The following is a 51,652-nucleotide window of genomic DNA, read 5'->3' as shown; positions in this document are numbered from 1 at the left end:
GACCGCCTGAGCGAACTCCTCGTTCTGCTCACAGAAAGTTTTGAGGACCTCAAGAGTAGGCTTTGCAACCGCCTGCGCATACTTGCCAAGCTTAGCGGCAGACAGCTCCTGCGACAGCTTGTCCTGAGCTTTCTTTGCGTTAATGTTCATTGCCGTCACCGCCTCTCAGCTTATCAAGCTTATCCCTTGTGCTGCATATCTTTCCATACGCCTCGCCAATGTCAAAGGCTCTATGTTCTCGCTCAGACATTCCTTCATAGATACCGATTATATCTGTACAGGCTTCGTCTACGGTATCATATGCTTGACAAATCGCTGCTTTTGTGCTATCATCAAGGTGTAATATTGAACTGGTATCTTTTGATACCTCCAAGCTTGTGCCTGTTGCCGCAGGTGCAGGCTCGGTTTTCATGTATTCGAGAATATGATTCATGAAATCAGTGATGCAATTACCATGTCCTGCAAACGGGCATGATACACAGTTGTCTACTATACAGCATTTAGCCGTAGTAATTATCTCATTTTTCGTCATCTTTATCCTCCTTAAACTTTTTCTCCCAGTGCTTTTCAATGGCGCCAAGTAATATGTACATCACTACATCTATGCCTGCAAGCACGGCTATTGTTATCAGCAGTATCAACGCCATTTTACCACTTTCCTTTCATTTCAACTTCGACCTTGACAATTGGTCTGCCTGCTTCTCTCACCGCACGCTTAATGCTCTCCTCTGCTTCCTCGTAGGCAGTTTCTTTTACGCTTACATACCACCTGTACGCTACATACATTGCAAGCACCACCAAGAGTGCTACCGCTGCGGCACATCTGATTATCTCTAACACGGCTATCATTTTCTCACGTCCTTTCATTTAAACGTCCTGTGTTTTAAGCTATCCACTCAGGGTGCTCAGTCCTCGCCGTTTCACAAAGCTTATCCCAGAGCGATGGGTCACGCCCGACCATATCCTGCAATGCTCCGGCAAGCTTGCGACCGATACTGTCCGCAGCTGCCTGCCGCTCCTGCTCCGTGCAATCGTCCCAAAGCTTGTAGCTTTTGCCACCGTCGAACGAAACGTGCCTTATGACCTTTAAAGGCGGATATTTCGGCATTTTTATCACCTCCTACTCAATTCTATTTGTTATCAAGGTTGTACTATGCTAGGAAAGTTCCTCGATAACGGCGATATCCTCGCCCTCTGAGCGGTCAACAAGGTCCATAGCCTCGCCTGCCGTCTTTGCCGTGACTGTTACCAGCCTTGCGCCGCTGAACTTGTCCGTCAGCTTGATTTTGTAGTGTTTCATTTTTGTACCTCCTTGAAAAATCTAACTTCTTGTGGTATAATGTAGAAAATAAAATAAAAGGAGCTGACCATAAATGATAAAAGTCATTCGAAGCAAGCAAATCGAATATCCTAGTGTCAACTTAAATTTTAAAGTTGATATGCCAAGAAATTGTCCTCATTGTGGTGTTGTTTTAGAGCCTAAAGCTCTATCAAGCCATTTTGTTGAAATGGCAGACTTGGATGACCACCATTATAAAATATATGTCCATTGGCTTTGCCCAAGTTGTGCAAAAGCATTTTGCTCAGAATATGAATACATTGGTCCTCAATATCGCACTGAATGTGATGAAGCTACACTTATTCAAACTGATCCTAAGTTCTGCTCATCTCCAACATTTGACGCCGAGATTGAAAAAGTTTCTGAGGATTTTGTTAAAATATACACACAGTCGCATAAGGCGGAGCAACTTGGTTTCGATAAAATATGTGGAATGGGTTATCGAAAAGCGTTAGAATTCCTAGTAAAAGATTTTGCGATTAATCTTCACCCAAAAGAAGTAGAAAAAATCAAAAAGCAAACGTTAGCTCAATGTATCGAAAACTTCATAGACAGTCCAAAGATAAAAACCCTTTCAAAAGCTTCTGCTTGGATCGGTAATGACGAAACCCATTATTGCCGCCAACACGAAGATTACAATATAGAGCATTTAAAAGCTTTTATCAATGCCATTGTTTCATACATAAACTCAGAGCTTGAACTAAAAAAAGCTGAACAACTTGTAAGAAAATCTGATTAACCCTTTTCGCAGAGCAATTTTCCGTCAAGAGTCCAATATTGAATGACCTCTCTACAGGGGTCATTTTCTGTTCCTGCGCCTTTCAAGGCTCTTGTTACGATCACCTGCTCAATCCTGGCACTGTCACATCCTCTTGGAATAGCAGTAATTTTCTTTTCCACGTTCCTCTCACCCCCTCTTTAATCACTTGTTGCATTATGCAACTCACTGAGTAAAAAAATATTTGCCGAACTCTCCAGCATCAATGTGGAGCAAGTGTGACAGTTTCTCAGCCTCGTCCAAGTCAAACGGACGAACATTGTTTATTTTCTGATTAGCTGTAGGTTGAGCTATGTTTAAACAATGTGCAACGTCAGCTTGGGTCAGTTCAAGCTCCTTCATTCTACCCTTGATCTTGTTCGTGTTTACCATATGCCAGCCTCCTTTCTTGTTGCATTATGCAACTTACTGCATTATCATAATAGCACATAACTTTTCACTTGTCAATAGCATTTTGCAACATTTTTTTATTTTTTTCAAAAAAGCTATTGCATTATGCAATTTAATGTGATATAATCATTATAACGAAAGCAGGTGAGCAAGATTTGAATACCGTAGAAATTGGAAATAGAATAAAAGCTGCAAGAGAAGAAAAAGGACTTACACAAGAAGAACTTGGTATCCGTCTTGGATTGAATAAATCAACTATCCAAAGATATGAGGCAGGAAAAATTCTCAGAATAAAATTACCTGTTCTTGAATCAATCGCTATTGAGTTGAATGTTAATCCTGAATATCTTGCATTAAAAACTGATGATCCTAGCCCTAAACATTCTTCTCATATTATAGACTCCAACGCAACCATACTCCCGCAAGACAACGTACATATAATACCTATATATGAGAGCGTGTCAGCTGGGTTTGGTGCTTATGCTGACGATTATATTGTGGGCTATATGCCGCTTTATATCGTCAACGAGGAAGAAGCTAAGAATACAATGTGCATTGTCGTTTCGGGGGACAGTATGTATCCGAAGATAGAGAACGGCGACAAGATACAAGTATTAAGGCAGGATTGGGCTGAGGACGGACAGGTAGTTGTTGCCCTTATCGACGGCGAAAACGGCGTTGTGAAGAAAATCAAGTATTCTGATGACAAGATAACCCTTGTATCATTCAATCCCGAATATCAGCCGAGAGAGTTTGTCGGTGCAGAAAGAGACCGCATAAGAATACTCGGCATTGTAAAAACAGTTATAAAATCCTTATAATAAAAAAATCCCCGCCAGCACCGCAAATACTGACAGGGATAGCACACAGAATTTTCTCCCGCATGATTACAAATACATTATATCACCAATTTAAGACAATGTAAATGATTTCATAAATTGTTTACAAATGTCGATTTATAGGGAGGAAAAAATATGACTTGTCCAAATTGTAAAGGCGAAAACGCACCAGGCGTAGCAGTATGTGAATATTGTGGTCACGAACTTCCGCAGCCACAGAAAATTGATAACCACGTTGAGCATAACAGCAATATCGTTCAGCACATCACATACGTTACAAACGTCCAGCAGGTCGCACCGCAAGCTCCTGTTGAGCAGATAAGCCCTAAGAGCAAAAGCACAGCTGAAATACTTTGCCTGCTGACCTTTTTAGGCTTGGGCGGTTTGAACAGATTTTATGTAGGCAAAGCTGGCACAGGTTTGCTGTACTTCTTTACTTTCGGAGGTTTCTTTATTGGAGCAATAGTTGATATGATAAATTTGTTTCAGGGAAACTTCACTGACGCTCAGGGCAGAGTGTTAAAATAAAATTCCCTGCTAGTATTGTAAATACTGACATGGAAGAAAAAAATCTCGCCCCCAAGTGCTACCAACACTCAGAGGCGAGCAGAGCGGATACTACCAATATCAGCTCAAAACGAACAAAACCCAATCACCACAAAAGGGCTTATTCTGCCCTTTTATTATACTGCATATTATTAAATATGTCAAGAAAATAGGAGGAAAAAATCAATGAAGATCGCAGCGGCTTACGTTCGTGTTTCCACCGAAGAGCAAACAGAGCTGTCCCCTGACAGCCAGGTCAAGCTCATTCGTGAATACGCCAAGAAAAACGGCTTTATCGTGCCGAAAGAATTTATCTTTCACGATGACGGCATTTCGGGACGTTCCACCGCCAAGCGGCAGGGCTTTAATCAGATGATAGGCACAGCTAAGATCAAACCAAAACCCTTTGACGCAATCCTGCTGTGGAAATTCAGCCGTTTCGCCCGCAATCGTGAAGACAGTATCGTCTATAAATCAATGCTCCGAAAGCTTGGTATCGACGTCATTTCTATCTCCGAGAATGTCGGTGACGACAAAATGTCCGTGCTTATCGAGGCTATGATAGAGGCAATGGACGAGTATTACAGCATTAACCTTGCCGAAGAAGTCAAGCGTGGTATGACGGAAAAGTTCGGGCGTGGTCTGAAAGTTTCAGGTCCTCCGCTGGGCTATGATATGAAGAACGGTGAGTTTGTGGTCAATGAGCAGGGGGCTGAGATAGTTCGCCGCATTTTCGATATGTACGTCAACCAAGATATGGGCTACCTCAATATCGCCCGTGAGCTGAACGCTGAGGGCATACGCACCCTGCATGGCAATGATTTTGAGACCCGCACTATCGCTTACATCATCAGAAATCCCGTCTATATCGGTATGCAGCGTTGGACGCCTGGCGGAGGTGGCTCAAAGGGTCACTACCGCTCTGCCGTAGCCGATAAAGTTGTTATTACTCAAGCTCACCACCCTGCAATTATCGACAAGGAGATTTTTGAAAAGGCTCAGCAGAAAGCTGCAAAGACTCGCAGACCATACGAACGCAGTGGATCCACCAAGCACGAGTATATGCTCAGGGGTCTGCTGAAATGTAGTTCTTGTGGCTCAAACCTTACAATGGCGTCGGTCAAGAGCGGCACTCTGCAATGCTATCAGTACGCTCACGGGCGGTGTAAGGAGTCCCATGCTATTACTATCGGTAAGATAGACAAGGCGGTCATAGAGGACATACAGGGGCTTGTGGACGGCACAGCGACCGATTACAAGCTTGTTGACCAATCCCCTGCCAAGCCGAAGAAAGACACGTCCAAGTTTGAGACACAGCTTGAACGAGAGCGAATGAAACTCGAACGAGTTAAGGCGGCATATGCAGACGGCATTGACACGCTGGAGGAATACAAACGCAACAAGTCGGAAGTCCTCGCCAGCATTGCAGAGCTGGAAAGCAAGCTCCGCCAAGCACAGCCGCCAAAGCCACAGCACACAGCCGACCGCCTGCCTGATCTGAAAGTCAGAGCGCAGGAAGTCCTCAAGGTTATAACCTCGCCTAATGCCACACCTATGGAAAAGAACAACGCCCTGCGGAGTATTGTTGACAAAGTTATCTTTGACCGCAAAACGTCAAGTATTGAAATGTATTATCTGTGTTGAAACGGCGTATTTAGGCGGTTTTAGAGTGGGTATAACTTTTTGAAGTCTGGTGGCCCTGACGGCGAACTTGGTGCAGCGCTTCGCTATCTCAATCAGCGTTACTCAGCCCCCTGTCGTGAGGTGCAGGCAATACTCAACGATATCGGCACGGAAGAACTTGCCCACATCGAAATGATCGGCACTATTATCTATCAGCTGACCCGTGACCTCTCCCTCAAGGAAATAAAAGACAGTGGCTTTGACACCTATTTTGTTGACCACACTACAGGCGTTTACCCTATAGCCGCCTCTGGTGTACCATTTTCTGCGGAAATCTTCCAAAGTACCGGTGACGCTATTGCTGATATACACGAAGACCTTGCTGCTGAGCAAAAAGCCCGCCTGACCTACGACAACATTCTCAGGCTTGCTGACGATCCTGATGTCCGTGACCCTATCAAGTTTCTTCGTGAACGTGAGATAGTCCACTATCAGCGCTTCGGCGAAGGACTAAGACTTATTCAGGATATGCTTGACAGCAAAAATTTCTACGCTTTCAATCCTAGCTTTGACAAATAATAAAAAAAGCGGGCTGTTGTTATCAGTCCGCTTTTTTGTACATATATCAAAAATCTTCCTTGTCCATCTGCTTGCCGCTCCTGCTGACCTTTTTATTAAGTATCAGCGAAAAAGCCAGCGTTGCGGCTATGAGTGCTATCATCACAAGCACTGATTTTATTGTCAAATGCTTCAACTGTGTTCCAATATATGTCTGCACAAGCATTTCAGGCATCACTCCCATTATCGAGCCTAGAAGATATGGTCTGTAAGGCATTCGCAGTGCGCCGTGTATCATTGAAACAAGGTCGCCCGGCACAACCACCACTGCCCTTGAAATGTAGGAGGCGAACAGATTATTGTCATGCCCATAATTTACAAGCTTTCGTGCCTTAGGATATTTCATCTCAATAACACGCATGATATCGCCACCAGATATTCTTCCCACAAGATAAGGAACAGTAAAACACACCGATAGTCCTATTACATTCAACAAAATGCCCACCCAGAACGGATATATTGCACCCACGCACACAAAAATAGCCGCAAGTGGGAATACCACCGACAAAGACTTCAATCCATAAAACCCCAGAATAACAAATGCGGCAAGCCACAAATTGTCCGGGCAATAACTGAGTATCTCAGAAAACTCATGGTCTTTCAGAAAAAGAGCACAGCAAAATATTATGATAATAGTTAAAGCAAAGGGTACATATCTTCCATATTTTCGCACAAAGCTATCCATAACTCCTCGCTCCTCTCCGATTCTTTAGGGTATTATACCATATTTGAATGTTCAATTAATTATCAATCAATGAAAACTGTGTTACAACTTTCGCTGTCAAAACAAATTTATAACTTTATCGTTCGTCAAATTGACCAACCATTCTCATTTTTGCACAATATCCCACTATCACTATAATTTTTATAAGTAGAATTATGTCGTCTTATGTCGTGAAGTGTTCTTAAACAAGTCGATTTCTGTTTTAATTTATGTATATCTAATTAATAGGTTAAATTTGTACAATATTGCTATTGACCAACGTACCAATTAATGTTATAATTAATTATAAGAATTATTTGGGAGGTATTTTTATGAGATACACAGTATACAACAAAGCAATGAAACGTCCAGTTTTTCAAACAAATGACCTTGAAGAAGCCATTGACTATACACGTCGCCGCCCAAGAAAGTCAAGACGACACTGCATATACGATGACAAACTAAAAACTTTTGATATAAAAAAAATAAGACATGCCGCAGGAATATAAAACGCACAGGGTGTAGAACTCTGTGCGTTTTTGATGTATTTATGAATAAACAAGTCTTACAGTCACTCTGCTGTAACCACTCCATGTGCAGGTGAACAAGGTCAGATCCCAGTCGCTGCCACCACCTTTTATGAGCGATGGAGAATCCCAGCCGCTCAGCAGTTCGCTGTTTGTGACAGTATAGTTAAATTCTCTGCCGTAAACATCGGTGAAAATGACCTGGTCACCTGAGCTGAGCTTATCCAGCTTGTCAAAAAAGCCTGTGTAATTGTGAGCGCAGATTATAAGATCATTGTCTACACGTCTGCCGCTGTACTGACAAGCTGCAGTATTCATTGCAGCATAGCTCCAGCCACGAGTCACAGGAAACTCCTGCCCCAGTGTCGGGAATGAAATCAAGCCTATATATGAGTTGCCGTCAAGCACGATATCCTTATCCGGGTCATCTATCTCGCTGTCCGTGGATCGACTATCGTCAAAAATGTCAAAGGGTGAACTGCTGTCGCTGTCCTCTGAACTGTCTGAGATCTGCGTTTTCAGATCACTCAGCACAGCCTCCATCCTTTTATTACTTTGCTTTTCATGAAAATAGTTGTAATAATTAAGGGATAATGCCGCCGCTATCAGCATTATCCCCATTATTATCAACAAAAGTCCTAGCTTTTTTTTAGTCACTATTTTTCTCCTGTTGTAAAGGCGAGCCTATGTGGTTTCGCCTTTATTTCTCTTTTCTGCTTACTCTCCAACCTGCCACGATAAGGATAACTCCACCGCCTATAAGTACAGGCACCGGCCAGTTGAGCGAACCAGTCTGTGGTATATTGTCAGGCGTTGAGCTTGATGAATCAGAGCCTGACGAGCTGCTGTCAGGTGTGCTTGAACTACTATCTGTATTACTCGAACTGTCTGACTTATATGTGTTCTCTATAAGAAACAGCTTGTCATTGTTTTTGGTAACAACTGTGTAGTTGGCAGGAATATCTATCTCCTTAACTGTCCACTCAGCCGCAGAATTGTCTTTCCAGAAATACTCCCAATTGTTGTCAGCGTTAAGAGTAACAGTATCGAAAAGCTTGCCATCACGATATATCTCCACCTTGATATTATCAGGTATGAGCTTTTCCTGACCATCAGGAACTATCCACGACTTTCTTACACCATAATCACTGTCCCCTGCTGGGATCTCTTCGTATGTGAACTTGGTGTAAACTGTTATCTGTCCCTCAGCCACGATATCCTTATCTATCTCGATAAGTGACGGAGAAGGTGTAAACTTAGCTGTTGTGTTTTCAAAACTCTTGCCTGAAACAAGATACAGACCCACAGAATCAGCAGAAAGCTTTACTTCACCGTTTGCGTCCGTCTTGCCTGTTGAAACTGGTGTTATGCCATCGGTTTTTACGTAGTTGTCGAGCGTATCAGCGACAGCCTGCATTTTTGAAGCGTCAGTAAAATCAGACATATCTATAGGATAATCGCTGAACTCTCCGGTAAGGACAAAGTCAGCTTCTTTACGCTCACCGACCTTATATATACTCCACTCGGCATTACTAACAGTCGTTGTATCATTTTTGCACACTATATTCACATTGATATTATCCGCTGCAGAAGCTGAGATCGTCATGCTTCCCAAGGCTGAAACAGCCATTGCCGCCGTACACAAAACAGCCTTTGCAAGCTGAGAAAATTTAAGTTTCATCTTTGCTACTCTCCTTATCAGGTAGATTTTCAACATTATCGTCACTCTCTGGCTTATCCAGCATTGCCACAAGCTCATCATGAGAGATTTTTTTGCGTTTTGAATCCACAAACCACCACACCAGCAGTACCACAAACAATGGTATTGCTACAAAAGGCACGACCACAAGAGAATCGAGCTGAACAGCGTCTGCCGTTATTTTTGAAACACTCTTTGTATCGTCCGCAGTTTCAACTCTCTTTGCACGAACAAGAAGCCTGTGAGAATTGACTCCGTATGGTGTACAGGTAGTCAACGTAACATGATCCTCACCTGGAATAATGTTCAGCTTATCCATTTCATTAGGCAGAACTATATAAACAGCCTCGACCTCATATGTATAGACCTCTTTCAACACTGTTATAGTGAACTCATCGCCCTCTGCAAGCTTATCAAGGTCGCTGAAAAGCTTTGCCGAAGGCAGACCTCTATGTGCTGAAATGACCGAATGAGTGTCCGCTCCGCCAACAGGCAGGCTCGAACCCTGCAGATGTCCCACAGCGACATTTAACACGCCGTCACTTGTGCCATGATAAATAGGCAACTCCACCCTTATAGTCGGAATGGAAATATAGCCCATAACACCCGTCCCCGTGATATCTAGGATATCCTCATAGCCCTTGACCTTATCATAATCAACAAAAGGTCGGGCAAGCTTTGCTATCTCTTCATTATATTTTCTGGCACGGCTGAGTATCTCTTCATTCTCCTTGTCAGAAAGGTCATTTGCCGCTTTCTGATAAGTCGCCACCGCACGGCTTTGCGTTTTTGAATTCCACCAATCGCTTATTGTTGGATATAACATCACGGAGAGCCCCACAAGCAATAACAAGACCAATAAAATTGTAGTTGATTTACCGCTTTTCTTCCTCATGGAGTCCTCCCTGATGCCTGCCGACCGAGATCGGCAGGACAAAGGTAAAAATAAATTCAAAAATTAGTCGTTCTTAGCTCTCTTCTTAGCAATGAGAAGCACACCTGCGCCCAGTACGATAGCTCCGCCTACACCGTAGAAGATCTGAGTACCGATACCGCCAGTTGTTGGAAGTGAGCCGCCCTTCTGGTTTATGATCTTAACTGTTGAACCGCTTGTGCCTGAATCAGTGCCGTCGAGCATACGAATGGACTGAAGTGTATTAGCAGGATCATATGTTGTGTCAAACTTGAACTCATATGGATCAGCTCTGTTATACTGAGCAGGAGCTTCTATCTCAACAAGCTTGTAAGTTGTCTGATCATCAATGCCCTTGATAGTAAACTTACCTGTTGCGTCTGTTTCGATATAATCAACAGAGCCTGCCTCACTGCCGATCTCAAGTCTGTAAACATTGTCAGCTATCTTGACAAGTCTGATAGCATCGCCATGAACATTTCTAAGCTGGAACTTAGCACCTGCAAGAGGCTCGCCCTTTTCGTCTACCTTGTTACCAACAAGTGAGAATGTCCAGTCATAAACTGTAACCTTAGGTGTTTCACCTTTCTCCTTACCTGTTGTGTCCTGAGGATTGTTTGAATATGTCAGATAAGCTGTGTTAGGGTTATTGTTCACGCTGTCAGGAGCAGTAACTGCTACCTTAGCTTTTTCATTGAGCTTAGCAGAATAATAAGTTTCGATCTTAGCAACTGTAGGATAGTTCTTTACAAGTTCCTTGATATCGAAAGTAACATAGAAAGATTCCTTATAATCGGTTGTACTGCTGTCGTCGCCAACTGTTGTGTTAGGACCTACTGTAACAGAAGTGATCTCCTGACCGTCAGCGTCATAGTACTTGTATGTAAGGTTATCATTGAATGTAAAGCCCTCGCTGAGCTGGTCACGAACTGTGTATGTATACTTGTCATAAGCTGATACATCGCTTGGTATAGTTGTTGTGATCTTGAATTCTACATCGTCACCAATTGCGTTGTCACCAACATCGCCCCATGAGTCATTCTCATTGTGCTTGATCTGCTTTGTAAGTGTTGGCTTCGTCTTCTTTGGAGTAACGTTTGTTGTGCCTGAAACGTTAAGGATAAGAGCTGAGTTAGCCTTATCAACACCATTATTTTCTGTTGCATCGACAACGAGATAATAGCCAGCATTTGGAAGTGGAATAGTGTACTCACCGTTATCTTCATAGGCGGTTACAGACTTATTGTCGATGATGCAGGCAGAAGCGGCTTTTGCAAACTTTGCAGTATCTTCCTTTGTCCAATGATCTGCATCTGATATTATCTTTGCAACGTCTACTGCGCTCTCGGCACTGTCAAACTGAGACATATAAGTGCTAAGACCAGAAGTTTTCAGGCTGGTAAGCAGAGCATCGCCATTAATGCCTTTGCCCCACTTGATAGTATTTGTTGCAGATGCCTGGTCAAAGATCTGATAAGCCTTATATACTCTGTTTGTATCAGAATCCTTGATAACAATGTTATTAACGCCAAAATCAGCAGTAGCAAATACTCCGAATGCTGATGTTGCAGCAATAGCTGAAACTGACATAACGGTTGCGGCAGCAAGAGCTGCGAATTTCTTCATCTTCATAATTAATTATCCTTTCATATTGGTTTATTTACAGCGTTTTTTTGCGACGCTTTGTAACTAAAAGTATTGTTGCAACAACAGTGACTGTTCCGCCTGCTGCCACGAATGGGATAACACCCATGCCGCCTGTTTCAGGCAGCTCTCCCAAGGTTTCCTCAGAGTTGTTATAGACCTGAACATACTGATCACCGTTCTTTGTCATATCAATGCAATTCTCATTTTCTGAGCCATTGTATCTGAAGTAAGCTTTGTATGACGATGTGCTTATCGGCTGACCGTTCACTTCTATCTCCTCAAACCAATAGTAATACTTATTGCCCTTGATGTCATTTTTTTCAAGAGAAACGGCATTTGACCAGTTGTTATCAGCCGTGAGCGTTATCTGCTTCCACAAGAATACTTCACCGCTAGGTATCGCATCTTTATTAGGAACAGGTGTAACGTTCGTCTTCTCAGGTGTGCCAAGTTCATTAGCTGTCACTGCATATGAACAGCCACTATCGCCCTTAAGTGTAAGTTCAACAGTAATATCTGAAGTGATATTATTCAGATTCAGAACAAACTGACTCTTGTCCCAAGACGGTGTAACGTAATCACTAACGCTGACATACTTGCTATCACCGCTCCACATAGGTATAGGCTTGCCGTCCACCCAATTTTCACCTGACTTATAGATGTCAGCCAGAACAGCTCCTGAACTGTCAAGAACTCTAACACGTCCCTCAGTTTCACCGATATTTATCCATGACTTTGCCATATCAAAACTGAACTTAGCCGAGCCATACATGGCATACTCAGAGGCGAAGCTTCCGTTCTGAGCCATTTCTGTTCCATTGCTTGTAAGGATCTTGAATTTAACATTCTGTCCCTTATCCATTGTGCCTGTAAACTTGTTATATTTTTCAGGCACATCAGCCTTATTTGTTGACCTATAGATATTGAACGTTACCTTATCATTGGTATGGGTATTGCTATCGCCGTCAGACCATGCCTTTTGCAGGCGAACATCCATATTTTCTACCTTCTGCGGGTTCTTGGTATTGACGATCGTATCAAAGCCCGTGGCACTGCCGTTATTTGAATAAGTATACGTAACGCCAAAGCCGTCAGGTATATTCTTTTCAAGAACATAGTAATACTTGTCCTTGTCAAGGCCGTCAAGAGTTACCGTCCAATTCTTAGACTTTTCCAGAGAAACAGTTTTTATAAGTTTGCAATCTGTTGGTATTCCGTTATCTCCATTCACTCTTGAGGCTGAATTTGGTGCAACAGAGGACTCATAAACATCTGCCTCGATCTTGTCGATACCGGCAGGAAGCTCACTGTCAGCAAGCTTGTTTCCTAACTCATCACGCCATTCCTTCGTAATGTTAAGTCCCTTGACGTTCGTAACTGTAACATCAGTGTTTTTGCTCATTGCCGTTGCACTGTATACAGCCTCATATCCTGTTGCAAGATCGATCTCTTTGATATAGTAGTAAAGCTGCTTGTAATCATTGCCGACCTTTGTATATCCAGGAAGCTTTGTCCACTCATGTTTCCAATTGTTAGCTTCGTTAAGAGTTACCTCAGCACTGCCCCACTGAATATCATCTGGAACACCGCTTAAAACCTTAGTTGTAGACGAGCCAAGAAGAAACTTTACGCTCTCTGCCGAATGATTGCCGTTTCCATCGCTCCAAACCTTGCTTGCAGTTATCTTAAACTCTTTCAGCAGATTTGTTACTCTGAACATATCTCCGTTCTTCACGAACTGATATCCGTCCTCACCGACTTCACTTGGAACTACAGCCGGACGCACTTTAAAAGCAAAATATATAGGAGTTTCGTCAAGAAGATAACCCTCTGGACTTTGCTTTTCTATAAGCTTATAAAGATGACCCTCAGTATTTCCGGTGCCTGCGGCAGGTTCAAGGTCAAGGTTGTATGACCCGTCAGCATTTACATTGAATGTCTGCGCCTTATCCTGCGCCGAACTTCCCCAGATAACTGAATTTCTGTCTTTCGCAGCATTTTCTTTGAAATCTACTGCCGGGAGCCAATCGTATGTGCCATTTTCCAGCTTAGTGTATCTGTAGATCTCAAAAGAAGCCTTAAGCATAATACTATAGTCTCCGCTGTCTACCTTCATAAGCTTAAATGGCTCAACAGTTGTTGATGACGCCTTTGACTGATTTATCAACTCAAACTCGGAATCATTATCTTCACTGTCATTTACAGCAGAGCCGTTTGTGTCAAATGATATATTATTGAACACATGGACTTTATAGCCATCGTTCTCAGCGTCCTCATCATTTGCAGGACTTCCTGTATAAACGTAAACTAATTTCAGGTGACGCTGATCTGGAACGTTTATTTCAAGTTTCTTTACAAAATCTCGTGTCTTCGCAGTCAGTGCGGAACACTTTACAGCCGAAAGCATTTTTTCATTGCTGACTTCAGTGTTTGAAAAGCCGCTGCTATCCCTGTATTCATATTCGACTCTGAAAACACCGCCCGCCTTCTCAGAAGAAACCTCTTCCACAGGGACGGATATGCTTGAGCCAAAATCTGACCACTCGCTTCTCTTGTTGGCAAAGGCTTTTACTTCTTTGAAGCTGTTGCCGTCCATATAGCCATAAGCCACATAGTAACTCTTTATATTTCCGGTTTCGTAGCCTTCAGGCAAAGTTAGATCAATAGTACCCTTAGCGCCAACAATACTTTCACTTGGAATAAAGTTAGCGATAAACTTGCCCTTTTCGTTGGTAATAACATCTGCACTGCAAGAAACTGTGCTGTCAACTGCCTCCGGATCTGATATCACATAACTGTAATCACTCACAGCAAGCTCTGCACCCGTATCTGCGTCAAATACCTTGATAGACTTCAGATCCATGTCAACAGCGGAATTGCCATTTATGCTTACCGTTTTTGTCTGAACGTTACCCTGAGCGTCCTTTGTCTTAACTACAGCCGTGCCTCCGCACTTGATAACATCGTTGAGAGTTATCATTCCGTTTGTTGAGCATTTAAGCTTTTTAGGGTTAACATCAATGGTATAAGTTATCTCACAGCCGGTGGACTTCGGAGAAGAAGTTTTCTTCAAGTTCTTTTCCTTAACTGTCTGCGTCTGGCTTCTCTCCGGATATTTTCCAGCTTTATCCTGAACTGTGTTTTTGAACGCTGCAGTACCATTCTTGTAAACACCATTCTTAACATCATCGACCTTTACAAGTGTACTGTAGTAAGCTGTCCAAGCGTCCTGCTGATTCCATGCAGTCTTGAAAGTTACTGTATTGGCTGTCTTATCATAGAAATATTCAAACTGATTTGTTTGTGCAAAATCATACTTATCAGAACTATTTCCAAATGAATACTTGAGATAATCCTTGTTCTCGTAGAATATCATTCCCGCCGGAAGCGTGTCCACGATCTCGACATTATCGTTACGCTTATAAGTGCCGTCCTTGTTGATATCAAGCCGCCAATCAAACCTGTAATACTCAACACCATTTACAGTAACAACAGGCAGGCTGCTAAGATCATGCACTGTGTCGCCTGCTACACTGCTTGCAGCGTCATACTTTTCATAAGGCGCTTTGGAGCTGTCGCCTATAGTAAACTTAGTCTTATCTGCACTAGGCTCGAATATTTCACCTTTATAAGTAGCCTTGTTATTTACATTTATAATAGTACCTTCGTCAAGACCTGTTACATCTACGGTACTGCTATACTGTATCTGCACAAGGTTTATATTGTCAAATTCTTCACTATCATTGAACTTTATCTCAAACGAAGTGTTGTCGTCATTAGGTACTACAGTGTAATTTGAACTGTCAAGCGGTTCATAGCTTCCTGTTCCATTTCTCTGAACATACATGATAATGGAATCAGTGTCAAGAACGCTCTTTATTGACTTGCCATCATTTGACGTAGCGTTCATTATATCGCTTATAGTCTTGCCCCTAAAGGAACCGTTTGTCTGCTTGACCTCTACCTGCCACTTATATGTAACACTGCTTCCGTCCTGAGAAATGTCAAGAACTGTTTTTGACTTCTCGTTTACAGGCTTATAATAAACTGTCTTGTCAGAATGGAATCCGTCAATACCTGCAGTATTTTTCACTGCATAATTTCCATTGCTGTCAGGGTCGCCAAGATCATAGTCAGCAACCTTTGTTTCATAGGAAATAACTACCTCGTTATTGTCACCTATTCTGTCAGGCAAAACAAGCTCACCGTCACTTGCAACTGTTGCATCAAAGGTATCATTTCCAACCTTTATGCTGACAATCTGTCCTGCTTTAAGCATATTATCAGTTATTGTCTTGCCTTTAAGGGTAGAATTTTTGTCATTACATTTAACAGTTACTTCCCATTTGAGTATACCTAACGTGTTATTATCTATCCAACCACTTTTTGATATCTGATACCTATTATAAACAGTTTCACTTGATGTGATATCAGACCATGGTTGGCTTTTATCAGGTCTTTGCATTTTAACTGTATTTGTAGTTTCCGCCTTGTCAGGATCGATAGCTGTCACATACTCGATAGTAATTTTTGACGCTGTTGTTTTATCGTCAAACGTAAGCGTGTTTCCATTAAGTGTGTACTTTACATCTGAACCATCATCAGCTTTAAGTGCAAAGCTTCCTGGCTTTGCATCAGGGAATGCTTCATCATAAAGGTGATAGCCCTTGAGGTCTGCACCGCTAGGGTTGCTTACAACAATTTCCCATGTGACTTCGTTATTGTCGTAGTCAACATTCTTGCCTGTTTTTGAGATCTTATCCTTCTTTGACTCAGAATAAATAGTTTTATCTGCTTTTACTCCATTTCCGTCTTTATCATATGTGGTGGATTTGTTTTCCACCTTACCTGACATAACGAAATTCGGGTCGCTTGTAGGATATGGAGTCGTGTAGCTTATGGTAACATTTTCTTCGCTGAATCCATCGCTGAAAACAAACTTTCCGCTTGACGCGTCATAGCTTCCTGCACCCTCAGGTGAAACAGTGAAGCTTCCGTCAACGGCATCCTTAAAAAGCTCGTCCTCGATCCTGTCAAGAGGCTTCTTTGCAGGATTGTCCACTGTGATAGTCCACCTAACTCCGTCAGCAGTTTCGCTTGCGTCCTTTATGGCAGACATAGTGAGCGGAGTAAAACCGTCTATTTCAACCGTCTGACCGCCTATCTCAACAGTGGTCTTATCACCTGTATCTGTATCCTTACGCTTTACATTACCCTCAAAGCTTGCCTTACCGCTTATAGCGTCCTTCTCATTTTTATGTTGATATCGCTCGTCAAACTCAATAAAAAGATACTTCTTTCCATCTATCTCGTCGACTCTGTACTTACCTGAAATTCCATGTCCTTCATCGAAGTGAGTATCCTCGACATCGCCCCAGGTTCCGTCTGACGGTATACCGCCCTCGGGCAGGCTAACATTATCGTCGATAGGGAAATAAATATACCTATTGGTCATTTCGCCCTTGTCAAAATCAAATTCTACATTGAATTCGATCTTTTTAGATTGGTCTTTTCCTGAACCGACCGCATCATAGGATTTTATCGTGACGCTATTCGCATCCTTATAAGAATAGCTTCCGCCGTTATAGGAAACATCTCCACCTGCCACGGAAGTACCCTCAGTGGCACTTATTGCAGGCATAACAAGACTTGCCAGCACCGACACTGTCATAACTACAGACAGCACCACACCGAACAAGCGGCTGCGTTTTTTCCTTTCATTTTCTTTTAGATATTGCCGAACTTTACCGTTAAAATTCTGCAAAACGGATCACTCCCTCCGAATTTATACACTATTTATGATAAACGCTAGTCCACTGTGCCTATCCTTTTAAAAGGATATATCCTCAGTGAGACCTTTCCAAGCACTGCTTCCTCAGCAATACAGCCTATCCTCTTTGTACGGCTGTCAACAGACGTAGATCTGTGGTCGCCCATAACGAATATTCTCTCGTCAGGCACCTGATAAGGCAACTCGATATCACATTCTCCCAGAGCTTTGCCGTCAACATACGGCTCATTCAAGGTTTTTCCGTTGACGATAACAGTACCGTCCTCCTTGATATCCACCACATCTCCTGCTGTAGCGATAACACGTTTCAACAGTATCTTATTGTTATAATAGAACGCAACTATATCGCCCTTCTGAAAGCTTCCACGCTTTCTGCACACCACCAGCTCGTCGTCATGCAAAGTCGGCGTCATACTTGTACCCGTTACTCTCAAAACAGGCAAAAATAACATTGATATGATCACTGCTGCCGCTGCCACAACAAGAAGCGACGCCACGGTGCTGCGGAGTATCCTCAGATATTCCCGCCTTTCATGATGCTTTTTTACCACCCGCTCAAGTGTCTGGACATCAGGAAGCTCAGGTTTTTTTAACACCTCGTTCTTGCTATCTGCTGCCATGATCTTCCTCCACTACCGGCTGCTCAACAACCAGCTTGTGACCTGTCAGTGCAGCTACCTGCCGCTCCAGCCTGTCAAGTCGGTCAGTGATACTTTTTTTATCTTCGAGCTTTTGAAGAAGCTTTTCATTCTCTGTGTTAAGCTTATCATATTCTTTTCGTAGATAAAGCATTAACTCGAGCAGCTCATTTTTTGACAATTTTTCAAGCGCCTTATCCTTCAAAAGCCTCACCTCCGACGCAGTATGCCTATATAATTACAAGTATTATATCACTTGATTTTCCATTTGTCAATCCCACAATATATCATATTTGTATTTTATTACATATAAATATACTGATAGTTTACACAATATTGATTTATCATTTTTATAGTGCCGGCAGATGATAAAACGGCATATTTATTAGCCTTGAACATGAAACAATACGAAACCTGCGTTTTTACGCTAATTGCAACTTTCCCCCAAAAAATCTTTCCTATTTTGATTATAGCAACCTGCATAGTCAATATTTTAACATTGTATACTAATACTGTATTTATTAATATTTTGTAAACTTTGATAAATAAATTTCTATCATTAGCCAAATATTAATTCAGCCCCAGATTGGTCCTTATTTAACGACAACTGTTCACTGCAAAGTAAATAAACTTTACACATCTATATTGACAAGCTCCTGAACTTTACACGTTCGATAAAGCAAGAAAAAATCGGCAAATTTCATGTATTCACCGATCTATCATCAATTTTGCTTTCTCACAACAGCATATTCATCATCAAGCCTGTAATATGGACAGCTATATTCGCTGTCGCTCATTGATCTGTATGCTTCGTCCTCGTCAAGATCGACCATGCAGCAGTAACATTCACAATCCTCATCAAAAACGTAATTCACACAGCTTTCGCAACGGCTGACTATTTTCTTTGCCTTTGTCATAACAGCCTCCTATTTAAGCACCTTTTTAAGTATACTATTTATAAATACAAGTGCGTCCTTCATTTTTTTCATATCACTATCTGAAACGCTGGAAAATTTACCAAGTATATCATCAAGTATCTCGTTTTTCATCTTTTCCATAAAGCGCATAGCTTCGTCAGTGAGCCTGATGTTGATAACTCTGCGATTATCGGGGTTTTGCATTCTGATAACAAAGCCCTTGTCAACAAGCTGTGCCACAGCCCTTGTTGCCTGCTCATTAGAAGTGTTTATCTTGCTTGCAAGCTGTGACATTGTGAGCGTTCCCTCAATACATAGTGACAGCATTATTATCTGCTGAGTTCTTGTTATATCATACTTTTTCTTATCAAACGTATCAAATACCAATTTTCTGCTGAGAGGGTATATCTCATACATTGACATGATACATTCACGACGTACATTGTCTACCATTTTTACTTCCTCCACATAAAGCTAATTATAACGTATTTTCGTTGATTTTTCCACACACAGTAATTATAACATACGCTTCTCATTTGTCAATAGCAGAAATATATCAATATTTGATTTTGTTAAGTTATTCTTTTAGGGGTTTTGTTTATGAAGATAAATTATATGCGCATGGCAAGTTTTAGAATTTTACCAATTTACAAAAAGTTCAGTCGAAATTTCTGTAAATTATAGCTGCCAGCTTAACACAAGACGGTAAGAATGTGGTATAATAGTTAATGAAGTAAAAATAGATTATGGAGGTTTAAAGTATATGTTGTGTACTGAGTGTAAAAAAGAGCAAGAAAAACGTATTCCTAACGAGGAAAAAGAAAATGCACAGCCCGCCGAGAAAGTGTGCAGCGATGTACATACAACACTGAAATCAAAGCGTTCAGCCGCCTTGATACTTTTGACTGGTGCTACGCTTATGCTTATAATAGTGTTCATTCTTTTTTGGCTTATCATGTTGCCGAATCTGCCACAAGACAACAGCGTCCTTGCGAATAACTGTGCTAATATATGCCAGACCGCTAAGGAATATATTGGGATCTGATCTTCAAGACGATCTGCTCCTACCTTCGGGCGGGAGTTTTTTTGCTTTATGGCGATTTTACAAGCTTTTTACGGCACCTGCATTGACATCATATGCGTTTGGCGGTATAATAATACAGTATGATATAAGATGCCTTTCTTACGATAGGAGTTAGGAGAAATAAGAATATGAATAACAAGGTCTACGATAACAGAGAGTTATCATGGCTTAAATTTAACGAGAGAGTTCTTGAAGAAGCTCAGGACAGTGCTACACCGCTTCTTGAAAGATTGCTTTTTCAGTCGATATTTGCAAGCAATCTTGACGAGTTTTTTAGGGTGCGTGTGGGCTCACTTTATGATTCCTCGCTTGTGGACGACGATCATAAAGACAACAAGTCCAAAATGCGTCCATCTGAACAGCTTTCAGCAATATTTGAGCGTGTTCATGAGCTTATACCAATAAAAGATAAGACATACAAAGCTATCTGCGAGGAACTGGAGCTTAAAAATATAGTACATAAAAACATAAAGGCTCTCACTGAACAGGATAAGAAATTTCTTGAAGCTTATTATGCCTATGAGGTCAAGCCGTTTCTTAACGCCTTTATTATCGATAAAAGACACCCTTTCCCGTTTCTTGCAAATCAAAGTATTTATGCGGTTGCAAAACTCGCTTCAAAATCTGCCGTCACAGTGGGTATAGTTAGCTGTAACGAGAAATTCCAGCGTGTGATCTTTCTTCCTGATGACGAGGGGTGCATAAGCTATATCCTTGTAGAGGAGCTTATTCTCCATTATGCCGACAAGGCATTTGAGGGCTATAAAATAGAAGAAAAGGCTCTTATGAGAGTGACACGAAACGCCGACATCGACGTTGACGAGGGCTTTGACTCGGAACTTGATTTCAGACAAAATATGTCTGAGCTTATCAACAAGCGTAAACGCCTTTGTCCTGTAAGATTGCAGCTTTCAAAGCAAATATCCGACACTGTGCTAAACGAACTGCTTTCAAGGTTGGAGCTTTCAGAAAAGCAAGTCTTTGTGGAGAAAACTCCCCTTGATATGTCCTATGTGTTCGCTGTGTTTGACAAGGTGGCAGACAGAAAAGAGCTTTTTTTTCCGAAGCAGGAGCCGCAGCCCTCTGCGATGATAGACCCGTCAAGGTCAATGATAGAGCAGATAGACGAAAAGGATCTTTTCCTGCACTATCCTTATGAGTCCATAAAGCCTTTTATCAGGCTCCTTGACGAGGCGGCAAAGGACGATAGCGTTACGTCTGTCAAAATGACTTTGTATCGTGTGGCGAAGAACTCCAAGGTCATAAAGGCGTTGTGCAACGCCGCAGAAAATGGCAAGGACGTGCTTGTGCTTGTAGAGCTGAGAGCACGTTTTGATGAGGAAAACAATATAGGGTGGTCAAAGCTGTTGGAGGAGTCAGGCTGTCATGTAATGTATGGTCCGCAGGGACTTAAAGTCCATTCAAAGCTTTGTCTTATTACAAGAAAAGTTGGTGACAGCGTAAAGTACACTGTTCAGGTGGGTACAGGAAACTACAACGAAAAGACCGCAGGGCTTTATACCGACCTTTGCCTTATGACATCAAACAATGACATTGCTCAGGATGCTTGCGAGGTGTTCAGAACGCTGTCAATGGGCGAGCTTGTGGAAAGCTCAAAGGCACTTATGGTCGCTCCCCACTGTCTGCAAAATAAGGTAGTGGAGCTTATGGATAATGAGATAAGCATTGCAAGAGCAGGCGGTGAGGGATATGTTGCCGCAAAGCTCAATTCTCTTACTGATAAGGTGCTTATGGACAAGATAATAGAATGTTCTCAGGCAGGCGTGAAGGTAGAGCTTGTTATAAGAGGTATATCCTGCCTTGTTGCAGGTGTGGAGGGCGTTACTGACAATGTGCAGATACGCTCAATAGTGGGCAGATATCTTGAACACGCAAGGATATATATTTTCGGCACAGGTGTTCGCAAAAAGGTATACATATCCAGCGCAGACTATATGACAAGAAACACCACAAGGCGAGTTGAGGTCGCCGCACCTATCCTCAGTGAAGAAGTAAAAAAACGTGTCCTCGATATTTTTGACACCCAGATGCAGGACAACGTAAAAGCAAGGATAATGCAGCCTGACGGAAAATATGTCCGTGCAGAGCGTGGAGATATCGCCATTGACGCACAAAGCAGATTTTACGCTGAAGCATACGCCAATGCACCAAAGCCTGCTCCTGTTAATGATTCAAAGGCTGTCGAACCTGAAAAGGAGAAAAAGGGCTTTTTAGGCTGGCTCAAAAGGCTTTTCAGAAGAAAAAAGAAATAATATATAATGCGGTCATATTCTATATGGCTGCATTTTTTGTACAAAAAAAGGGACAGACTTTCGCCTGTCCCTTAAATTTTATTTATTACTTGTTGTCAGCAAAAGCGTTGTTGATAGCTGAAACAAGACCCTTGATAGAAGATACGATGATATCTGAGTGTCTGCCGACGCCCCAATACATCTTATCACCGCAGGAAATTCCAACATACGAAACAGCCTCAGATGTTGACTTTCTTTCAAGAGCGTGTTCTGTGTATGTTTCCACGGTAAAATCAAAGTTCAAAGCCTGCTTGATAGCATTTGCCACAGAGTCAAGACGTCCGTTACCCTCTGCTGTATGATCGTCTGTTACGCCGTTTACTGAAGCTGTAATAGCGGCGCAGATAGTGCCATTCTGCTTCTGAACATAGTGTGCTTCAGGAATATCAACAGGTGCGCACTTGTTGAGGTACTCGTCCTTGAATATCTTGTAGACCTCATCAGGCATAAGCTCCTTGTGCTTGTGGTCTGAAACAGCCTTTACCTTATAGCCAAAGTCCTCTCTCATCTTCTTTGGAAGATCGTAGCCGAACTGATTTTGGAGGATAAAGCCTATTCCTCCCTTGCCTGATTGCGAGTTTATTCTGATAACGTCACCGTCATACTCTCTGCCAACGTCATGCGGATCGATAGGAAGATAAGGAACTGTCCACTTGTCACAGCTCTTTTCTTTTCTCCAGTTCATGCCCTTTGCGATAGCGTCCTGATGTGAGCCTGAGAATGCAGCGAATACAAGTGCGCCTGAATATGGGCTTCTGTCATAAACCTTCATTCTTGTAACTCTCTCGTAAAGCTCTACCAGTGCAGGCATATCTGAGAAGTCCAACTTAGGGTCAACTCCGTGAGTGTACATATTAAGTGCGATAGTAACGATATCGGCATTGCCTGTTCTCTCACCATTGCCGAAACAAGTACCCTCTATTCTGTCAGCACCTGCAAGCAGACCCATTTCGCAGTCTGCCACTGCACAGCCTCTGTCATTATGTGGGTGAAGTGAAACTATAACGTTCTCTCTGTTGTGAAGAGTGTCGCACATATACTCTACCTGCTGAGCATAAACATGAGGCATTGACATTTCAACTGTTACAGGAAGGTTGATGATGACCTTGTTATCAGGTGTAGGCTGCCAGATGTCGATAACAGCGTTGCAGATATCTCTTGCAAACTCAGGCTCTGTGCCTGTGAAGCTCTCAGGAGAATACTCGAATACGATATTGCCCTTTGCGTGCTTCTTATACTCGTTACAGAGCTTTGCACCGTCTGTAGCTATCTTGATTATCTCTTCCTTAGACTTTCGGAAAACCTGCTCTCTCTGTGCAACAGATGTTGAGTTATAAAGGTGGACAACAGCGTTCTTTGCACCGTCGATAGCTTCAAATGTTTTCTTTATGATATGCTCTCTTGACTGTGTAAGCACCTGAATAGTAACATCATCAGGTATCATGTTCTTCTCAATAAGTGTGCGGCAGAACTCATACTCTGTTTCAGAGGCGGCAGGGAAACCTATCTCTATCTCCTTAAAGCCTATCTCAACGAGCTTTGTGAAAAACTCCAGCTTTTCTTCAAGGCTCATAGGAATGATAAGAGCCTGATTTCCATCTCTCAGGTCAACAGAGCACCATGCTGGTGCGTGGTCAACATACTCTTTTTCAGCCCACTTCATGCACTTTACAGGAGGCATATAATAGCCTCTCTCATACTTTTCTACGTTTTTCATGTCAGATCCTCCTTATAAATATAAAGCCGATAATTATTTTGATAGTGATGTGGAAAAGGGCATAAAAAAAATCGCCACTCCTACCAAAAAGGAGAGACGAGCTTTGCCGTGTTACCACTCTCATTCATATACGGCTCACACCGCATATCTCAGCCGCATCTATCAATGCGTATCTCTATAACGGGAGAACCCGTGAGCGGCTAATAAGATTTCACCGTTCAGGCTCGGGGACGAGTTATCACAAATTCCGCATACCGTCTTGCACCCACCGACGGCTCTCTGTAATGTCAGAACTTTGCTTTTGTTCCTGTCAACGCCTTTGTCATATTGTTTTTATTATACCCATACTTCCCGCTTTTGTCAATAGGGCAATTGTCGATTTAACAATTTGTTAATATTCGGTGCTAAATCGTTTTCCCTGACGTTAAATGTAGGGGCTGGCGTCCCCTGCAAAATAATCTTAAAATATTCTTATTACGCTTTTCAAATGCTTAAAAGTATCTTAATTAGCCTGTCTGTCGGTTGACAAAGAATAAGCAATGGTCTATAATAATAGATGCTGGCTGAGGGGGGTTACCACTCATACTTTTGTACAAAAGGGGATCTATAACATGATATTTGAAAGCATTAAAAAGCTTGTAACATATGGTCTGGAAAGCGGACTTATTGAGGAGAGCGACAGAGTTTATACCACAAACAGGCTTCTTGAAGCCCTTGACCTTGAGGAATATGACGAACCAGCGGAGGAGTTTTCTGACGTTGACCTTGAAAGCACTCTCAAAGAGCTTCTCGATTACGCTGTGGAAAAGGGCCTTACAGAAAATTCTATTGTATACAGAGATCTTTTCGACACAAAACTCATGGGGCTTCTTACTCCAAGACCGTCAGAGGTAGACACAAAGTTCTGGGGACTTTACAACCACCAGTCTGCAAAGGTCGCAACTGACTATTTCTACAAGCTTTCGCAGGACACGGACTACATAAGAAGATACAGAGTAAAGAAGGATATGCGCTGGATAGCTCCAACAGAGTACGGCGACCTTGATATAACTATCAATCTTTCCAAGCCTGAAAAAGACCCGAAAGCCATTGCAGCGGCAAAGCTTGCAAAGCAGTCGGGATATCCTAAGTGCCTGCTGTGCTATGAGAACGTGGGATATGCAGGACGAGTGAACTCCCCTGCAAGACAGAACCACCGTGTTATATCCCTTAAAATAAACGGCACAGACTGGGGACTTCAGTATTCCCCATATGTTTATTACAACGAGCATTGTATCCTTTTCAATAAGAAGCATACTCCTATGGTAATAGACCGTTCGGCATTTGAGAAGCTTTTTGACTTTGTTAGACAGTTTCCGCACTACTTCATAGGTTCAAACGCTGACCTGCCTATCGTTGGCGGATCTATCCTTTCGCACGAACATTTTCAGGGCGGTCATTATACATTTGCCATGGAGAAAGCTCCTGTTGAAGAAAAGATAGTTTTCAAAGGCTTTGAGAACGTTGACGCTGGTATCGTTAAATGGCCTATGTCCGTTATCAGAATAAACAGCGAGGACAAAAACGCTCTCGTTGACCTTGCTGACAAGATACTCAAAGCTTGGAGAGGCTACACCGACGAAGAAGCATTCATTTACGCTGAAACTGAAGGCGAGCCGCACAACACTATCACACCTATTGCAAGAATGAGAAACGGCAGATATGAGCTTGACCTTGTGCTTAGAAACAACATCACAACGGAGGAATATCCTCTTGGCGTTTATCACCCCCATCAGGAGCTTCATCATATAAAGAAAGAGAATATCGGTCTTATCGAAGTAATGGGTCTTGCAGTGCTTCCGTCAAGACTTAAAGGCGAAATGGAGAAGCTTGCTCAGGTTCTGGTCACAGAGGGAACAGAGGGTGTACGCCGTGACAAGCTGATAGAAAAACACGCTGACTGGGCTGAGGAGATATCAAAGAAAAACAATATAACAGCCGAGAACGTTCACGAGGTCTTGCAGAAAGAAATAGGCATCGTGTTCGCAAAGGTGCTCGAACATGCAGGCGTTTATAAGAGAAACAAAGACGGAAAAGCTGCATTTGAAAGATTTATAGACTATGTGAACAACAAGTAATAAAGAAAGAGGTGAACGCCCATATCTCGCAGAAGAGATCCTGCAAGGGTGCGGGCATTTTTATGCTCAGATTTACAAGACGGCATATAAAGGAAACAGCAATAATTCTGGCAATAGTCATTTTTATAGGCACACTGTGGTTTTTAGGCTACAAAAGGCATATAAGAGATACGATCAATCAGGCTTATAACGTTACGCCTATATCCGCCATACAGTTACAGCTTGCTTCGTCATCAAAGGCTGATAAGCTTATGATAGTGGCTCACCCTGATGACGAAGTGCTTTGGGGCGGAGGACATCTTTATGATAAAGGCTATCTTGTTGTGTGTGTAACAAACGGAAGAAATAAGGTGCGTTCTCAGGAGTTCAAGGACGTGGTGACTGCCTCGGGCAACGAGTGTATAATGCTTGAATATCCTGATAAAGTCAGGGGCAAGCGTGACGATTGGGCGCTTGTTAAGGACGGTATCGAATCTGACCTTGAAAAGATAATGACCTGCAAGGATTGGAAGCTTATAGCTGTGCATAATCAAAAAGGCGAATATGGTCATATCCACCATGTAAACGTGCATAATTACGTCACTGAGATATACGATAAGAACGATATCCAGTGCGACCTTTACTGCTTTGGCAAGTATTACAAGGCTAGCCGTCTGAAAGTGGTGGGCAACACTTTGCCAAAGATATCAAAAGAGAGATACGAGTTCAAGAAAAAGCTTGCGGATATGTATACCTCTCAAAAGAAAACTGTAGACAAGCTGTGGCATATGGCTTATTATGAGGATTGGACGCTGTATAAACGCTACAGCGAACACCCTGAAATGAAAAAACAAACTGCAACTGCGTTGGGAGTGGCTGTGAATGAAGCTCAGTAAGAAAAATATAATACATCTTTGTGTGCTTACGGGGATATATCTTCTGTTTGTCCTTGCGCTCACAAGGTTTAAATACGCCTATGGCTCTGAGCTTGATTGGGGCGGACAGCACTATGCTATCCCTGATTATTTCAGAAAGCTCTTTTACAAAACAGGGGACTTTTTTCCCTCCTTTGCCCCGAACATAGGTTGTGGCGAGAACATCTATAATCTGTCATATTATGGGCTTTATTCGCCTATAATACTTTTTTCTTATCTTCTGCCCTTTGTGAAAATGTCCACCTATATACAGATAGTATCCATAATAGGCATTATAGCAAGCCTGTGGATATTCTATATATGGATGCGTCAGAAATTCACAGACAACACAGCGTTTGCACTGAGCTTTGTGTTTCTCTTTTCAGCGCCCCTTATCTTCCACAGTCACAGGCACATAATGTTCGTGAATTATATGCCGTTCCTGCTTTTAGGTTTTATGGCTATCGAGGATTATTTTGAGGGCAAGAGAAAATACATGGTGACGCTTTGGGCATTTTTGATGCTCATGACAAGCTATTTCTTTGCAGTGTCGGGTCTTGCGGCAATGGCAGTGTATGGCGTTTACCGCTGGCTGAAAATAAATGAAAAGCCAACTTTCAAGAAGTTCTGCAAAGACGGAACAGCATTCGCTTTCAGGCTTATCCTAGCAGTGATAATGGCGTGTGTGCTTATCCTGCCGACACTGCACTGTATGCTCTCAGGCAGAGAGGCAGGCAACAGCCATGTTGATCTCAAGTCGTTCATACCAGGCGTAAACTTGAAATTCCTGCTCTATTATCACTACTCAATGGGGCTTTGCCTTTTCACAGTGCTTAGCATAATATCGGCGGTGTTCTCAAAACAACGCTATAGAAGATTTCTCGGAATCGTTATGATGGTAATAGCCACCTGCCCTATAATAGTCTATATGTTAAACGGCACACTGTATGTTGACCCGAAAGTTCTTATACCTTTCCTTCCTCTTGGTATGCTCCTTTTCGGACACACCTATTTTGATATAATAAGAGGAAAGCTAAAGCTTAAACCACTTGCAGTGATAACCCTTTTAGTTGCATTGGCAGGAGTTTTCTGGTTCAAGACCACCAAAAAAGTGGAGTTTTATATTATCCTTGACTTTGTTGTGCTTATGTCGAGCCTGTTTGTATACAGACGTTGCAAAAAAGAGTTCATACTTAATATAGGAATGTCCCTTTGCCTCGTGGTATCCACAGTATATGCAAACTTTGCAGACGAGCTTGTGCCTTTAAGAGAGCTTGAATATGATAACAGCAGTGATATGAATACACTTGCAGATTATGTCGGCTCGCAAGAGGAGATATCGAGAACTTCAAACTGCGTTGACGAAGTGAACACAGTGAATATGATATATAATGCAGATTATTACACCATGTCAATATATTCCTCACTGCACAATAAAGATTACAACAAATTTTATTACAGCGAGATATACAACGAAAATTCATACCGCAACACTTCCCTGACCACTCAGACACGAAGCCTTATTGCTGATATGTATTTTTCAAACAGGTATCTTATCACTGACGACCCAGTAAAGGCAGTGTCAGGCTACAAGAAGATAAAAGAGAGCGGAAGCCTTTCACTTTATGAAAACAATGACGTTCTGCCTTTCGGATATGCTACCAATGCTCTTATCGGCAGAAAAGAATATAATTCCCTGAATTATCCTTACTCAGTGGAAGCTCTTTTCAATAATATAATAGTTGAGGATAAGACGGAAAAGTCATTTTCATCTGATATCAAAAAGGTACGCTCCATCAACTTTACAGAGTGCGACCAGATAAAGCGTGAATGGGGAAAATACACCATTGACGCTAAAAAGCCTTTCACTCAGGAGATAACGCTTCCCGAAACGCTCACGAACAATGAGATAATGTTTGTATCTTTCAATGTGAACAACGATATAAAGGGTGGCAGAAAGGACGCTTGGGTGTCCATAAACGGCAATAAAAACAAGCTCACTGCACCTGATTGGAAGTATTACAATAATAACAGACGTTTTGAATATGTCATAACCACAGGTCAGGACTATAGTGCAGACAGCGTTAAAGTGAATTTCTCTGACGGCAAGTATGAGATAACCAACGTTCGCTGTTATGTCATCGACAAAGACAGCCTTGTGCGTGACGTTGACCCGTTCATGATAGACAAGAAGACCTCTCACGGAGATGTGATAAACGGCACTATAGACGTTAAAAATGACGGCTATTTCACCATTTCCATTCCGTATACCGACGGCTTCACCGCTGAGATCGACGGCAAAGAGGTGCAGTGTGAAAAGACCGACACTGCATTCCTTGGTTTCAAGATACCAAAAGGCAGCCACAGCATAAAGATAACCTTTACCGCACCATTGCTCCACGAGGGCATAGTTCTCTCAGGGGCAGGATTGCTGATATTCATAGTATGCGTTATTATTGACAGAAGAAAATCAAAAGCTTCAAAGTAGGGAAAAAATAAAAGCGACAGAAATCTGGATCTGTCGCTTTTTTTGTCGTATGTTTAGGTTTGTCTATTCACTTATTACATAAAATATGATAAAATAACAGAGTGATTGTGTGACTTTTGTCAAAGGTTCTGTCTGAATCCCTCACCAATGGTAACATTTTCGTATGCAAGCTCACGCATTTTCAGCATTACGTCATGTGGAGTTTCTCTCATTCCGCCCGTTGCCCAATCTATTATTATTCCGCAATAGCCATGAGAATAAAAATCGGCAAAGAACTTCGCCTTATCGGAACGCTTTCTGGTTATAGCAACAGCGTGATAGAAAAATCTGATGAACAGCTTGTGCATACTTCTGAAAAGATAATGCTCGAATATCTTTTCGTTGCTTTTTAGCGTGTTTGAGTAAAAGCGCTTGTCTTTGAGCATATTTACGAGAAATCCCTCAAGACGCTCATACCAGTTGTCGTAGTTTACGCCTTTGGTGATATCAGCGAAAAGCTCGTGAAGATAGATATAGCTCAAAAGCTCATATTTATCCTGAAAATGGTAATAAAAAGACTGGCGGTTAAGACCGCACTCACCTGTTATATCGGATATGGATATTTTATCAAAGGGTTTTTGCTCGCAGAGTTTTTTCAGTGAATCACACAAAGCACTTTTGGTTATCGCAGAGCTTGACATTTAACTACATTCCTTTCAGATTCATAACGACAAAAGGTCTTTTTTGAGGAAAAATCAGACTAAGCTGAATTAATGTCAAAAAAGCAGACAATTCGCGCCAACTTTTATTATATCATAAATTTATGAAATTTCAATAACTTTTTATAAATATTTTATCATTATCATATTTTTCACAGGGGGAAACGGCATGAAAAACAATATCATCACAGAATTTATAAATGGTCAAAGCTGTAGAGCGTATGAAGCCCTGGGGGCAGTAAAAATAGAGAACGGCATAAGATTTTCCACCTATGCGCCCCATGCAAAGAAGGTAGAGCTTTGCCTTAATGGAGATATTATCCCTATGGAATGCGATGAACGTGGGGTATGGAGCGTTGAACGCCCTGCAAAAGAGGGTGACATTTATCAGTATGTTATCACAACGCCTACTCTTGAAAAGCACTACCGCTCAGACCCTTTTGCGGTGTACAGCGAGGTAAGACCGAAAAATGCGTCTGTGGTGTATGATATCGACAGCTATAGCTGGAATGACCAAGAATGGCTCTCAAAGCGTGACAAATGCTATGAAAAGCCTATGAACATATATGAGGTGCATTTCGGCTCGTGGCGCATAAAAGAGGGAAAAGAAGAAACCGACCGCTTTTACACCTATGAAGAAATGATAGACCTGCTCATACCTTATGTAAAGGAAATGGGCTATACCCATATCGAGCTTCTGCCACTGACGGAATATCCTTATGACGGCTCATGGGGCTATCAGGTGTCGGGATATTTCTCCGCAACCAGCCGTTACGGCGACCCTAGAGGGCTTATGAAGTTCATAGACGCTTGTCATGCGGAAAATATCGGCATTATTCTGGACTTTGTACCCGTACATTTTGTCCGTGATTTCTATGCCCTGCACATATATGACGGAAGCTTCCTCTTTGAAAGCGACAATGAGTATGACAGATACTCCGAGTGGGGTACTGCCCTGTTTGACTACACAAAGCCTCATGTGCTTAGCTTTGTAAAATCCTCAGTTAATTTCTGGATAGAAAAATATCATGTTGACGGATTGAGATATGACGCAGTTGCAAACCTTATCTATCGTCACGGCCACACTGATGACGCTGTGAACGACAGCGGTATATGGTTCTTGAAGAACACTAATTACGCCATTCAGAAAATGCACCCTGACGTTATGCTTTTTGCAGAAGATTCCACAAACTACACAAAGGTAACTGCCCCTGTTGAGTTCGGCGGTCTTGGCTTTGACTATAAATGGGATCTGGGCTTCATGAACGATACCATCAATTATATAAAGACTCCGCCTTTTGAACGCAGAAATCATCACAATAAAATGACCTTCTCCATGAGTTATTTCTATAATGACCTTTTCATTCTTCCTTACTCCCACGACGAGGTAGTTCACGGCAAGAAAACCATGGTGGATAAGGTGTTCGGCAGTCAGCAGGAGCAGTTTGCTACCATAAGAGCACTGTATACTTTCCAGTTCACTCACCCTGGCAAGAAACTCAACTTCATGGGCAACGAGCTTGGCGAATATCTTGAATGGCGTGATGAAAAAGAGCTGGGCTGGAATCTGCTCACATATCCTATACACGATTCATTACACGAGTATGTGAAAGCACTCCACAAGCTTTATCTTGAACAGCCTGCACTGTATAAGTCCGACTATAATTCCACATCTTTCCGCTGGATAGACGCAGACAACAAAAATCAGTGCATTTATGCCTACCGCAGAAGCGACCCTTCCGGCAAGACGCTTTATATGGTGTTCAATTTTTCTGGAAGCTATCAGAACTATATCCTGAAGGTCGAGCAAAACGGAGCCTACAAAGAGCTTCTCAACTCTGACCGTGATATTTATAGTGGATCAAACTGCATAAACAGCGGTCTTTATACCACAAACTATAAGCTGCCACTCAGACTCGCACCTCTCAGTAGCGTTATAATTACCACAGAATGAGAAAAAAATATTAAAAATCATAAAATACTATTGCAAAATGGCGAAATATGCGTTATAATATGAGTGTATGTAATATACAACATTTACACCAAAATCATTTGAGAGGAGTTATGTAAATAATGGTTTATTCTCACGAAGTTGAAACAATGTGCCCTATCGCTCAGGGCGTTGCTCACGGTGCAGCTCCAATTCCAGAAGAAGCAAAGTGGGTAAAAGCTAAGGAAATCAAGGATATCTCAGGCTTTACACACGGTATCGGCTGGTGTGCTCCACAGCAGGGCTGCTGCAAGCTGACACTTAACGTAAAAGAGGGCGTTATCCAGGAATGTCTCGTTGAAACTATCGGCTGCTCAGGTATGACACACTCTGCTGCTATGGCATCAGAGATCCTTCCAGGCAGAACAGTTCTCGAGGCTCTTAACACAGACCTCGTTTGCGACGCTATCAACACAGCTATGAGAGAGCTTTTCCTCCAGATCGTTTACGGTCGTTCACAGAGTGCATTCTCTGAGGGCGGTCTTGTAGTAGGCGCTGGTCTTGAGGACCTTGGTAAGGGACTTCGTTCACAGGTAGGTACTATGTATGGTACACTTGCAAAGGGTCCTAGATACCTTGAAATGACAGACGGCTATGTTACAGGTCTTGCACTTAACGAAGATGACGAGATCATCGGCTACAAGTTTGTAAACTTCGGCAAGATGATGGACTTCATCAAGGCTGGCGACGATGCTAACACTGCTTTTGAGAAAGCACAGGGTCAGTACGGTAGAGTAGCTGACGCTGTTAAGATCGTTGACCCAAGAAAAGAATAAGGAGGATTTGTTACAATGGCTTTATTTGAATCATATGAGAGAAGAGAAAAGCAGATCCTTGCTGTTATCAATCAGTACGGTATCAACACTATCGAAGAGTGTGCTGACGTATGCAAGGCTAAGGGTCTTGACATTTATAAGCTCGTTGAGGGCATTCAGCCTATCTGCTTTGAGAACGCTAAGTGGGCTTACACAGTAGGCTGCGCTATCGCTATCAAGAAGGGCTGCACAAGAGCTGCTGACGCTGCTGCTGCTATCGGTGAGGGACTTCAGGCTTTCTGTATCCCTGGCTCTGTAGCTGACCAGAGAAAGGTTGGTCTTGGTCACGGTAATCTCGGCAAGATGCTTCTTGAAGAGGATACAGAGTGCTTCGCATTCCTCGCAGGTCACGAATCATTCGCTGCCGCTGAGGGTGCTATCGGTATCGCTGAGAAGGCTAACAAGGTTAGAACAAAGCCTCTGAGAGTTATTCTTAATGGTCTTGGCAAGGACGCTGCACAGATCATCGCTAGAATCAACGGCTTCACATATGTTGAAACTGAGATGGATTACTACACAGGCGAAGTTAAGGAAGTATTCCGCAAGGCATACTCTGATGGTCTGAGAGCTAAGGTAAACTGCTACGGTGCTAACGATGTTACCGAGGGCGTTGCTATCATGTGGAAAGAGAACGTAGACGTTTCTATCACAGGTAACTCAACAAACCCAACAAGATTCCAGCACCCAGTTGCAGGTACATACAAGAAGGAAAGACTTGAGAAGGGCAAGAAATACTTCTCAGTAGCTTCAGGCGGAGGAACAGGTAGAACTCTGCACCCAGATAACATGGCTGCTGGTCCTGCTTCTTACGGTATGACAGATACAATGGGAAGAATGCACAGCGACGCTCAGTTTGCTGGTTCTTCTTCAGTTCCTGCACACGTTGAGATGATGGGTCTTATCGGTATGGGCAACAACCCAATGGTTGGTGCTACAGTTGCTTGCGCAGTTGCAGTTGAAGAGGCTATGAAGTAAGGTTTTAAACCACTTCACAAGTCTTGTAATGTGGACAACGATAAGACTTCGTGTTCAAAAGAATATCAGTAAGGCGTTAGATTTTGTTCTAACGCCTTATTTTTATGCACAAAAAGACCTTCCCATGCTGTAAGGAAAGGTCTGACGACCAAACTAAAGCGCAGGAAGGTCAATATCACAAATACAAGCTAAAAACTGCATAACTCCCATATTAAAAGAACTTTGCAATATCCTCAACAGCTCTTCTTTTAGGTCTGGCAGGGGCTTCTGCAGGATAGCCAACGGCTATAACCGATACTACGATCTCGCTTTCAGGTATTTCAAGCACCTCACGGAGCTTTTCTCCGTCCCTGATGCCCATTACAAGCGAGCCTAAGCCAAGCTCAGCCGCTTTGAGAAGAAGTATCTCATTGTGCAGACCAAGATCGTAAAAACCCCAGCCATTGCCGACTTCATTATCAGGATCACCCTCTTTGTCAAAACCTGCTCTTGTATGTACAAAAGTCGTTACAAGAAGTGCCGCATTTTCAGACCTTTCTCTGTTAAATCCAGGCAAGCACTCCTCTCTTACCCTCTTTGTCATCTCGTCGCTTAGAACGCAGTAATACCTTGCAGTTTCAGAGTTTTTCCACGATGGTGCTTCTGTTGCAGCAGCTATGAGCGTTTCTATCTGCTCTTTTGTTACCTTTTTACTGCCGTCATATTTTCTTATGCTTCTTCTGCTTTCAATAAGCTTCTGAAATTCCATTTATATCTCTCCTTGTCAAAATGTGAGGCTCACGCCTATTTCAGATACAATTATAACATATCACTTCCACCATTTCAAGTAGCAAAAGCCCTTGAAATGTTCATATTATTGTGATACAATAACGTAAAGACAATATGGGGGTGCAGACTATGAGCTTTGTAAAATTCAAGAACGTTTATAAAAGATATAAAATGGGCGAGATAACCATAAATGCCGCAGACGGTGTTTCATTTGAGATAGAAAAAGGCGAATTTGCTGTTATAGTAGGCGCAAGCGGTGCAGGAAAAACTACTATACTTAATATGCTCGGCGGCATGGATACCTGCGACGAGGGCAAGATCCTTGTTGACGGCAAGGACATTGCCACTTTTAATAAAAAGCAGCTCACAACTTACCGCAGATATGACATAGGCTTTGTTTTTCAATTCTATAACCTTGTGAATAATCTTACTGCCAAGGAAAATGTAGAGCTTGCCACACAGATATGCGCACATGCCTCAAAGCCTGAAGAAGTGCTGAAAAAAGTGGGACTTGAGGACAGAATGAACAACTTTCCCTCCCAACTTTCAGGCGGCGAGCAGCAGCGTGTTTCTATCGCACGAGCATTGGCGAAAAATCCTAAGCTTCTTCTTTGCGACGAACCAACGGGCGCTCTTGATTACAACACAGGTAAAAATATCCTCAGACTTTTGCAGGATACCTGCCGAAATGACGGTGTGACAGTTATAGTCATAACCCACAACTCCGCTATCGCACCAATGGCTGACAGAGTTATAACCGTCAAAAACAGCAAGGTAGACAAAGTTGAGATAAACAAAGACCCTGTTGACGTTTCTACTATCGAATGGTAACGGAGAAATATATGAAACTTCTTTCGCCGATACAGTATGAATATGGCAATCTGAAAATAGGCGGAGGCGGCTTTGTGACAGGTATCACTTTCCACCCCACCGACAGCAAAACGCTGTATATCCGCACTGACATAGGCGGTATCTACCGCTATGACTTTGACAAAAGCACATGGGTCTATCTGGCAGACAAAGTTACCGCAGACGACCCTGCACAAACCTATCCCCTTGCAATAGCCCTTGTCGAAAACGACCCAAATAAGCTGTTTTTCACCTGCGGAGATAAACGCTCAAATTATATCTGCATATCTGATGATAAGGGAGAAAATATAATACAAAAGGCACTGCCATGTAGCGTTCACGGAAACGAAGTTGGCAGAGCCACAGGTGACAGACTTATTTACAAAAACGGCAGGCTGTATTTCGGCTCTCAGACCGCAGGAATTATCTATTCTGAGGATATGGGCGAAAGCTGGCAAAGCATAGACCTGTTTGGTGAGAAAAACATCTCGCTTATATGGACAGACAGTGAGGGCAAACTTTTTATCGCAGGCTGTTCAGGTGAAGCAAACTCCCCTGACGGTGTAACAAGAGGTCACACTCTGTATTGCTCCACAGACGGCTTGAAAAGCTTCGTTCCCCTCACCGCCCCCGACCCTGTGAAATATGAAAACTCCTCCTATTATGGCTTCGTGCCACAGCGTATCACCAGCGACAGCAGATATATATACATCACTTTTGCTTCAAGCGGAGAAGTATTCTACGGTGGCATGGGTGCTTATGCCTGCGACACAGGCTCGCTTTCAGGCGGCAAGGTATACAGATACCGCATCGAAAATGGAGTAACTGTTTTTGACAAAGACATAACTCCCAAGGACCATATCCCATGCGGCTACAGCGGAATATGTTCCAACGGCAAAATGCTTTTGCTATCAACTGTCTGCCGAAAAAATGGCGGAGATATAATCTATACAAGCACCGACAGCGGTGAAAGCTGGAAGATAATAATGAACAGGCTTGAATATAGCCGCTTCGATTGGAATATCCCATACATGAAACCACGATACAACGGCGGCGGAAACTGTGTCCACTGGATAAGCGACATAAAGCTTTCACCTTTTGACAGCGACACAGCCTTATTCAACACAGGAACAGGTCTGTTCATGATAACAGGTCTTGCAAGCGGAGATGTGCTTGTCAAACCATTCTGCGAGGGCATCGAGGAAACCGTTCACCTTAATGTATACACCACTCCCCATGGCAGGAATCGCATTATAGATATCATTGGCGACCTTGGCGGCTTTGCCTTTGAAGATTATGACAGTGAGTGCGAAAATTCCTTTGCAAACGAAAATGGCGACCGCTACATCACCTGCCTTAATGCTGATCTCACCCTCAGCGACCCCGAATACATCGTCGCAACTCCCCGTGGCAACTGGACGGGCAAAACAAAAGGAGGTCTGATCTTATCCAAAGATTGCGGTTCAACGTGGGAAAGACTTCCCATGCCCCATGGGCTTTCTGAGTCTATAGACAAAAAGCTTGACAACATCGAAAAGCCTAATGTAGACTCAGGTTGGACAGCGATATCTGCCGACGGCAAACGCATAATGTGGGCTGTTGCAGGCGGCAAAGGCTTTTCTAACAAGGCTGTCTGCTATACTGACGATGAGGGCGAAAGCTGGCAGAAGTCCGTTTTTATGGACTGTAAAGGAAACTCAGCAGATGAACACAACGTAAAAATTTTCTCGGACTATTACAACAGCGATCTTTTCTTCGCCATAGCAGAAAGAGAAAATCTGGGGCTTTACATCAGCCGTGACAAAGGTGCAACTTTCAGAGAAGTGTCCATAAAAACGGACATAAAGTGTCCACGATACGCTCACTATCAGCTTTCAAGACAGCCAGATAAAAGCGGAGTATTCTGGCTTGCAAACGGCATAAAGGGACTTTACCGCTTCGAGATAAAGAGTGACAGCGTGGGTATAAGTGATATTCTCCATGAGGACAGGATTAATTGCATAGGCTTTGGAAAAGGGCTTGAAGAAACTCCTGCAATGTATGTCACAGGAAATATCAGTGGCGAATACGGCTTTTATATTTCTGATGATCTGGGCGAAAGCTTCGCACGTATAAATACCGATAGACAGCAATACGGCGTTATACACTCAATATGTGGAGATATGCGAGAACACGGCGTTTTCTGCCTTGCCACAGGCTCTCACGGACTTATGTTCGGCAGACAAAAAAACCTTGCAAAGCCGTGAAAAATGTGGTATAATCAAAGTAACATAATTGAAAGGAAGTTCAATATGACCTACAAGGAAGAATTTATAAAATTTATGGTAGACAGCGGAGTTCTCACATTTGGCGACTTCACACTCAAGAGTGGAAGAAAAGCTCCGTATTTCATCAACTGCGGAAACTATAAAACAGGCGAACAGCTTGCAAAGCTGGGCAGCTTTTACGCTGATTGCATAGCTGACAACAAAATACCTGTTGAAACACTTTTCGGACCTGCATATAAGGGTATCCCTCTTGCTGTTTCAGCCGTTATCGCGCTTGCAACAAAGTATGGCATTGACGTTTCTTACTGCTTTGACAGAAAGGAAGCTAAGGATCACGGCGAGGGCGGAATGTTCGTTGGAAAGAAGCTTGCAGACGGAGAAAAGGTAATAATCATCGACGATGTTATGACATCTGGCAAGGCTCTCAGAGAGTCAATGCCAAAGCTCAAAAGTGCCGCAGACGTAAACGTAACAGGCATGGTGATAACAGTTGACAGAATGGAAAAGGCTCTTGACACCGACCTTTCAGCTGTTGAACAGGCTTATAAAGACTTTGGCGTAAAGGTATACTCTATCGTAAACATCAACGATATCATCAAGGCTATTCAGGACGGTGTTGTTGAGGGCAAAGAGTATCTTGACAAAATGCTGGAATACCGTGCAGCATACGGAGTTGACCACGAATAATAATCCTGCTTTGAGGAAAATTTAAGGTTATTTTAAAGTTACAAATTGAAATAATTTGTAACAGTATTGTAGTGAAATGTAACTTGTCTGTTCTTGAAGTTACAGCCCCTAAAGGCTATAATATGTAATGTAGAACAGAGAAAGAAAAAGAATGTAAACACTAAGATTAAACTCTTAGCTCGTTTCATCCTCTCCAAAATTTTTACACAAGCAAAGGGCAGCCAATGGGTTGCCTTTTTGTTTTGTCGAAACGAGCAGGATAAATGTAAAAAAAGTGTTAAGTGCTTGACAAGTGACGTATATAATGGTATAATAATAAAGCTGATTTGTTCAGCATATTGATAAATACTACATAGAACTACTGTCTAAACTGAAATGATGGGCTTCTATGAGTCATAATTTTAGTTTGGAAGGAGGAAGTCAAATGAGAGAAGGAATTCACCCAAAGTATGAGGAAACAACAATTACTTGCGCTTGCGGTAATGTTATCCATACTCGTTCTACAAAGAAGGATATCAAGGTTGAAATTTGTTCTAAGTGCCACCCATTCTACACAGGTAAGCAGAAGCTCGTAGATACAGGCGGACGTGTTGACAGATTCAAGAAGAGATTTAATCTTGACTAATTTTCAAAGGGAACGGATAATTCCGTTCCTTTTTTCTTTTATATGAGGAAACCAAATGGGATATACAACAATCTATGAGGAAGCTCAGGCGAGCTTTACGGAGAAAAAGTCCGAATTTATCGGGCATATCGCACCTGTCAGCACCGCTGATGAGGCTGTCGCATTTATAAACAGGATAAAAGCCGAAAACCGCAAGGCTAGGCACAACGTCTATGCCTATGTGTTGAGAGAGGGTAACGTTTCACGATACAGCGACGACGGCGAGCCACAGGGTACAGGCGGAGTGCCAGTGCTTGATGTAATAAACAAATCTGGGCTTACAGACGTTTGTGTGGTGGTGACACGATATTTCGGTGGAATACTTTTGGGGGCAAGCGGTCTTACAAGAGCCTATTCTCAGGGTTGTTCAATGGCGGTGAACGCTGCAAGAAAAATGAAAATGTGTGAGTGTTCAAGAATATCCTTTTCCTGCGACTATACACTTTATGGCAAGGTCAGCTATGCGTTGCCTGAATATGGCGTGATAATGGAAAAAGAGGACTTTGCCGATTCTGTAGATCTTGCGTTTCTTGTGAAGTCTGAATTATCAGACAAGCTGAAAAAACAGCTTACGGATATATCCTGCGGCAAGCTTGAATTGTCAGAAGAAACAAATCTTCTTGCTGATTTTGCATGAAATTTGTGCGATTATACAAAAACATTCAGCCTTTATGTAAAAATAAAGGCTTTTTTGAACTATTATAGTATATATTATATAGAGTTAGTATGTTTTATATACTGTAAGGGGGAATTTTTGTGCTGCCGAGAGAACAAACCGAGTTGTTTGAAAAACAATTTCTGAGCGAAAACGCCTGCTTGTCTGTTGATTCAAAAGGGCGTAAAGATCCTTGCGAACCTTGTCCGCTGAGGACGTGTTTCCAGCGTGACCGTGACAGGATACTTCACTGCAACTCTTTCAGACGGCTGAAGCATAAAACTCAGGTCTATCTGTCCCCTGCAGGCGACCATTATAGAACACGACTTACTCATACCCTTGAGGTAAGTCAGATCGCACGGACTATCTCACGGGCTTTGCGGCTCAACGAAGATCTCACCGAAGCTATCGCACTGGGTCATGACCTTGGTCATACGCCTTTTGGTCATGCAGGAGAAAGGGCTCTCAACGAGCTTAGCCCTGACGGCTTTCACCACTATGAGCAAAGCCTGCGTGTAGTGGATATTTTGGAAAAAGACGGCAAGGGTCTTGACCTCACAGAAGAAGTCCGTGACGGAATATTAAAGCACACTAACATGATAGCCGACACGAAAGAGGGCTATGTTGTGCGATTTGCAGACGTTATCGCCTATATAAATCACGATATCGACGATTCCGTTCGTGCAGGCATTATGACCGAGGAGGATATCCCGAAAAATATCACAAAGGTTCTTGGCGGATCCAAGTCTGAGAGGATAACCACTCTTGTGACCTCGCTTATCAAGGGCGGAGCAGAAAGCCTGCATATGGACAACGAAGTGAGTGACGCCTACACTGCACTGCATAGATTTATGTTTGACTTTGTATACACAAATCCAAAGTGCAAATCAGAAGAAGTCAAGGCTAAAGACATGATAGCAAAGCTCTATGACTACTATGTTCATCATATCGAAAAGCTGCCTGCCTTTTATATGAATCTCGCCTATCAGTTCGGAATTGACCGTGCTATCTGCGATTACATATCAGGCATGACAGACGGATTTGCCATTGAGACCTTTAAAAATCTGTTTATCCCATTGGGGTGGACAAAGTATTAGCGCATACCCAAGGAGGAAGAAATTTGCCGCTGCCTATAGATTTTATAGAAAGACTTAAAGCTGCCAACCCTATCGCAGAGGTCATGAGCAGCTACGTCACCCTCAAAAGAACAGGCAGAGATTATGTTTGCCTCTGCCCTTTTCACAACGAAAAAACCCCGTCCTGCCATATTCACCCTGACAAAGAGTATTTTCACTGCTTTGGCTGCGGAGCAGGCGGAGATGTTATCACTTTTACAATGAAGTACAATAATCTGGACTATTGGGAAGCTGTCAAGCTCCTTGCAGAACGTGGCGGAGTGCCGCTTCCGGAGGATAACGGCTATGACAGCAAGCGCACCGATACCAGAAAGCGCTTCTATGAAATGAATAAAACAGCCGCAAGGTTTTTCTATCATCAGCTAAAGACACCACAGGGCAAGGAATGTCTTGACTATCTTATAAACAAACGTAAGCTCAGTATTGAAACCATAAAGAAATATGGAATGGGCTTTGCTCCAAACAGTTGGTCTGCCTTGAAAAGCTATATGCTCTCTGAGGGCTTCACCGAGGAAGAATTGGAGCAAGGCTCGCTTATCTCACGTTCACAGAAGAATACCCGAAATACGTTCGATTTCTTCGTAAATCGTGCAATGTTCCCTTTTATCGACCTTGCAGGTCATATAGTGGGCTTTGGCGGAAGAGCGCTCACAACTGACGATAAGAGAAAATACCTTAACTCAAAAGATACCCTTGTGTATTCAAAAAACAGATTTCTTTTCTCCATGAACTTCGCCAAAAACGCCGCAGTGAAAGATAAGACCATTCTTCTGTGCGAGGGTAATCTTGACGTTATTTCCCTTAATCAGGCAGGCTTTGAGAATGCCGTAGCTTCCTGCGGAACTGCGCTCACCCCTGAGCAGGCGAAGATAATATCCAACTATGCAGACAACGTTGTCATATGCTATGACGCAGATGGCGCAGGTCAGAAAGCCACAACGAGAGCAATAAAAATTCTAGGTGAAACTGGCCTCAAGACCACCGTTATAAAAATGAACGGTGCAAAAGACCCTGATGAGTACATAAACAAATTCGGAGCAGACCACTTTCGCCATTTGCTGAAAAAATCAGACGGTGCAATAGAGTTTGAGTTAGAAAAATGCAAAGACGGCATTGATATGGACACTGATATAGGCAGGATAGATTATCTCAAAAAAGCCTATAAAGTCCTTGCAGATATAAGCTCCCCTACTGAGCGTGAGATATACGCAAAAAAGGTGGCGGCTGAACAGAATGTGAGCATCACAACTGTCAATGCAGAACTTAATGCTATACTTAAAAACCGTCGCTATCAGTATAGCAAAAAGGAATGGACTCGCACTATAACCTTCGCTGACAAGCGTGACACCATAAACCCCGAAGCCAATGAACACAGACGAGAATCCGCCGCCGAAGCGGGTATCATATATTATCTCTACAATAATCATGACGCCTGCGGAGATGTTCTCAAAAGGCTTCCGCCCGACAAATTCGTTACCAGCTTCAATAGGCGTGTTTACGAAAGCCTGACGAGCAAGATAACCGATTTGCAGGATTGCTCTGTATCATCTTTTAATGGTGAATTTTCACCCGAGGAAGTGGGTAAGATAACGGAGATACTGGAAAAATACAGCGAACTGGGCATTGACGCCAAGGTCGCTGAGGATTATATAAATGTGCTTTTAAACTACAAGCCGAAGGAGAAACAGGAGAATATATCCGACGATGACTTCTTCAAAAAGTATGAAGAAATGCGCAAAAAGAATTAGCAAAGATCAACCGATGTAAAAATTGAGATTGGAGTGTTTGAAATGACAGACAAGAAACAGATACTTGATAACCTTATGGAACACGGCAAAACTACAGGCAAGCTCACTACAAAAGAGATAACTGACGCTCTTGAAAAGCTCGACTATGACGTCGAGCAAATGGACAGCTTCTATGATAGCTGTGCCGCAAATAATATTGAGATAATTGATGATATCATCACCGACGACAGCCTTGACATGGTAAACCCAGAAGACGATCTGGATCAGGACGGCGTTGATATTTCCCTTTCAACTGACGGGATCGCTATCGACGACCCGGTTAAGATCTACCTTAAGGAAATAGGCAGAGTGCCGCTTCTTACCTCCGAGGAGGAGATACAGCTTGCAGAAAAGATGTCTAGCGGCAATGAAAAGGACGCTAAAAAAGCAAGAAAAAGACTGGCAGAAGCAAACCTCAGACTTGTTGTTTCTATCGCAAAGAAATATGTGGGCAGAGGAATGAGCTTCCTTGACCTTATCCAGGAAGGCAACATGGGTCTTATCAAAGCCGTTGAAAAATTCGACTATACAAAGGGCTTCAAATTCTCCACATATGCCACATGGTGGATAAGACAGGCTATAACAAGAGCGATTGCCGATCAGGCAAGAACTATCAGAATACCTGTACACATGGTAGAAACTATCACAAAGGTAAAGAAAGTATCCTCACAGCTTCTCCACAAGAACGGTCATGATCCGTCACCTGAGGAAATAGCAAAAGAGCTTGATATGAGCGTTGAAAGAGTAAGAGAGATAATGCGTATCGCTCAGGACCCTGTTTCTCTTGAAACACCTATCGGTGAGGAGGAGGACTCACATCTTGGCGACTTTATCCCTGATGATGACGCTCCGGCTCCGGCAGAAGCCGCTTCACTTGTGCTTCTTAAAGAGCAGATAAATCAGGTGCTTTCCACTCTTACAGAGAGAGAAGAGAAGGTGCTCAGACTGCGTTTTGGTCTTGAGGACGGACGTTCAAGAACTCTTGAAGAAGTAGGTCAGCAGTTCAACGTTACCCGTGAGAGAATACGTCAGATAGAGGCAAAGGCTCTCAGAAAGCTCCGTCACCCTAACAGGAGCAACAAGGTAAGAGATTATCTTGACTAAGTTTCGGAGGAAATAAATGTTTATAACACTTGAGGCGGATTACGCAGTAAGAATAGTATCCGTTCTATGCCGCGAAAAAGACAAAATGGACGCAAAGACCATTTCCAATGATGCCTGCGTTACACTTCGATTTGCGCTGAAGATACTGAGAAAGCTTGTTGCGGCTGACATAGTGAAGTCATATAAAGGCACGCAGGGGGGCTATATCATAAATAAAGACCCTGCACAGCTTACCTTGAAAGACGTTCTTGAAGCCATAGAGGGTACATATTATTTTTCAAGATGTCTTTCCCCAGACTGCACCTGCAACAGAGGTGCAGACGGTATCTGCTGTTATCAGAAAGCTTTTAACGAGATATCTGAAATGGTAAGGAACAAGCTTGACACATATACCTTTGCGGAGCTTATCGCAAATTCTGAGGAATTTAACCGAGAGGATACTGCTAATGAAACGCAGCAAGAAATTCAAGCTTGACAAGGAAGCTATAAACAAAATAGACAGCGAGTATGACGATCGTGACCTTTCAAACTACACAAACTACGAGGTCTGCGAGGAAGAAAAGCCGCGTCACAGATTTCTGAAAAAGCTCGTAAAACGGCTGATAATACTGTGTGCAGTTGTGCTTGTGATAAACATTGCGGTGCTTTTGTATACAGGCAGACTGTGGTTCAATGAGCCGAAAAAGCGTGACTATCCAATAAGAGGACCTGTTGTAACAGAGTCAATGGGCGAGATACGCTGGAAGAGTTTTGCTAAGCAGAATATCCAGACCGCCTATATAAGAGCCACCAAAGGCACTACCTTTGAGGACGGTGCGTTCCGTGACAACTGGAACGGCTCAAAGGACACTGATATATCAGTGGGAGCATACCATGTGCTTGAGCTTGATACTGACGGCACTAAGCAGGCAGAGCATTTCATAAATGCTGTGGGCGAGGATCTAAGCGGCAGGCTTATCCCTGCAGTGGAGGTAAGACTGAGAGGACTTTACAGACTTCTGCCCCCTGACTATTACGAAGCCGCAGATAACCTTGCAGACTTCTGCGGCAGGATAGAAAAGCAATACGGCGTAAGACCTGTCATATACTGCACAGAACGGACGTACAAAAACATCGTTGCTTCAGACAGCAGATTTAACAAGGACAAGATATGGTATGAGAGCCTGTTTTCAAGGCCTGACGAGGATATGGATTGGACGTTCTGGACTTATACCAACCGTGTAAAATTCTCATTCTATGAAAGCGGCGAATATCTCCACATGACGGTATTTAATGGCAGCGAAGATGATTTCAAAAAACTTATAATATGAAAAAGCGTGTATGTTTTTTTGCATACACGCTTTTTCTATCACATAAAATAAAAACAGGACAAACACTTTCATGTCCGTCCTGTCTGTTTCATAATATTACTACAAATATGTAATTACTTAGCTTCACCCTTGAGCTCTGCCATACAAGCTGCACAAATTGTCTTGCCCTTGTATTCAACGCACTCTTCACCGCTTCCGCAGAAGATACAAGTTCTCTGGAACTTCTTCAGAATGATCTTGTCATCATCTGTATAGATCTCGATAGCGTCCTTAACAGCAAGGTCGTAGGTTCTTCTGAGCTCGATAGGTAGAACTATTCTTCCAAGCTCGTCAACTTTTCTTACAATTCCTGTAGATTTCATAAAATCAATCCCCTTTAAATTAATTTGAAACACAAAAATAGTATTTCATTTAACATAAATCTTATGATAAACATATTATAACAAACATAATTACATTTGTCAAGCGTTATCACCAAAATTTCACACTTATTGTCAAAGTTTTTATATATTAACTTGATATGAATACTAGCTGAAAGGAGTGTTAATTATATTAAGCGTAATAATTGTGATATTGTCCCTATCCGCCTTGTTATGCGGTTTTCTTAAAGGCGACATGACTGCAGTATCAGTGGCTTCTCTTGAAGGATGTAACAAAGCGGTGGAGCTTGTCATATACCTGAGTGGCTCGATGTGTCTTTGGGGCGGACTTATGAAGATATGTGAAAAGGCTGGCATAACAGCGGTCATTGCCCGTATGCTATCCCCTGTCACTAGGCTACTATTCAGAGATGCCGCACACTGCCCCGAGGTCATGAATGCCGTGACAATGAACCTGACCGCAAACCTTTTAGGATTAGGCAATGCCGCCACACCCTCAGGCATAGCCACAGTGAAAGCCATGCAGAAGCTTCCGCCTGCGGCACGAAAGAAGTGCATTTCTATGCTTGTGGTGCTTAACACGGCTTCCATTCAGCTTATCCCCTCCACCATTGCGGCAATGCGCCTTGAACACGGTGCAGTATCCCCCTTTGACGTAACGCCTGCTATCATTTTCTCCTCCCTTATCTCCGTGACCGCAGGCTGTCTTATGGTCTATGCCCTCAACCTCAGAAAGGACGAACGCCATGAATTTCGGTGACATTTTCGTGCCTGCGCTTATGGTTTTTATACTTTGCTATGGGCTTGTGAAAAAGGTGGATATAGTGAATGTGTTCTGCGAGGGTGCGGCTGAAAACCTCAAAATCGCCTTGGGGCTGATACCAATGCTCATTCTGCTTATGACAGCAGTGGGAATGTTCACATCATCAGGTGCGGCTGATATTATAGCAAAACTTCTCCGACCTGTGACCACTTTTCTGGGCTTTCCAGAAGAGTGTATACCCCTTGCTATAGTCAGACCCATTTCAGGGAGCGGCGCACTCGCCTGCCTTGAAACCATTCTTTCAAGCGTTTCCCCTGACAGCTACAGCGGACGTGTAGCAAGCGTTTTAATGGGGTCAACGGAAACGACATTCTACACCATAGCAGTATATTTTTCAGCCATAAAGCAAAAAGCTTACCCCTCAGTATTTGCAGCGGCGTGCCTTTCAGACCTTATGGGATTTGTGTTCTCTGCACTTGCAGTAAGGCTGTTTTTCTCATAAAACTCAGGAATAAATTTCACATATCGGTACATAATAGACCTATCACAAATATACGGAGGTCTTACCAGTGAAAGATATGTTTTGTTTCCAGTGTCAGCAGACTGCACACAACACAGGCTGTGACGGAAAAGTAGGCGTATGCGGCAAAAAAGCCGACACAGCAGTTTATCAAGACGAGCTTATCGGTGCACTTATCGCCCTTGCAAATGCCGCAGAAAATGGCTCGTCAACTGAAAAAACAGATATGCTCATACTCAAAGGGCTTTTTACGACTATCACGAACGTGAACTTCAATAATGTCACCATAAAACAGCTCACAGAGGAGATACACATTGAGCGAAACCGCATCAACTCTCAGAAGTTTGATGACTACGACATGAAAAAACTGTGGAACGATCATGAGGATATCCGCTCACTGAAATCACTTATCCTCTTCGGAATAAAGGGTATGGCGGCGTATGCTTATCACGCACAGGCACTTGGCAAAACTGACAGCGAGGTGACAAGCTTTTTCTACAAGGCTCTGCGTGCCATAGGCAGTGAGAACGACCCTGAAAAGCTGTTGGGGCTGGTGCTTGAAACAGGCAATGTGAACCTGAAATGTATGGCACTTCTCGACGCTGCAAACACTGACGCATACGGCGACCCTGTCCCTACAGAAGTTCCACTGACCATTGAAAAAGGGCCTTTTATCGTCGTGAGCGGTCATGACCTGCACGATATGAAACTTCTCCTTGAGCAGACCAAAGACAAGGGCGTGAACATCTACACTCACAGTGAAATGCTCCCTGCCCATGGTTATCCAAAGCTCAAAGCCTATCCGCAGCTAAAAGGCAATTTCGGTACAGGCTGGCAAAATCAGCAGTCGGAATTTCACAATATCCCTGCACCGATACTTTTCACAACAAACTGCATAATGCCTGTCCGTCAAAGCTACTGCGACAGAGTTTTCACCACCTCTATCGTGTCATATCCTGAGCTTGTGCACATTGGCGACGACAAGGATTTTACGCCTGTTATAGAAAAAGCCATTGAGTGCGGCGGCTATGATGAGGACAGAGAAATGACAGGCATGAACGGCGGTCACACAGTAACAACAGGCTTTGCACACAACGCAGTGTTGTCAAATGCCGAAAAGATAATAAGCCTTGTGAAAGAGGGCAGGATAAAGAACTTCTTCCTCATAGGCGGCTGTGACGGTGCGTCACCGAGCAGAAGTTACTATTCCGACTTCGCAAGGCTCACACCGCCTGACAGCCTTATCCTCACTCTTGCCTGTGGAAAATACCGCATAAACGATATGGATCTTGGCACTATCGACGGCATACCAAGGATACTTGACTGCGGACAGTGCAATGACGCATACTCAGCCATAAAGATAGCCCTTGCACTTGCCGAGGCGTTCGACTGCGGCGTTAACGATCTGCCGCTGACACTTGTGCTTTCATGGTATGAGCAAAAGGCAGTGTGCATACTTCTCACCCTGCTTTCATTGGGCATAAAGAACATCTACCTCGGACCGACCCTCCCTGCATTCGTTTCAAAGGGCGTGCTTGACGTTTTGGTGGATAAGTTCCAGCTTACTCCTATCAGCACCCCTGAAGAAGATATAAAGAAAATACTTGGCTGATAAGCCGCAAACGCAGGAGCGTGATTTTTTACTTTCCTGCTGAGAGTGCTGAAAAACCGAGCAAGCGGGACGTCGAGGGCGCCGTCCCCTACAAATGACGTAACTATTTTATGTATGGGCGACCTTTGTGCCGCTCGCTAACTTTTGGCTTTTTAATAAATTGGCAGGAGCGTGGTAATACGTTCCTGCGTTTTTGTCGTAAAAAAATCTTCTTCATTTCTTGTATAGGAGAATAAAATATGGTATAATCATATTAAAGAAAAAATAAGAAATCGGAGGTACATAAAATGTCTGAAATAAAATGTCCCCACTGCGGAGAGGTATTCAAAGTTGATGAACAGGGCTATGCGGCTATCGTGGCTCAGGTAAAAACCGCTGAGTTTGATAAAGAGCTTGACAAGCGTGTGGCTGATGAAAAAGACAAGGCTTTGAAACTTGCCAAGCTTGATTTTGACAGCAAGTATACAAAGGCTGTCAATGATAAGGATATGGAGATACAAAAGCTGAAAGCGGCTGCGGCTAACGGTGAGAGTGAAAAGACACTTGCAGTCACAAAGGCTCAGGAAAGCACAAGAGCCGAGTATGAAAAAACGCTTGAACAGCTCAAAGAGCAGATAAGTCAAAACGAAAAGCTTATCGCACAGCTTACCGCTCAGACCAAATCTATGACCACAGAAAAAGAACTTGCCATATCAATGGCTGTGGAGAAAGCAAGATCGCAATTCAACAGCGAAAAAGATAAGCTCAGGCAGGAAATATCCCAACGTGATATGCAGATACAGCAACTCAATTCTGAGCATACTCTGCAAATGCAAAAGTCAGAAAATGAATATAAAGCGGAGATAACACGTCTTGAAACAGATATCAAAAATAAGGATACTGAAAAGGCTTTGGAGCTTACCACTGCACTTTCAAAAGTGGAAAGTGAGAAAAATTCCACTATTGCAGAGCTTAATGCACAGATAAAAAGCAAGGACGAAGCTATCGCATACTACAAAGACCTAAAAAGCCGTCTGTCTACAAAAATGGTGGGCGAGAGCCTTGAACAGCACTGCATGAACGAGTTCAACAAGATAAGAGCGACCGCATTCAGAAACGCTTATTTTGACAAGGATAACGACGCAAGTTCAGGAAGCAAAGGCGACTTTATCTACCGTGAATGTGATGAAAACGGTGTGGAAATAATATCCATAATGTTTGAAATGAAAAACGAGCAGGACACCACCTCCACCAAGAAAAAGAACGAGCATTTCTTCAAAGAGCTTGACAAGGACAGGCGTGAGAAAAAATGCGAATACGCTGTACTTGTTTCACTTTTGGAAAGCGACAGCGAGCTTTATAACGCAGGCATCACAGATGTTTCATATGCTTATGATAAAATGTATGTAGTCAGACCTCAGTGCTTTATACCGATAATCACCATACTGAGAAATGCCGCCATGAATACCCTTTCCTATAAGGAAGAGCTTGAAAAGGTGCGCAACGAGAATATCGACATCACAATGTTTGAGCAAAACATCAACACTTTCAAGGAGGGCTTTGCCCGAAACTATGAACTTGCAAGCAGACGTTTTGGCGAAGCTATCACAGAAATAGACAAGTCTATAGCACATCTCACAAAGATAAAAGAAAATCTTATTTCATCAGAAAACAATCTGCGCCTTGCAAACAAAAAGGCTGACGCTCTCACTATCAAGAGCCTTACCAAAAATAACCCTACCATGCAGAAAAAATTTGCCGAGCTTAAAGGAGAATAATTGCTGACATATGAAAGGAGTGGCAAAGCCATGAAAAAAAATATCAGAAAAGACATTTTCACAATTATCGCCGTGACTGTCGCCGCCTTTCTAATGGCGCTAAACACAAAGACCTTTGTAAACACAGGCGGTCTTTACCCAGGCGGAATGACAGGAATGTCCATACTCATACAGCGTGCAGTGAAACAGCTTGCAGGCATAATGCTTCCGTTCAGCATCATAAACATAACTCTGAACATAATCCCCGTGTATATCGGTTTCAGATTTATCGGCAAAAAATTCACTGCTTTTTCCTGCGTGATGATACTGCTCAACAGCTTTTTCACCGACCTTATCCCCAATCACATAATCACCCAGGACGTGCTTCTCATAAGCATCTTCGGAGGAATGATAAACGGCGTTGCCATTAGCCTCTGCCTTAATCGTGGCGCAACATCAGGTGGAACGGACTTTATATCCATTTATCTTTCAGAGAAAAGCAATATGGACACCTTCAATGTTATACTTGGCTTCAATGCGGTCATATTGTGCGTTGCAGGCTTTATGTTCGGCTGGGACAAAGCACTGTATTCTATCATCTTTCAATATGCTTCAACAACCGTTTTGCATATGCTCTACAAAAAATTCCAGCAAAGCACCTTGCTTATCGTAACAAACAAGCCCAAAGAGATAGCAGACGCTATTTATGCAGTGAGTCAGCATGGCGCGACCATACTTGACGGCGAGGGGTCTTATGAACACTGCGAAAGACAGATCGTCTATTCAGTAGTATCAGCGGCACAGACCAAAAAGATCATACACGCTGTAAAAGAAGCCGATCCGAAAGCCTTCATAAACGAAGTAAAAACACAAAAACTCTCAGGAAGATTTTATCTGCCAAAAGAGAGCTGATATAGAAGCGGACTGAAAAAAGGTCCGCTTTTTATTAAAAAAAATCTTGTTCAACCCTTGTACTTTGCGAAAAAATATGATATACTATTAATATATATAAAATCATCTGTATTTGTTTTGTTTTTTTCATTACATTTACAGAAATTATCGAAAGGGTGTGAACTATGCTTGACAGTATCGCTTATGTTATAAACGCTATTTGGGGCGTTTTTACATCAATAGGTCTTAATGACATTGTCGATATTGCTATCCTCTCCTTTCTGATATTCCACGGCATAAAGCTTATTCGCGAAACAAGGGCGCAGCAGCTCACAAAAGGTATCCTTATACTTATAGGTTGCTACCTGCTTGCAGTATTCTTTAATTTGCAAACTATCAGATTTTTGCTAAGGATCTGCTTCCAGTGGGGCTTCCTTGCTCTTATCATAATGTTTCAGCCTGAACT

49 protein-coding genes, 1 pseudogene and 1 other annotated feature are annotated in these 51,652 nt (G+C 42.7%); of the genes and pseudogenes, 29 read left to right on the top strand and 21 right to left on the bottom strand.

From position 1 onward, the window contains the following. Positions 1-139 precede the first annotated feature (139 nt). From QVO88_RS09890 to QVO88_RS09870, 5 genes are read right to left on the bottom strand one after another with little or no spacing between them, the layout of a single operon-like run. On the bottom strand, positions 140-532 hold the full coding sequence (locus tag QVO88_RS09890) for a hypothetical protein (protein WP_022288319.1): 393 nt from the start codon (positions 530-532) through the stop codon (positions 140-142). After that, positions 519-647, bottom strand: a complete 129-nt coding sequence (locus QVO88_RS09885; protein WP_022288318.1) for a hypothetical protein — start codon at positions 645-647, stop codon at positions 519-521. The genes QVO88_RS09890 and QVO88_RS09885 overlap by 14 nt, the downstream gene beginning before the upstream one ends. 1 nt (position 648) lies before the next feature. Next, positions 649-867, bottom strand: coding sequence for a hypothetical protein (locus tag QVO88_RS09880; protein WP_022288317.1), 219 nt, complete (start codon positions 865-867; stop codon positions 649-651). 16 nt (positions 868-883) lie between these two features. Beyond that, positions 884-1,108: a hypothetical protein gene (locus tag QVO88_RS09875; protein ID WP_022288316.1), complete on the bottom strand. Its 225-nt coding sequence runs from the start codon at positions 1,106-1,108 to the stop codon at positions 884-886. A 48-nt stretch (positions 1,109-1,156) separates the two neighbouring features. Next, the gene (locus QVO88_RS09870) at positions 1,157-1,300 is read right to left on the bottom strand and encodes a hypothetical protein (protein ID WP_022288315.1); all 144 of its coding nucleotides are present in this window, start codon (positions 1,298-1,300) and stop codon (positions 1,157-1,159) included. A 73-nt stretch (positions 1,301-1,373) separates the two neighbouring features. Between QVO88_RS09870 and QVO88_RS09865 the strand changes: the two genes are divergently transcribed. Next, entirely contained in the window at positions 1,374-2,078 is a 705-nt protein-coding gene (locus QVO88_RS09865) for a DUF4145 domain-containing protein (RefSeq protein WP_022288314.1), read from the top strand. On the opposite strand, the gene QVO88_RS09860 is transcribed toward QVO88_RS09865, so the two are convergent. Then, complete coding sequence (locus tag QVO88_RS09860) at positions 2,075-2,239, bottom strand: hypothetical protein (protein ID WP_022288313.1); 165 nt, start codon at positions 2,237-2,239, stop codon at positions 2,075-2,077. The genes QVO88_RS09865 and QVO88_RS09860 overlap by 4 nt on opposite strands. Positions 2,240-2,282: 43 nt before the next feature. Next, a complete protein-coding gene (locus QVO88_RS09855) occupies positions 2,283-2,489 on the bottom strand; it encodes a helix-turn-helix transcriptional regulator (RefSeq protein ID WP_022288312.1) in 207 nt (68 codons plus the stop codon). 173 nt (positions 2,490-2,662) lie between these two features. Here QVO88_RS09855 and QVO88_RS09850 point away from each other — a divergent pair, with 173 nt between their 5' ends. The 4 genes from QVO88_RS09850 (at position 2,663) to QVO88_RS09835 (ending at position 6,094) form a co-directional block, all read left to right on the top strand. Next, positions 2,663-3,328, top strand: coding sequence for a LexA family transcriptional regulator (locus QVO88_RS09850; RefSeq protein WP_022288311.1), 666 nt, complete (start codon positions 2,663-2,665; stop codon positions 3,326-3,328). 153 nt (positions 3,329-3,481) lie between these two features. Further along, positions 3,482-3,874, top strand: coding sequence for an NINE protein (locus QVO88_RS09845; RefSeq protein WP_022288310.1), 393 nt, complete (start codon positions 3,482-3,484; stop codon positions 3,872-3,874). Positions 3,875-4,078: 204 nt separating this feature from the next. After that, positions 4,079-5,536: a recombinase family protein gene (locus tag QVO88_RS09840; RefSeq protein WP_022288309.1), complete on the top strand. Its 1,458-nt coding sequence runs from the start codon at positions 4,079-4,081 to the stop codon at positions 5,534-5,536. 39 nt (positions 5,537-5,575) lie between these two features. After that, positions 5,576-6,094, top strand: coding sequence for a manganese catalase family protein (locus tag QVO88_RS09835; RefSeq protein ID WP_022288308.1), 519 nt, complete (start codon positions 5,576-5,578; stop codon positions 6,092-6,094). Positions 6,095-6,140: 46 nt separating this feature from the next. Here the strand turns inward: QVO88_RS09835 and QVO88_RS09830 are convergent, their stop codons facing one another. Continuing rightward, complete coding sequence (locus tag QVO88_RS09830) at positions 6,141-6,818, bottom strand: TVP38/TMEM64 family protein (RefSeq protein ID WP_022288307.1); 678 nt, start codon at positions 6,816-6,818, stop codon at positions 6,141-6,143. Positions 6,819-7,168: 350 nt separating this feature from the next. On the opposite strand from QVO88_RS09830, the gene QVO88_RS09825 reads away from it, so the two are divergent. Further along, complete coding sequence (locus QVO88_RS09825) at positions 7,169-7,345, top strand: hypothetical protein (protein WP_022288306.1); 177 nt, start codon at positions 7,169-7,171, stop codon at positions 7,343-7,345. A gap of 39 nt (positions 7,346-7,384) precedes the next feature. On the opposite strand, the gene QVO88_RS09820 is transcribed toward QVO88_RS09825, so the two are convergent. The 9 genes from QVO88_RS09820 to QVO88_RS09780 all read right to left on the bottom strand — a co-directional run bounded on the left by QVO88_RS09820 (position 7,385) and on the right by QVO88_RS09780 (position 19,421). Then, positions 7,385-8,020: a sortase gene (locus tag QVO88_RS09820; protein WP_022288305.1), complete on the bottom strand. Its 636-nt coding sequence runs from the start codon at positions 8,018-8,020 to the stop codon at positions 7,385-7,387. Between the two features lie 43 nt (positions 8,021-8,063). Next, the gene (locus tag QVO88_RS09815; RefSeq protein WP_022288304.1) at positions 8,064-9,044 is read right to left on the bottom strand and encodes a Cna B-type domain-containing protein; all 981 of its coding nucleotides are present in this window, start codon (positions 9,042-9,044) and stop codon (positions 8,064-8,066) included. Then, positions 9,034-9,957 carry a class C sortase gene (locus QVO88_RS09810; protein ID WP_022288303.1) on the bottom strand — a complete coding sequence of 308 codons (924 nt, stop codon included), beginning with the start codon at positions 9,955-9,957 and terminating at the stop codon, positions 9,034-9,036. Before QVO88_RS09810 ends, QVO88_RS09815 begins: the two co-directional genes overlap by 11 nt. Before the next feature lie 63 nt (positions 9,958-10,020). After that, entirely contained in the window at positions 10,021-11,607 is a 1,587-nt protein-coding gene (locus QVO88_RS09805; RefSeq protein ID WP_022288302.1) for an isopeptide-forming domain-containing fimbrial protein, read from the bottom strand. Between the two features lie 28 nt (positions 11,608-11,635). After that, on the bottom strand, positions 11,636-17,386 hold the full coding sequence (locus QVO88_RS09800) for a Cna B-type domain-containing protein (RefSeq protein WP_022288301.1): 5,751 nt from the start codon (positions 17,384-17,386) through the stop codon (positions 11,636-11,638). Between the two features lie 44 nt (positions 17,387-17,430). After that, positions 17,431-18,033, bottom strand: coding sequence for a signal peptidase I (gene lepB / locus QVO88_RS09795; RefSeq protein ID WP_022288300.1), 603 nt, complete (start codon positions 18,031-18,033; stop codon positions 17,431-17,433). Then, positions 18,020-18,256, bottom strand: a complete 237-nt coding sequence (locus QVO88_RS09790) for a hypothetical protein (RefSeq protein ID WP_022288299.1) — start codon at positions 18,254-18,256, stop codon at positions 18,020-18,022. Before QVO88_RS09790 ends, lepB begins: the two co-directional genes overlap by 14 nt. A gap of 517 nt (positions 18,257-18,773) precedes the next feature. After that, the gene (locus QVO88_RS09785; RefSeq protein WP_022288298.1) at positions 18,774-18,968 is read right to left on the bottom strand and encodes a DUF6472 family protein; all 195 of its coding nucleotides are present in this window, start codon (positions 18,966-18,968) and stop codon (positions 18,774-18,776) included. A 9-nt stretch (positions 18,969-18,977) separates the two neighbouring features. Beyond that, positions 18,978-19,421, bottom strand: a complete 444-nt coding sequence (locus tag QVO88_RS09780) for a MarR family transcriptional regulator (protein WP_022288297.1) — start codon at positions 19,419-19,421, stop codon at positions 18,978-18,980. Positions 19,422-20,180: 759 nt separating this feature from the next. Between QVO88_RS09780 and ppk1 the strand changes: the two genes are divergently transcribed. Next, entirely contained in the window at positions 20,181-22,325 is a 2,145-nt protein-coding gene (gene ppk1, locus QVO88_RS09775; RefSeq protein WP_022288295.1) for a polyphosphate kinase 1, read from the top strand. Between the two features lie 85 nt (positions 22,326-22,410). Here the strand turns inward: ppk1 and QVO88_RS09770 are convergent, their stop codons facing one another. After that, entirely contained in the window at positions 22,411-24,081 is a 1,671-nt protein-coding gene (locus tag QVO88_RS09770; protein WP_022288294.1) for a 2-isopropylmalate synthase, read from the bottom strand. 89 nt (positions 24,082-24,170) lie between these two features. Then, positions 24,171-24,404 (bottom strand) — a binding site (T-box leader). Between the two features lie 288 nt (positions 24,405-24,692). Between QVO88_RS09770 and galT the strand changes: the two genes are divergently transcribed. From galT to QVO88_RS09755, 3 genes are read left to right on the top strand one after another with little or no spacing between them, the layout of a single operon-like run. Then, positions 24,693-26,198, top strand: a complete 1,506-nt coding sequence (gene galT / locus QVO88_RS09765; protein WP_022288293.1) for a UDP-glucose--hexose-1-phosphate uridylyltransferase — start codon at positions 24,693-24,695, stop codon at positions 26,196-26,198. An 11-nt stretch (positions 26,199-26,209) separates the two neighbouring features. Further along, positions 26,210-27,073, top strand: a complete 864-nt coding sequence (locus tag QVO88_RS09760; RefSeq protein WP_288177977.1) for a PIG-L family deacetylase — start codon at positions 26,210-26,212, stop codon at positions 27,071-27,073. Continuing rightward, positions 27,060-29,579 carry a YfhO family protein gene (locus QVO88_RS09755; protein WP_022288291.1) on the top strand — a complete coding sequence of 840 codons (2,520 nt, stop codon included), beginning with the start codon at positions 27,060-27,062 and terminating at the stop codon, positions 29,577-29,579. Before QVO88_RS09760 ends, QVO88_RS09755 begins: the two co-directional genes overlap by 14 nt. A gap of 119 nt (positions 29,580-29,698) precedes the next feature. On the opposite strand, the gene QVO88_RS09750 is transcribed toward QVO88_RS09755, so the two are convergent. Continuing rightward, positions 29,699-30,259 carry a TetR/AcrR family transcriptional regulator C-terminal domain-containing protein gene (locus QVO88_RS09750; protein ID WP_022288290.1) on the bottom strand — a complete coding sequence of 187 codons (561 nt, stop codon included), beginning with the start codon at positions 30,257-30,259 and terminating at the stop codon, positions 29,699-29,701. A gap of 187 nt (positions 30,260-30,446) precedes the next feature. On the opposite strand from QVO88_RS09750, the gene glgB reads away from it, so the two are divergent. The 3 genes from glgB (at position 30,447) to QVO88_RS09735 (ending at position 34,057) form a co-directional block, all read left to right on the top strand. Then, positions 30,447-32,231 carry a 1,4-alpha-glucan branching protein GlgB gene (gene glgB / locus QVO88_RS09745; RefSeq protein WP_022288289.1) on the top strand — a complete coding sequence of 595 codons (1,785 nt, stop codon included), beginning with the start codon at positions 30,447-30,449 and terminating at the stop codon, positions 32,229-32,231. Positions 32,232-32,350: 119 nt separating this feature from the next. Next, complete coding sequence (locus tag QVO88_RS09740; RefSeq protein WP_022288288.1) at positions 32,351-33,043, top strand: iron-sulfur cluster assembly scaffold protein; 693 nt, start codon at positions 32,351-32,353, stop codon at positions 33,041-33,043. A gap of 15 nt (positions 33,044-33,058) precedes the next feature. Then, positions 33,059-34,057 (top strand): GGGtGRT protein, encoded by a 999-nt coding sequence (locus QVO88_RS09735; protein ID WP_022288287.1) that lies wholly within the window; start codon positions 33,059-33,061, stop codon positions 34,055-34,057. A 211-nt stretch (positions 34,058-34,268) separates the two neighbouring features. On the opposite strand, the gene QVO88_RS09730 is transcribed toward QVO88_RS09735, so the two are convergent. Next, positions 34,269-34,805 (bottom strand): nitroreductase family protein, encoded by a 537-nt coding sequence (locus QVO88_RS09730; protein ID WP_022288286.1) that lies wholly within the window; start codon positions 34,803-34,805, stop codon positions 34,269-34,271. A gap of 149 nt (positions 34,806-34,954) precedes the next feature. Here QVO88_RS09730 and QVO88_RS09725 point away from each other — a divergent pair, with 149 nt between their 5' ends. The 10 genes from QVO88_RS09725 (at position 34,955) to QVO88_RS09680 (ending at position 45,284) form a co-directional block, all read left to right on the top strand. Beyond that, a complete protein-coding gene (locus QVO88_RS09725) occupies positions 34,955-35,656 on the top strand; it encodes an ABC transporter ATP-binding protein (RefSeq protein ID WP_022288285.1) in 702 nt (233 codons plus the stop codon). An 11-nt stretch (positions 35,657-35,667) separates the two neighbouring features. Then, positions 35,668-37,920: a sialidase family protein gene (locus QVO88_RS09720; RefSeq protein WP_022288284.1), complete on the top strand. Its 2,253-nt coding sequence runs from the start codon at positions 35,668-35,670 to the stop codon at positions 37,918-37,920. Between the two features lie 45 nt (positions 37,921-37,965). Next, entirely contained in the window at positions 37,966-38,628 is a 663-nt protein-coding gene (pyrE, locus tag QVO88_RS09715; protein WP_022288283.1) for an orotate phosphoribosyltransferase, read from the top strand. A gap of 424 nt (positions 38,629-39,052) precedes the next feature. Further along, positions 39,053-39,253 carry a 50S ribosomal protein L31 gene (rpmE, locus tag QVO88_RS09710; RefSeq protein WP_022288282.1) on the top strand — a complete coding sequence of 67 codons (201 nt, stop codon included), beginning with the start codon at positions 39,053-39,055 and terminating at the stop codon, positions 39,251-39,253. Between the two features lie 55 nt (positions 39,254-39,308). Next, a complete protein-coding gene (locus QVO88_RS09705) occupies positions 39,309-39,929 on the top strand; it encodes a YigZ family protein (protein WP_022288281.1) in 621 nt (206 codons plus the stop codon). A gap of 119 nt (positions 39,930-40,048) precedes the next feature. Then, a complete protein-coding gene (locus tag QVO88_RS09700) occupies positions 40,049-41,044 on the top strand; it encodes a deoxyguanosinetriphosphate triphosphohydrolase (protein ID WP_022288280.1) in 996 nt (331 codons plus the stop codon). A 23-nt stretch (positions 41,045-41,067) separates the two neighbouring features. After that, entirely contained in the window at positions 41,068-42,831 is a 1,764-nt protein-coding gene (gene dnaG, locus QVO88_RS09695; protein ID WP_022288279.1) for a DNA primase, read from the top strand. Positions 42,832-42,873: 42 nt separating this feature from the next. Further along, complete coding sequence (rpoD, locus tag QVO88_RS09690; protein ID WP_022288278.1) at positions 42,874-43,974, top strand: RNA polymerase sigma factor RpoD; 1,101 nt, start codon at positions 42,874-42,876, stop codon at positions 43,972-43,974. 16 nt (positions 43,975-43,990) lie between these two features. Then, positions 43,991-44,449, top strand: coding sequence for an Rrf2 family transcriptional regulator (locus QVO88_RS09685; RefSeq protein WP_022288277.1), 459 nt, complete (start codon positions 43,991-43,993; stop codon positions 44,447-44,449). After that, positions 44,421-45,284, top strand: a complete 864-nt coding sequence (locus QVO88_RS09680; RefSeq protein WP_022288276.1) for a glycoside hydrolase family 25 protein — start codon at positions 44,421-44,423, stop codon at positions 45,282-45,284. Before QVO88_RS09685 ends, QVO88_RS09680 begins: the two co-directional genes overlap by 29 nt. Before the next feature lie 113 nt (positions 45,285-45,397). On the opposite strand, the gene QVO88_RS09675 is transcribed toward QVO88_RS09680, so the two are convergent. After that, positions 45,398-45,646, bottom strand: coding sequence for an AbrB/MazE/SpoVT family DNA-binding domain-containing protein (locus QVO88_RS09675; protein ID WP_022288275.1), 249 nt, complete (start codon positions 45,644-45,646; stop codon positions 45,398-45,400). Between the two features lie 253 nt (positions 45,647-45,899). On the opposite strand from QVO88_RS09675, the gene QVO88_RS09670 reads away from it, so the two are divergent. From QVO88_RS09670 to QVO88_RS09645, 6 genes and pseudogenes are all read left to right on the top strand, one after another. Then, positions 45,900-46,424: a nucleoside recognition domain-containing protein gene (locus QVO88_RS09670; RefSeq protein ID WP_117863266.1), complete on the top strand. Its 525-nt coding sequence runs from the start codon at positions 45,900-45,902 to the stop codon at positions 46,422-46,424. After that, complete coding sequence (locus tag QVO88_RS09665) at positions 46,411-46,929, top strand: nucleoside recognition domain-containing protein (protein ID WP_022288273.1); 519 nt, start codon at positions 46,411-46,413, stop codon at positions 46,927-46,929. The genes QVO88_RS09670 and QVO88_RS09665 overlap by 14 nt, the downstream gene beginning before the upstream one ends. Before the next feature lie 67 nt (positions 46,930-46,996). Further along, entirely contained in the window at positions 46,997-48,559 is a 1,563-nt protein-coding gene (hcp, locus tag QVO88_RS09660; RefSeq protein ID WP_022288272.1) for a hydroxylamine reductase, read from the top strand. Between the two features lie 287 nt (positions 48,560-48,846). Then, the gene (locus QVO88_RS09655) at positions 48,847-50,316 is read left to right on the top strand and encodes a DUF2130 domain-containing protein (RefSeq protein WP_022288271.1); all 1,470 of its coding nucleotides are present in this window, start codon (positions 48,847-48,849) and stop codon (positions 50,314-50,316) included. A 30-nt stretch (positions 50,317-50,346) separates the two neighbouring features. Then, positions 50,347-51,207 carry a YitT family protein gene (locus QVO88_RS09650; RefSeq protein ID WP_022288270.1) on the top strand — a complete coding sequence of 287 codons (861 nt, stop codon included), beginning with the start codon at positions 50,347-50,349 and terminating at the stop codon, positions 51,205-51,207. A 164-nt stretch (positions 51,208-51,371) separates the two neighbouring features. Then, positions 51,372-51,652: pseudogene (locus QVO88_RS09645) on the top strand (TIGR00159 family protein); the annotation flags it as partial.

The organism is Ruminococcus sp. CAG:57 (assembly GCF_000435935.1).
GTDB lineage: Bacteria > Bacillota > Clostridia > Oscillospirales > Ruminococcaceae > Hominimerdicola > Hominimerdicola aceti.
Note: the sequence above shows the minus strand (reverse complement) of the source record. Positions and strands in the feature narration are given on the sequence as shown.

Excerpts from the sequence above, each read along its gene's own strand:
- QVO88_RS09685 (WP_022288277.1), top strand. The coding sequence starts at position 43,991 with ATGTTTATAACACTTGAGGCGGATTACGCAGTAAGAATAGTATCCGTT.
- QVO88_RS09780 (WP_022288297.1), bottom strand. The coding sequence starts at position 19,421 with ATGGTAGACAATGTACGTCGTGAATGTATCATGTCAATGTATGAGATA.
- QVO88_RS09785 (WP_022288298.1), bottom strand. The coding sequence starts at position 18,968 with ATGACAAAGGCAAAGAAAATAGTCAGCCGTTGCGAAAGCTGTGTGAAT.
- QVO88_RS09825 (WP_022288306.1), top strand. The coding sequence starts at position 7,169 with ATGAGATACACAGTATACAACAAAGCAATGAAACGTCCAGTTTTTCAA.
- QVO88_RS09725 (WP_022288285.1), top strand. The coding sequence starts at position 34,955 with ATGAGCTTTGTAAAATTCAAGAACGTTTATAAAAGATATAAAATGGGC.
- rpmE (WP_022288282.1), top strand. The coding sequence starts at position 39,053 with ATGAGAGAAGGAATTCACCCAAAGTATGAGGAAACAACAATTACTTGC.
- QVO88_RS09885 (WP_022288318.1), bottom strand. The coding sequence starts at position 647 with ATGGCGTTGATACTGCTGATAACAATAGCCGTGCTTGCAGGCATAGAT.
- QVO88_RS09650 (WP_022288270.1), top strand. The coding sequence starts at position 50,347 with ATGAAAAAAAATATCAGAAAAGACATTTTCACAATTATCGCCGTGACT.
- QVO88_RS09655 (WP_022288271.1), top strand. The coding sequence starts at position 48,847 with ATGTCTGAAATAAAATGTCCCCACTGCGGAGAGGTATTCAAAGTTGAT.
- QVO88_RS09865 (WP_022288314.1), top strand. The coding sequence starts at position 1,374 with ATGATAAAAGTCATTCGAAGCAAGCAAATCGAATATCCTAGTGTCAAC.
- QVO88_RS09770 (WP_022288294.1), bottom strand. The coding sequence starts at position 24,081 with ATGAAAAACGTAGAAAAGTATGAGAGAGGCTATTATATGCCTCCTGTA.
- QVO88_RS09880 (WP_022288317.1), bottom strand. The coding sequence starts at position 867 with ATGAAAGGACGTGAGAAAATGATAGCCGTGTTAGAGATAATCAGATGT.
- QVO88_RS09720 (WP_022288284.1), top strand. The coding sequence starts at position 35,668 with ATGAAACTTCTTTCGCCGATACAGTATGAATATGGCAATCTGAAAATA.
- QVO88_RS09735 (WP_022288287.1), top strand. The coding sequence starts at position 33,059 with ATGGCTTTATTTGAATCATATGAGAGAAGAGAAAAGCAGATCCTTGCT.
- QVO88_RS09680 (WP_022288276.1), top strand. The coding sequence starts at position 44,421 with ATGAAACGCAGCAAGAAATTCAAGCTTGACAAGGAAGCTATAAACAAA.
- QVO88_RS09845 (WP_022288310.1), top strand. The coding sequence starts at position 3,482 with ATGACTTGTCCAAATTGTAAAGGCGAAAACGCACCAGGCGTAGCAGTA.
- QVO88_RS09670 (WP_117863266.1), top strand. The coding sequence starts at position 45,900 with ATGACTGCAGTATCAGTGGCTTCTCTTGAAGGATGTAACAAAGCGGTG.
- QVO88_RS09730 (WP_022288286.1), bottom strand. The coding sequence starts at position 34,805 with ATGGAATTTCAGAAGCTTATTGAAAGCAGAAGAAGCATAAGAAAATAT.
- QVO88_RS09890 (WP_022288319.1), bottom strand. The coding sequence starts at position 532 with ATGACGAAAAATGAGATAATTACTACGGCTAAATGCTGTATAGTAGAC.
- QVO88_RS09840 (WP_022288309.1), top strand. The coding sequence starts at position 4,079 with ATGAAGATCGCAGCGGCTTACGTTCGTGTTTCCACCGAAGAGCAAACA.
- galT (WP_022288293.1), top strand. The coding sequence starts at position 24,693 with ATGATATTTGAAAGCATTAAAAAGCTTGTAACATATGGTCTGGAAAGC.
- rpoD (WP_022288278.1), top strand. The coding sequence starts at position 42,874 with ATGACAGACAAGAAACAGATACTTGATAACCTTATGGAACACGGCAAA.
- QVO88_RS09855 (WP_022288312.1), bottom strand. The coding sequence starts at position 2,489 with ATGGTAAACACGAACAAGATCAAGGGTAGAATGAAGGAGCTTGAACTG.
- ppk1 (WP_022288295.1), top strand. The coding sequence starts at position 20,181 with ATGAATAACAAGGTCTACGATAACAGAGAGTTATCATGGCTTAAATTT.
- QVO88_RS09815 (WP_022288304.1), bottom strand. The coding sequence starts at position 9,044 with ATGAAACTTAAATTTTCTCAGCTTGCAAAGGCTGTTTTGTGTACGGCG.
- QVO88_RS09705 (WP_022288281.1), top strand. The coding sequence starts at position 39,309 with ATGGGATATACAACAATCTATGAGGAAGCTCAGGCGAGCTTTACGGAG.
- lepB (WP_022288300.1), bottom strand. The coding sequence starts at position 18,033 with ATGGCAGCAGATAGCAAGAACGAGGTGTTAAAAAAACCTGAGCTTCCT.
- QVO88_RS09875 (WP_022288316.1), bottom strand. The coding sequence starts at position 1,108 with ATGCCGAAATATCCGCCTTTAAAGGTCATAAGGCACGTTTCGTTCGAC.
- QVO88_RS09740 (WP_022288288.1), top strand. The coding sequence starts at position 32,351 with ATGGTTTATTCTCACGAAGTTGAAACAATGTGCCCTATCGCTCAGGGC.
- QVO88_RS09675 (WP_022288275.1), bottom strand. The coding sequence starts at position 45,646 with ATGAAATCTACAGGAATTGTAAGAAAAGTTGACGAGCTTGGAAGAATA.
- QVO88_RS09805 (WP_022288302.1), bottom strand. The coding sequence starts at position 11,607 with ATGAAGATGAAGAAATTCGCAGCTCTTGCTGCCGCAACCGTTATGTCA.
- pyrE (WP_022288283.1), top strand. The coding sequence starts at position 37,966 with ATGACCTACAAGGAAGAATTTATAAAATTTATGGTAGACAGCGGAGTT.
- QVO88_RS09750 (WP_022288290.1), bottom strand. The coding sequence starts at position 30,259 with ATGTCAAGCTCTGCGATAACCAAAAGTGCTTTGTGTGATTCACTGAAA.
- QVO88_RS09810 (WP_022288303.1), bottom strand. The coding sequence starts at position 9,957 with ATGAGGAAGAAAAGCGGTAAATCAACTACAATTTTATTGGTCTTGTTA.
- QVO88_RS09830 (WP_022288307.1), bottom strand. The coding sequence starts at position 6,818 with ATGGATAGCTTTGTGCGAAAATATGGAAGATATGTACCCTTTGCTTTA.
- QVO88_RS09755 (WP_022288291.1), top strand. The coding sequence starts at position 27,060 with ATGAAGCTCAGTAAGAAAAATATAATACATCTTTGTGTGCTTACGGGG.
- glgB (WP_022288289.1), top strand. The coding sequence starts at position 30,447 with ATGAAAAACAATATCATCACAGAATTTATAAATGGTCAAAGCTGTAGA.
- QVO88_RS09870 (WP_022288315.1), bottom strand. The coding sequence starts at position 1,300 with ATGAAACACTACAAAATCAAGCTGACGGACAAGTTCAGCGGCGCAAGG.
- QVO88_RS09665 (WP_022288273.1), top strand. The coding sequence starts at position 46,411 with ATGAATTTCGGTGACATTTTCGTGCCTGCGCTTATGGTTTTTATACTT.